Annotated in this window: 52 protein-coding genes and 2 pseudogenes (2 of these 54 only partly in view); 36 read left to right on the top strand and 18 right to left on the bottom strand. The window is 62.8% G+C overall.

The features are described 5' to 3' along the window. From BLW22_RS19105 to ribD, 6 genes are all read left to right on the top strand, one after another. On the top strand, positions 1 to 249 hold the final stretch of the coding sequence (locus tag BLW22_RS19105) for a VOC family protein (protein ID WP_065927308.1). 645 nt of this gene lie to the left of the window's left edge; 249 of the gene's 894 nt are visible here — the last part of the coding sequence; the start codon falls outside the window, past its left edge; its stop codon occupies positions 247 to 249. A 76-nt stretch (positions 250 to 325) separates the two neighbouring features. Beyond that, positions 326 to 1,357, top strand: a complete 1,032-nt coding sequence (locus BLW22_RS19100) for a formylglycine-generating enzyme family protein (protein ID WP_027607437.1) — start codon at positions 326 to 328, stop codon at positions 1,355 to 1,357. 10 nt (positions 1,358 to 1,367) lie between these two features. After that, positions 1,368 to 1,964, top strand: a complete 597-nt coding sequence (gene ribA, locus BLW22_RS19095) for a GTP cyclohydrolase II RibA (RefSeq protein ID WP_074847279.1) — start codon at positions 1,368 to 1,370, stop codon at positions 1,962 to 1,964. Positions 1,965 to 1,992: 28 nt separating this feature from the next. Next, positions 1,993 to 3,681, top strand: a complete 1,689-nt coding sequence (locus BLW22_RS19090) for a WD40 repeat domain-containing protein (protein ID WP_065927310.1) — start codon at positions 1,993 to 1,995, stop codon at positions 3,679 to 3,681. A gap of 17 nt (positions 3,682 to 3,698) precedes the next feature. After that, entirely contained in the window at positions 3,699 to 4,355 is a 657-nt protein-coding gene (locus tag BLW22_RS19085; RefSeq protein WP_074847278.1) for an SAM-dependent methyltransferase, read from the top strand. Then, entirely contained in the window at positions 4,352 to 5,455 is a 1,104-nt protein-coding gene (gene ribD / locus BLW22_RS19080) for a bifunctional diaminohydroxyphosphoribosylaminopyrimidine deaminase/5-amino-6-(5-phosphoribosylamino)uracil reductase RibD (RefSeq protein WP_235865598.1), read from the top strand. The genes BLW22_RS19085 and ribD overlap by 4 nt, the downstream gene beginning before the upstream one ends. Before the next feature lie 35 nt (positions 5,456 to 5,490). Here ribD and BLW22_RS19075 read toward each other — a convergent pair whose 3' ends face one another. Next, entirely contained in the window at positions 5,491 to 6,219 is a 729-nt protein-coding gene (locus tag BLW22_RS19075; protein ID WP_074848203.1) for a class I SAM-dependent methyltransferase, read from the bottom strand. A 315-nt stretch (positions 6,220 to 6,534) separates the two neighbouring features. On the opposite strand from BLW22_RS19075, the gene BLW22_RS19070 reads away from it, so the two are divergent. Then, positions 6,535 to 7,869, top strand: coding sequence for an LLM class flavin-dependent oxidoreductase (locus BLW22_RS19070; RefSeq protein ID WP_074847277.1), 1,335 nt, complete (start codon positions 6,535 to 6,537; stop codon positions 7,867 to 7,869). 3 nt (positions 7,870 to 7,872) lie between these two features. Here the strand turns inward: BLW22_RS19070 and BLW22_RS19065 are convergent, their stop codons facing one another. Next, positions 7,873 to 8,358: a hypothetical protein gene (locus BLW22_RS19065; protein WP_137213134.1), complete on the bottom strand. Its 486-nt coding sequence runs from the start codon at positions 8,356 to 8,358 to the stop codon at positions 7,873 to 7,875. Beyond that, positions 8,355 to 9,269 carry an Ssp4 family T6SS effector gene (locus tag BLW22_RS19060; protein WP_065927313.1) on the bottom strand — a complete coding sequence of 305 codons (915 nt, stop codon included), beginning with the start codon at positions 9,267 to 9,269 and terminating at the stop codon, positions 8,355 to 8,357. The genes BLW22_RS19065 and BLW22_RS19060 overlap by 4 nt, the downstream gene beginning before the upstream one ends. Positions 9,270 to 9,456: 187 nt before the next feature. On the opposite strand from BLW22_RS19060, the gene BLW22_RS19055 reads away from it, so the two are divergent. Next, complete coding sequence (locus BLW22_RS19055; RefSeq protein WP_074847276.1) at positions 9,457 to 9,945, top strand: Hcp family type VI secretion system effector; 489 nt, start codon at positions 9,457 to 9,459, stop codon at positions 9,943 to 9,945. Between the two features lie 417 nt (positions 9,946 to 10,362). Here the strand turns inward: BLW22_RS19055 and BLW22_RS19050 are convergent, their stop codons facing one another. Both BLW22_RS19050 and BLW22_RS19045 read right to left on the bottom strand, forming a co-directional pair. Next, entirely contained in the window at positions 10,363 to 10,869 is a 507-nt protein-coding gene (locus tag BLW22_RS19050) for a hypothetical protein (protein WP_065924338.1), read from the bottom strand. Then, a complete protein-coding gene (locus tag BLW22_RS19045) occupies positions 10,866 to 11,780 on the bottom strand; it encodes an Ssp4 family T6SS effector (RefSeq protein WP_065924337.1) in 915 nt (304 codons plus the stop codon). The genes BLW22_RS19050 and BLW22_RS19045 overlap by 4 nt, the downstream gene beginning before the upstream one ends. 187 nt (positions 11,781 to 11,967) lie before the next feature. Between BLW22_RS19045 and BLW22_RS19040 the strand changes: the two genes are divergently transcribed. Then, positions 11,968 to 12,456 carry an Hcp family type VI secretion system effector gene (locus tag BLW22_RS19040; protein ID WP_065924329.1) on the top strand — a complete coding sequence of 163 codons (489 nt, stop codon included), beginning with the start codon at positions 11,968 to 11,970 and terminating at the stop codon, positions 12,454 to 12,456. A gap of 208 nt (positions 12,457 to 12,664) precedes the next feature. On the opposite strand, the gene BLW22_RS19035 is transcribed toward BLW22_RS19040, so the two are convergent. From BLW22_RS19035 to BLW22_RS19020, 4 genes are all read right to left on the bottom strand, one after another. Next, complete coding sequence (locus tag BLW22_RS19035) at positions 12,665 to 14,128, bottom strand: aldehyde dehydrogenase family protein (RefSeq protein WP_065924330.1); 1,464 nt, start codon at positions 14,126 to 14,128, stop codon at positions 12,665 to 12,667. A gap of 143 nt (positions 14,129 to 14,271) precedes the next feature. Continuing rightward, entirely contained in the window at positions 14,272 to 15,444 is a 1,173-nt protein-coding gene (locus BLW22_RS19030) for an NAD(P)/FAD-dependent oxidoreductase (protein ID WP_065924331.1), read from the bottom strand. Then, a complete protein-coding gene (locus BLW22_RS19025; protein ID WP_074847275.1) occupies positions 15,441 to 15,848 on the bottom strand; it encodes a RidA family protein in 408 nt (135 codons plus the stop codon). Before BLW22_RS19025 ends, BLW22_RS19030 begins: the two co-directional genes overlap by 4 nt. Next, complete coding sequence (locus BLW22_RS19020) at positions 15,838 to 16,974, bottom strand: DSD1 family PLP-dependent enzyme (protein ID WP_074847274.1); 1,137 nt, start codon at positions 16,972 to 16,974, stop codon at positions 15,838 to 15,840. The genes BLW22_RS19025 and BLW22_RS19020 overlap by 11 nt, the downstream gene beginning before the upstream one ends. A gap of 95 nt (positions 16,975 to 17,069) precedes the next feature. On the opposite strand from BLW22_RS19020, the gene BLW22_RS19015 reads away from it, so the two are divergent. After that, positions 17,070 to 17,954, top strand: a complete 885-nt coding sequence (locus BLW22_RS19015; RefSeq protein WP_074847273.1) for a LysR family transcriptional regulator — start codon at positions 17,070 to 17,072, stop codon at positions 17,952 to 17,954. Between the two features lies 1 nt (position 17,955). Here the strand turns inward: BLW22_RS19015 and BLW22_RS19010 are convergent, their stop codons facing one another. Together BLW22_RS19010 and BLW22_RS19005 are read right to left on the bottom strand one after the other, a co-directional pair. Further along, complete coding sequence (locus BLW22_RS19010) at positions 17,956 to 18,669, bottom strand: cupin domain-containing protein (RefSeq protein ID WP_074847272.1); 714 nt, start codon at positions 18,667 to 18,669, stop codon at positions 17,956 to 17,958. Positions 18,670 to 18,691: 22 nt separating this feature from the next. Further along, entirely contained in the window at positions 18,692 to 19,543 is an 852-nt protein-coding gene (locus tag BLW22_RS19005) for a GNAT family N-acetyltransferase (RefSeq protein ID WP_065948057.1), read from the bottom strand. Between the two features lie 1,109 nt (positions 19,544 to 20,652). Between BLW22_RS19005 and BLW22_RS18990 the strand changes: the two genes are divergently transcribed. From BLW22_RS18990 to BLW22_RS18935, 12 genes and pseudogenes are all read left to right on the top strand, one after another. Next, entirely contained in the window at positions 20,653 to 21,321 is a 669-nt protein-coding gene (locus BLW22_RS18990) for a haloacid dehalogenase type II (RefSeq protein WP_065924408.1), read from the top strand. Positions 21,322 to 21,344: 23 nt separating this feature from the next. Next, a complete protein-coding gene (locus BLW22_RS18985; protein WP_065924409.1) occupies positions 21,345 to 22,619 on the top strand; it encodes an NAD(P)/FAD-dependent oxidoreductase in 1,275 nt (424 codons plus the stop codon). A gap of 95 nt (positions 22,620 to 22,714) precedes the next feature. After that, positions 22,715 to 24,352, top strand: a complete 1,638-nt coding sequence (locus BLW22_RS18980) for an ABC transporter substrate-binding protein (protein ID WP_065948061.1) — start codon at positions 22,715 to 22,717, stop codon at positions 24,350 to 24,352. Positions 24,353 to 24,365: 13 nt separating this feature from the next. Beyond that, positions 24,366 to 25,322, top strand: coding sequence for an ABC transporter permease (locus BLW22_RS18975; RefSeq protein ID WP_053138848.1), 957 nt, complete (start codon positions 24,366 to 24,368; stop codon positions 25,320 to 25,322). Then, a complete protein-coding gene (locus BLW22_RS18970) occupies positions 25,319 to 26,194 on the top strand; it encodes an ABC transporter permease (RefSeq protein WP_027607459.1) in 876 nt (291 codons plus the stop codon). Before BLW22_RS18975 ends, BLW22_RS18970 begins: the two co-directional genes overlap by 4 nt. A 1-nt stretch (position 26,195) precedes the next feature. Beyond that, entirely contained in the window at positions 26,196 to 28,037 is a 1,842-nt protein-coding gene (locus tag BLW22_RS18965; RefSeq protein WP_074847270.1) for an ABC transporter ATP-binding protein, read from the top strand. Then, positions 28,034 to 28,342, top strand: a complete 309-nt coding sequence (locus tag BLW22_RS18960; protein ID WP_053138839.1) for a (2Fe-2S)-binding protein — start codon at positions 28,034 to 28,036, stop codon at positions 28,340 to 28,342. The genes BLW22_RS18965 and BLW22_RS18960 overlap by 4 nt, the downstream gene beginning before the upstream one ends. Beyond that, the gene (locus tag BLW22_RS18955) at positions 28,324 to 29,703 is read left to right on the top strand and encodes an FAD/NAD(P)-dependent oxidoreductase (protein ID WP_074847269.1); all 1,380 of its coding nucleotides are present in this window, start codon (positions 28,324 to 28,326) and stop codon (positions 29,701 to 29,703) included. Before BLW22_RS18960 ends, BLW22_RS18955 begins: the two co-directional genes overlap by 19 nt. After that, positions 29,700 to 30,854 (top strand): NAD(P)/FAD-dependent oxidoreductase, encoded by a 1,155-nt coding sequence (locus tag BLW22_RS18950; protein ID WP_074847268.1) that lies wholly within the window; start codon positions 29,700 to 29,702, stop codon positions 30,852 to 30,854. The genes BLW22_RS18955 and BLW22_RS18950 overlap by 4 nt, the downstream gene beginning before the upstream one ends. Then, positions 30,851 to 32,008 (top strand): acetylornithine deacetylase, encoded by a 1,158-nt coding sequence (gene argE / locus BLW22_RS18945; RefSeq protein ID WP_065948065.1) that lies wholly within the window; start codon positions 30,851 to 30,853, stop codon positions 32,006 to 32,008. The genes BLW22_RS18950 and argE overlap by 4 nt, the downstream gene beginning before the upstream one ends. A 117-nt stretch (positions 32,009 to 32,125) precedes the next feature. Continuing rightward, positions 32,126 to 33,586: an NAD-dependent succinate-semialdehyde dehydrogenase gene (locus tag BLW22_RS18940; RefSeq protein WP_074847267.1), complete on the top strand. Its 1,461-nt coding sequence runs from the start codon at positions 32,126 to 32,128 to the stop codon at positions 33,584 to 33,586. A 20-nt stretch (positions 33,587 to 33,606) separates the two neighbouring features. Next, positions 33,607 to 34,691: pseudogene (locus BLW22_RS18935) on the top strand (tartrate dehydrogenase). A 660-nt stretch (positions 34,692 to 35,351) separates the two neighbouring features. Here the strand turns inward: BLW22_RS18935 and BLW22_RS18930 are convergent. After that, positions 35,352 to 36,277, bottom strand: a pseudogene (locus tag BLW22_RS18930) (2-hydroxyacid dehydrogenase). 194 nt (positions 36,278 to 36,471) lie between these two features. On the opposite strand from BLW22_RS18930, the gene gabT reads away from it, so the two are divergent. The 6 genes from gabT to BLW22_RS18900 all read left to right on the top strand — a co-directional run bounded on the left by gabT (position 36,472) and on the right by BLW22_RS18900 (position 43,223). Then, positions 36,472 to 37,764: a 4-aminobutyrate--2-oxoglutarate transaminase gene (gabT, locus tag BLW22_RS18925; RefSeq protein WP_074847266.1), complete on the top strand. Its 1,293-nt coding sequence runs from the start codon at positions 36,472 to 36,474 to the stop codon at positions 37,762 to 37,764. 48 nt (positions 37,765 to 37,812) lie between these two features. After that, complete coding sequence (locus tag BLW22_RS18920) at positions 37,813 to 38,457, top strand: HAD family hydrolase (protein WP_065926967.1); 645 nt, start codon at positions 37,813 to 37,815, stop codon at positions 38,455 to 38,457. A gap of 45 nt (positions 38,458 to 38,502) precedes the next feature. Continuing rightward, positions 38,503 to 38,991: an Lrp/AsnC family transcriptional regulator gene (locus tag BLW22_RS18915; RefSeq protein ID WP_010449292.1), complete on the top strand. Its 489-nt coding sequence runs from the start codon at positions 38,503 to 38,505 to the stop codon at positions 38,989 to 38,991. A gap of 817 nt (positions 38,992 to 39,808) precedes the next feature. Beyond that, complete coding sequence (locus BLW22_RS18910; protein WP_235865597.1) at positions 39,809 to 40,579, top strand: DUF4198 domain-containing protein; 771 nt, start codon at positions 39,809 to 39,811, stop codon at positions 40,577 to 40,579. Between the two features lie 28 nt (positions 40,580 to 40,607). Next, on the top strand, positions 40,608 to 41,813 hold the full coding sequence (locus BLW22_RS18905) for an acetyltransferase domain-containing protein (protein WP_065926969.1): 1,206 nt from the start codon (positions 40,608 to 40,610) through the stop codon (positions 41,811 to 41,813). Positions 41,814 to 41,882: 69 nt separating this feature from the next. Next, on the top strand, positions 41,883 to 43,223 hold the full coding sequence (locus tag BLW22_RS18900; RefSeq protein WP_413038080.1) for an OprD family porin: 1,341 nt from the start codon (positions 41,883 to 41,885) through the stop codon (positions 43,221 to 43,223). 7 nt (positions 43,224 to 43,230) lie between these two features. On the opposite strand, the gene BLW22_RS18895 is transcribed toward BLW22_RS18900, so the two are convergent. Together BLW22_RS18895 and BLW22_RS18890 are read right to left on the bottom strand one after the other, a co-directional pair. Then, complete coding sequence (locus BLW22_RS18895) at positions 43,231 to 44,055, bottom strand: 5'-nucleotidase, lipoprotein e(P4) family (RefSeq protein ID WP_065926971.1); 825 nt, start codon at positions 44,053 to 44,055, stop codon at positions 43,231 to 43,233. Positions 44,056 to 44,190: 135 nt separating this feature from the next. Beyond that, on the bottom strand, positions 44,191 to 45,399 hold the full coding sequence (locus tag BLW22_RS18890) for a DUF1835 domain-containing protein (RefSeq protein WP_074847264.1): 1,209 nt from the start codon (positions 45,397 to 45,399) through the stop codon (positions 44,191 to 44,193). 694 nt (positions 45,400 to 46,093) lie between these two features. Between BLW22_RS18890 and BLW22_RS18885 the strand changes: the two genes are divergently transcribed. Together BLW22_RS18885 and BLW22_RS18880 are read left to right on the top strand one after the other, a co-directional pair. Beyond that, positions 46,094 to 46,771, top strand: coding sequence for an ABC transporter ATP-binding protein (locus BLW22_RS18885; RefSeq protein ID WP_074847263.1), 678 nt, complete (start codon positions 46,094 to 46,096; stop codon positions 46,769 to 46,771). Further along, complete coding sequence (locus BLW22_RS18880; protein WP_074847262.1) at positions 46,768 to 47,559, top strand: ABC transporter permease; 792 nt, start codon at positions 46,768 to 46,770, stop codon at positions 47,557 to 47,559. The genes BLW22_RS18885 and BLW22_RS18880 overlap by 4 nt, the downstream gene beginning before the upstream one ends. 190 nt (positions 47,560 to 47,749) lie before the next feature. On the opposite strand, the gene BLW22_RS18875 is transcribed toward BLW22_RS18880, so the two are convergent. Further along, a complete protein-coding gene (locus tag BLW22_RS18875) occupies positions 47,750 to 48,802 on the bottom strand; it encodes an L-idonate 5-dehydrogenase (RefSeq protein ID WP_074847261.1) in 1,053 nt (350 codons plus the stop codon). Between the two features lie 14 nt (positions 48,803 to 48,816). Further along, positions 48,817 to 49,590 (bottom strand): glucose 1-dehydrogenase, encoded by a 774-nt coding sequence (locus tag BLW22_RS18870; protein WP_074847260.1) that lies wholly within the window; start codon positions 49,588 to 49,590, stop codon positions 48,817 to 48,819. A 135-nt stretch (positions 49,591 to 49,725) separates the two neighbouring features. On the opposite strand from BLW22_RS18870, the gene BLW22_RS18865 reads away from it, so the two are divergent. From BLW22_RS18865 to BLW22_RS18840, 6 genes are all read left to right on the top strand, one after another. Continuing rightward, positions 49,726 to 50,598 carry a LysR family transcriptional regulator gene (locus BLW22_RS18865; RefSeq protein ID WP_074847259.1) on the top strand — a complete coding sequence of 291 codons (873 nt, stop codon included), beginning with the start codon at positions 49,726 to 49,728 and terminating at the stop codon, positions 50,596 to 50,598. A 103-nt stretch (positions 50,599 to 50,701) separates the two neighbouring features. Continuing rightward, positions 50,702 to 51,334, top strand: coding sequence for a glutathione S-transferase family protein (locus BLW22_RS18860; RefSeq protein WP_065926978.1), 633 nt, complete (start codon positions 50,702 to 50,704; stop codon positions 51,332 to 51,334). Between the two features lie 18 nt (positions 51,335 to 51,352). Continuing rightward, a complete protein-coding gene (locus tag BLW22_RS18855) occupies positions 51,353 to 52,273 on the top strand; it encodes a LysR family transcriptional regulator (RefSeq protein ID WP_065926979.1) in 921 nt (306 codons plus the stop codon). Beyond that, positions 52,273 to 53,157, top strand: a complete 885-nt coding sequence (locus BLW22_RS18850; protein WP_074847258.1) for a LysR family transcriptional regulator — start codon at positions 52,273 to 52,275, stop codon at positions 53,155 to 53,157. The genes BLW22_RS18855 and BLW22_RS18850 overlap by 1 nt, the downstream gene beginning before the upstream one ends. A gap of 79 nt (positions 53,158 to 53,236) precedes the next feature. Then, on the top strand, positions 53,237 to 54,169 hold the full coding sequence (locus BLW22_RS18845) for a pyridoxamine 5'-phosphate oxidase family protein (RefSeq protein ID WP_074847257.1): 933 nt from the start codon (positions 53,237 to 53,239) through the stop codon (positions 54,167 to 54,169). Positions 54,170 to 54,332: 163 nt separating this feature from the next. Next, positions 54,333 to 54,788 carry a hypothetical protein gene (locus BLW22_RS18840; protein ID WP_143045150.1) on the top strand — a complete coding sequence of 152 codons (456 nt, stop codon included), beginning with the start codon at positions 54,333 to 54,335 and terminating at the stop codon, positions 54,786 to 54,788. A 292-nt stretch (positions 54,789 to 55,080) separates the two neighbouring features. Here BLW22_RS18840 and BLW22_RS18835 read toward each other — a convergent pair whose 3' ends face one another. Both BLW22_RS18835 and BLW22_RS18830 read right to left on the bottom strand, forming a co-directional pair. Further along, a complete protein-coding gene (locus BLW22_RS18835; protein ID WP_074847255.1) occupies positions 55,081 to 55,356 on the bottom strand; it encodes a DUF6124 family protein in 276 nt (91 codons plus the stop codon). Between the two features lie 401 nt (positions 55,357 to 55,757). Next, positions 55,758 to 56,664, bottom strand: partial view of an ArnT family glycosyltransferase gene (locus tag BLW22_RS18830; RefSeq protein ID WP_074847254.1) — the 3' portion only. Its footprint extends 614 nt past the window's final position; 907 of the gene's 1,521 nt are visible here — the last part of the coding sequence; its start codon lies off the right edge, out of view; the stop codon is at positions 55,758 to 55,760.

Below are 56,664 nucleotides of genomic sequence, written 5' to 3'. Positions count from 1 at the left end.
CCGCCGGGCTACCACATCGGCATTCGTGCGCTGCCGGAGGATGTCAAACGCATCGCCGACAAGGTGGCTGCCGACGACAACATCACCCTGGTCAAGGGCAATGGCCCCGCGCCGGGTTATCACCACGGTCCGGACAACGTCCGCACGGCCGTGTACTTCGAAGACCCCGATGGCCTGGTGGTTGAGGTGTACTCCACCGAAATCGAGATGATCGAGACCAATCGAAGGTTGCTGCTCGACCGACTCTGATACCTGACTGATCCCCACACGCCGAGCGGTTTCGCGCTCGGTCGTGGATGTGTTCGCTCGGAATAAAGGTGTACCTATGACGAATCAATACGGTTGGCATTGGCCGACGCTGCCGAGCCCTTTGCCAAAGAACGTGTCTGATCGGGTATTGATGGGCTACCCGCAGGCTTACGTCGAATATGAACTGACCCGGCAAATCGCCGACGCCACCGGACAGCTGATGAGTGCGCCCATCGAACAACTGCTACGGGTGGTCGAGTCGGTTGCCGAACCCCTGGTGCGGCGTATCGCCGCCGGTGAAGTGCTGGGCTACAAGGGCGACCCGCGCATCGACGTGTTCAGCCCCGCCATGTGCGACGTTCCTGCCGCCCAGGTCGAGATCGGCCTGGAGCCGCAGCGCGTCGATGCGGTCATGACCGCCTACGCCGGGCTGGGCCTGGACCGCAGTTGGATCGAGAAAGAAACCCCCAACCATCGGGTCGACCTGGCGAGCTTTCGCATCGGTCGCTACCCGGTCACCAACAGCGAATATCGCGCCTTCCTGTTGGATACCGGTTATCCGTTCCTGCCGACCGGCTGGGCCTTTGGCCGCTTTCCCCAGCACCAGGCCAACCACCCGGTCTACAGCGTCAGCGACGTGGATGCCGACGCCTACGCCCAATGGCTGAGCCGACGCACCGGGCGCGCGTTCGCGCTGCCCAGCGAAGCACAGTGGGAATACGCCGCGGCAGGGCCGCAGCGCTCTCAGTTTCCCTGGGGCGAAACCTTCAATGTCGAGTACGCCAACACCATCGAGTTGGGGTTGCTCACGTCGACACCCGTCGGGGTGTTCCTCGAGGGCGCCTCGATGTTTGGCGCGCTGGACATGGCCGGCAACGTGGAAGAGTACGTTGCCGACGATTATCGGGCCTATCCGGGCGGGCCTGAGATCAACGATGACCTGGTGCTGGATGTTGGTAGGCACCGGGTAGCCCGTGGCGGCAGTTTCACCCGCTTCAGGGATCTTGCGCGCAATCAGCGCCGACATGGACGTTATCCAAGACCCATCTATGTCATGGGATTCCGTTTGGTAGAAAACCACTCTGGCCAGAACGCGACACTTCCATAGAGGCTATGCCATGGACACTCCAGTAACGCTTCATACGCAAGTTCCCATCTCCATTCTTGGCGGTGAGGTCAACGCCCACTTCTACGGGTTCAAGGGCTTTGACAAGAACAATGAACACTTTGCCGTCAGAGCCGGTGAGCCCGATGCCGATGTGCCCCTGGTGCGCGTGCATTCCGAATGCATCACCGGTGATGTGTTCGGTTCCCAGCGCTGCGATTGCGGCCCGCAGCTGCAGGAAGCCCTGAAGGCGCTCGATGCCGAAGGCGGCTACCTGATCTACCTGCGCCAGGAAGGTCGCGGTATCGGCCTGTATTCGAAGTTCGAAACCTACCTGCTGCAAGACGCCGGCATGGACACCTACGAGGCCAACGTGAAGCTCAACCACCCGGAAGACTCGCGCAGTTTCGCCCCGGCGGTCGCCATGCTGCGGGCCCTGGATGTGCATCGCTGCCGGCTCCTGACCAACAACCCGGACAAGGTCAAGCAGTTGTGCGATGGCGGGATCGACGTGGTCAGCTCAGTGCCGACCGGGGTGTTCCTGACCAAGCACAACCACAACTACCTGCGATCAAAAGTCAGCAAGTCGAGCCACACCATCAAGCTTTGATTTCATTCTCCAGGAAAAGGACTTTTCGATGAGACACATAGGCCCTATCAGCGGCGTCGCCGCCCATGCTGGTGAGTTCATCGCCACCGCCGGCTACGACAACCAAGTCATTCTGTGGAACGCCCAGACCGGGCATTCGATCCACCGCGTCAGCCATGACCACCTGGCCAACCAGTGCGCGTTCAGTGCCGATGGCAAGTACCTGGTGAGCGCCAGCAGCGACTACACCGCCCGCGTCTGGGAAGTGCCGAGCATGCGCCTCAAGGCCGTGCTGTCGGGGCATGACGACGACGTGGAAATGGCGGTGTTCTCGCCGGACGGTGCGTCAATCGCGACCTGCTCGCGCGATCATCAACTGCGCCTCTTCGACCTCGACGGCAACCTCAAGGGCACCTGCCGCGGGCATCAGGCCGATGTGATTTCCGTGGTCTGGTCGCCGGATGGCAAACGCCTGATTTCCAGCAGCGACGACGGCACGGTGCGCCAGTGGGACACCAGCACCTTCGAGCAATGCGATGAAGTCGACATCGGTGGCGTCGAGACCGATACCGTCGCCATTACCCGCGCCGGCGTAGTGTTTGCCGGTGACGACGAAGGGCGTATCTCGATCATCCATGGAGGCGAGATCCGCTCCGTTCCTGCCCACGATGCCGGGATCAAGCGCATTGTCTGGAATGATGAAAAACAGCTGCTGGTGACCTTGAGTTATGACCGCCTGGCGATCCTCTGGCGCTTCGATGGCACGCAGTTGGAGCGCCTGCGCAGCACCAATTTGCCGAGCATCGTCTGGCCGCGCAGCTGTGCGTTCGTCGGCAGTGACGCCTTGGTGTTCGCCACCTTCGGCTCGCGCTACGCCACCTGGGATTATGAACACGATCAGTGGACCGTGGACGGCATTCAGCCGGCGGTGAGCATCAACGCCGTGGTGACCACCGAGGGCGGGCAATACAGCATCGGTGACGCGGGCCTGCTGTTTCGCGATAACCAGCCCGTGAGCGGCGTCGGCAGCCTGTGCAACTTCCTGCTGCCGTTCGGCCCGCTGCTGCTGACCGGCGGGCAGATGGGCCAAGTGTTCGATGCCCTCAGCGGGCGCCTGTTGTATCAGCATCGCTCGCCGCTCAATTGCGGCACCACGTTCCAGCGCAATGGCCAACTGCATGCATTGATCGGAACCTACACCGGCGAAGGCCTGGTGTTTGTCATCGCCGGCGATAACAGCCTGGAACTGGTGGCGTCGATCCCGATGCACGACAACGCGATCAAAGGCGTGGCGGCCAACGAGCATCACCTGTTCAGCGTATGCGCCTCGGCCGCCGCCGCCCTGCACACTATCAGCGACTTCAGTTGCGCGCGGCATATCGAAAATGCCCACACGCGTATCTCCAACGGTTGCTGCCGGGTCGACGGCGGTTTCGCCAGCATTGGTCGCGACCTGAAATTGCGCCTATGGCTGGAGTCCGGTGACGAGGTCTATGACACGCCGCACCGCAATTCCATCAAGTGCATTTGTGCCTCGGCCGACGGCGAAGTGATTGCCACCGCGAACTACAGCGGCACCATCGCGCTGTTCGACTTGCCCAGCCGTTCCTGGCAGCAAGTACAGCGTCCCACCGCCAGTGGTATCTCCTGCATCACCCACAGCACGGCCAGCGATGATTTCCTGGCCAGTTCCTACGATGGCCAGATCTACGGGATCGCCACCCGTCGCGCCTCTTGACCCAAGGACTGCCTGATATGAGCAAGCAAGCGCAATTCATGGACGTATCGACGTACCGCCGGGCGCTCGACACCTCATTTGTCCACCGCTACAGCCATGGTGAAGATGAGTGGTCCTGGGACATTGGCATGGCCAAGGCCGCCCGGGTTTTCCTCGAGGCACTGGGGCCGACGCCGGACCAGCATATCCTCGACGTGGGAGTCGGCCGTGCGCGGGATGCCTCGGAGTTCATCCTGGCAGGGCACCGGGTGACCGGCCTGGACATCGTCGAGAATTCCAGCTGGCCGCTGCTGCGCAAACGCTGGGGCGAGCGTCTCAGCCTGGTGTGCAGTGCCCTGCAGGATTGGCAGCCACCGGCGGGGGAGGCGTTTGACGGTGTACTCGACAATGGCTGCTTCCATCACCAGCATCCGGACGAGTGGGGCCGTTACCTGGCCAATATCCGCCAGTACGCGCGCCCTGGCGCGTTGATCGGGCTCAACGTCTTCGGCGTCGACGCGAGCAACCCGGAGCCGGGCTGGCGCGAGATGGATAACCAGCGTCAAGGTTATTTCTTCACCGAACAGGGCGTGCGCGACACCCTGGAAGCGTTTGGTTTCACCTGGCAGGACCTGGTGGTGATCGAGCGCCAGCATGGCGAGGCGGTGTACCTGTTGGCGCTGGTTCGCACATGAGCCTGGCGCTGGCGCGCGACATGCACTTCATGCGGCTCGCCCTGAAACTGGCTGACCGGGGGGCCTTTACCACGGCACCCAACCCCCGGGTCGGTTGCGTGATCGCCAAGGGCGACTTGCTGCTTGGCCAGGGCTGGCACGAGTGGGCGGGGCAGGCACACGCCGAAGTCAATGCCCTGCGCGAGGCGGGCGCCGATGCGCGGGGCGCCACCGCCTACGTCACCCTGGAACCGTGCGGCGGGCATGGGCGCACGCCGCCCTGTGCCGACGCGTTGATCAGGGCCGGGGTGGCGCGGGTGGTGATTGCCAGTGTCGACCGCTCCCAGCATGAGCATCATGGCATTGAGCGGCTTGAGGCGGCGGGTGTGCTGGTCGAACACTTGCCGTGTCCGGAGGCGCGCGAGTTGAACCAGGGGTTTTTTTCACGTACCGAACGCAAGCGGCCATGGTTGCGGATCAAACTGGCCATGAGCCTGGACGGTCGCACGGCCCTGGGTAACGGGCAATCCAAATGGATCACCTCGCCCGAGGCCCGGGACGATGTGCAAGTGTGGCGCGCCCGGGCCTGCGCGGTGCTCACCGGCAGTGGCACGCTGCTGGCGGACAACCCGCGCCTGACGGTGCGCCTGCCCGACCCGCACGCGGCGTTTTCCGTTCCGCTGCGGGTGGTGCTCGACCAGCATCTCAAGGGCGATGCCCAGGCCCATGTGCTGGATGGCGCGGCACCGACCCTGGTGTTTCATGGGCCCGGCGTCCAGCCGGCGCACCCACCACCTGCGGGTGTGCGTTTCCGGCAGGTCGGGGTGGACGGCGACGGGCTTGACCTGCGAGAGGTCATGACGGTCCTGGCTGAGGAGGGGTGCAACGAGGTCCAGGTCGAGGCCGGCCCGGTATTGTGTGGCGCCTTTGCGGCAGCAGGCCTGGTGGATGAGTGGCTGGTCTACATCGCCCCGCTGTTCCTGGGCAGTGATGCACGGCCGTTGCTGGCGCTGGATGGCTTGACCGATCTGGGGCAGGCGCAACCGTTGTCGATCATCGAGCAATGCCTGGTGGGGGCGGACATCCGGGTGCGATTGCGGCCGGTCGGCGCCCTGGCGTGATCGTTCCCACGCGCGTGGAAACGATCACTGCGCGATTATTTGCGGCAGGTCAAACCGATCTGCAGGCTGTTGCGCTCGAACAGTTGCCAGTACCCCGCACCCATGGAGGTGCGGCTGTGTTCACTGATCAGCGGGGCGACCCAGGTGAGCTGGTTGAAACCGGCTACTCGTGCGGCTTCTTCGTACACGCCATGCTCCCAGCGATAGTAGGTAAACGGTGCGGGGGGCGATGACATGAACTGCGCGTTGCAGCGAAACCCGCCGGCGACCGGGGTTTCATCGAACACCTCAATCCCATAGCGAGTGAAATTGCCTTTTTGCAGTTCGAACGACGGATTGGCGGTGTAGGCCACCAATTGGCCGCCGGGCTTCAGGTTGTCGGCGGCCGACTGAAACATCTTGCTCAGTTCGTCGACACTGCTGGCATAGTTGAACAGCCAGGCCGCCGTCACCATGTCGTAGGCGCCGATACGGCCCATCTTCGCCACATCCCGCACTTCGTAGGCGATACCGTCGTTGGCTTGCCGCGCCTGGTAAATCATGTTTTCGGAAATATCCACGCCATGCACCTTGGCTGCCCCCCAGTCCTTCAACTGGCGACTGAAGAAACCATGCCCACAGGCCAGGTCCAGGATATGCAGGCCCTCGATATTACCGACCATGCTGCGGAAGGTGTCGACCTCGACCTTGCGCTGAGAGGCCCTGGCGGTGAAATCCTCGAACTGTTCACTGATGCGTTCGTACACTTCTTTGGATTCTTTCATCTGCATGCCACTCCTTCGAATATGCGGGCTGGGGGATGTGCAAGCCTTGGCATTTTTATGCAAGGTATGACTTGCGATATTAGGCCTAACGCCTCGATTTAACAAACGGCTTGGTGGGCGGTGCGCCTCGATCGGGTCAGCCTGCTGATAGGCGCGCGCTGGGTTTATTATGTGTTTGTGGAATATCTTCTATTGTTTTGATCATTATTTTTAATGATTAGCATAGATCCACAAAGCATTTCACAAGCCTGTCGATGGGCCTTATGGTCCTTCTCCACAGGTCAGCGTCGCTGCCATCCACGGAGGAATATCGTGATGTCCCACTTACCCCGGCAACTCAGGTTCGGTGCCATCCTCACCGGCGTCGGCACCGCGCAAAACGAATGGCTGCACCCGCAAATCCCCGGCGACGCCAGTGTGGACATCAATTGGTATCGCGCCCAGGCGCAGCAGGCGGAAGCGGCAAAGTTCGACCTGGTGTTCATCGTCGACAGCCCCTACATCACCCCGGATTCGGCACCGCATTTTCTCAACCGCCTGGAGCCGCTGACCCTGCTCTCGGCCGTGGCCGGCGCCACCTCGAAGATCGGCCTGGTGGCCACCCTGACCACGTCCTATACCGAACCCTTCAACGTCGCCCGCCAGTTTGCCTCCCTGGACCTGATCAGCGGCGGCCGCGCCGGTTGGAACGTGGTCACCACCGGCCTGGAAGGTGCGGCCGGCAACTTCGGCCGTGAGCAGCATATCGACCACACCGAGCGTTATCGCCGCGCGGCCGAGCACCTGGAGGTGGTGCAGGGGCTATGGGATTCCTACGAGGACGACGCCTTCGTGCGCGACAAGGCCAGCGGCGTGTTCCTCGACCCGCAACGCCAGCATCGCCTGGACCACCATGGCGAGTTCTTCTCGGTGACCGGGCCGTTGAATATCGCACGCTCAGCCCAGGGCCAGCCGGTGATTTTCCAGGCGGGTATTTCCGAGTCCGGACGCAGCCTGGCGGCCAACTATGCCGAGGGCATTTTTGCCGGCGTGGGCAATTTCGAGGACGCCCAGGCCTACTACCGCGACATCAAACAACGCACCGCCGCCGCCGGACGCAACCCCGACCACGTGACCATCCTGCCGGGCATTTCGCCGATCATTGCCGATACCGACGAGCAAGCCCAGGCCATCGACCGCGAACGCAATGGCGAGCTGGATTTGAACAAGGCACTGGTGCAGTTGGGGCGACCGTTCAACTACCACGACTTCAGCCAGTACCCGCTGGATGAGCCGTTCCCGGACCTGGGCGACCTAGGCAGCAACGGCTATCGCGGGCATGCCGAAAACATCAAGCAAGTCGCCCGTGACCAGCAGTTGACCCTACGCCAGGCGGCGTTGCGTTTTGCCAAGCCGTTCTCGAGCTTTGTCGGATCCCCCAAGACCGTGGCGGACGAGATCGAACGCTGGTTTGTCGAAGGGGCGGTGGATGGTTTCAATATCCATGTCGGCGCGCCGGATGACTTTGCGCGGTTTACCGACCAGGTGCTGCCATTGTTGCGCGAGCGCGGGTTGTTTCGCAGTGAGTACAGCCACAGCACGTTGCGTGGGCATCTGGGCTTGCCGGTGCCGGTGAATCGGCATACGGCGGCAAGGAGCGAGGCGGCCTGAGGCTCACCACCATTTCCAGCGGCCCTGTTGTTTCAGGGTGGCGATAACGCCGTTGCGTTTATGCCTGATTTCCAACATCTCTCGGCGCATTTGTCGTTGGCGTTTGCTGTTCAGGCATAGAAGCCCGATCAACGGGCTTAGTAAGGCAAGGGTAAATAGGAGGTGATCGGGGCTGTAAAGGATTGTCGGCACTACGAGCAGTAAGTAGATGAGGAACACACCCACCTGAAGCCACACCCATCGTGGATAACCGTGAAGGACCAAGCTCTGCGCGACGCCGAATACCGCACACGCAATCCCGCCTGCGATGAAGAACGCATTACTGGTCAGTTCATCGGATGCGTGGGCGAAGTAGGTGAGATTCATCAGGGTGCCGGTGGTGGCAATCGAAAGGCACAAGGCTATAAGACCGCCAAACAACGCCAGTCTGTGACGCGCCCAAAGAGAGCGAGGATCTATAAGGTAAAGGGGCTCCTGGCGGTTTTTCATTCGCTGAACTCTTCGTAGATACCGATGGCCAGCGTCTTGGTGTTTCCGGACATACCGCTGCTGGCGAGGCCCAGTGCTGCTGCAATGGCATCATTTCGATGGGTCGCGATGATTGGTTTTATCTTTGTTGCTGGAATGCGTTTTGGCGCGTTACGTGCGGCTTGCTTGAGCTTGAGGAGCTTGGGTGTCAGGCGCGGGTCTTGGATTCTCAGGAGCTCATTCGTTAATTTTGCCCGTTCCTGTCGACTCAGCCCACGCAATACTTCTCTTAGTGGTTTACCTGTTGCGCGCTTGGACAGGTTGATTACTTTCACTGTCGTTACGGCAGAAGAGGCGACACCAAGTAAAGACACCGCATCCAGAGCTGCCATCATCCCTTCGTACCAAGCATTACTGTCCAGGTAGTCATTCATCTGCGGATCCCAAACTTCGTTTACCGTTCGATAGACTCCGGCGGCGCACTGGAACAACCCCGCTACTGCTGCTGCGGTGCCAATGAATGAGACAACAACACTTGCGCCACCCGTAAAAGGCATCAAGGCGATTCCGCTGTAAATAACATGCCAACTCAACAGCGCCCCGGTACACGTCACCGTCGTCCTCAAAGCCTCCGCTACCCATTCCGACTCCCGAGGCTCATGCTCCAACATCCGCTTGAACTCCACCGGCCCCACATACCTCGGCGCTTCCCGCAGCACCACTTTGATCGGCCGCACACTGCAAATCGCCTGGAACTCACGCAGCGTGACCACGTTGAAGTCCTCATCGATATACACCACGCCCGCGCCAATCAGCACCGGGTCGCTGTCGATGGCGAAGAACAGTCGACGCAGGTCGATGCTGCTTTCAATGCGTTGGCGGGTGGTGCGGTGGGCCGAGGGGAATCCATCGTTGAACAAGGCGGTCGTCATTCCTTAACTCCTGGGTTTTTGGGGAGTCGAGAGGGTAAAGACGTAGTGGCGCAAATTAATGTCGGACGTTTCGCCATTTCAAGGCAGGCACTTCCCGATCCCGCTTTGCCATCTTGTGAGCACCGTCTCGATTCGGGAACAGTGCGCCCCACGTCACTCCCGACGCACAACAGGACAAGGAGCCAACATGGCAGTCGATATGTTTTTGAAACTGGGCGATATCAAGGGTGAATCACGGGACCAGGCCCATTGTGACGAGATCGACATTACCAACTGGGGCTGGGGTTTATCGCAAACGGGCTCGATGCATTCCGGCACGGGAGGCGGCTCGGGCAAGGCCGACTTTGCCAACCTGAACCTGACCAAACCCCTGGATAAATCCAGCCCCAACCTGATGATGGCCTGCGCCACCGGCAAGCATTACCCCGAAGCCAAACTGGTGGTGCGCAAGGCTGGCGGTTCAAGCCCGGTGGAGTACCTGGTGATCACCTTGAAGGAAGTGATGGTGGTGTCCTACGGCACCGGTGCGCAAAGTCAGGATGATGTCCTCTACGACAGCATCGCGTTGAATTTCGCCACCGTCGAGGTCAGCTACCAACCGCAGAAAGCCGACGGCGCCAAGGACGGTGGGCCGGTGAAGTTTGGCTGGAATATTCGGCAGAATGTCAAAGCTTGAGTAAGTGAGTCTCAGGGGGAGCGCTGTTGTTGTCGACGGCGCTGTTTCAGTTAGTCCAACTGAGTCATTTCTGATTATTGGATTTCCAGACAAGTCCTATGAAGTGTTTAGACAGCAGATGGTATTGGTGCACCGTGGCTCTCTTGAGTTTGAGTACAGGGCTTCAGGGTTATCTAATAATTGATGGGCTGACTCGAGGTGTGATAGTGGCTCATAACCGCGTCGGGCCTTCCATTACTTACACGCTTGTAGGGCAGCCAAAGCACTATTGGTTCACCATTGCCTGGCTGGTGATTACTGAAATTATTCTAATGGTGCTGACCTTTTGTATGGCCTGGATTACCAGGCAGTTGCATAAAAATAAATGATCTAACTGAAGTGTTTTGGCGTTTTAGGCACGACCAACCGGTATAAAGATCACCACCATTTCCAGCGACCCTGCTTTTTCATAGTCGCGATGATGGCTTGGCGTTTATGGTGCAGTTCAAGGGATTTTTTCCGCAGTTCGCGACAGCGCTTGCTGTTGAGAATTAACAGGCCGACAAGTGGGCAGAGCAGGGCCAGTGCATAGAGATAGGTGTTGGGGCGCCAGAGGATGGCGGGGAGGGATATCAGCAGGCAAAGGAGGTAGATCGCGACGTTTATCCAGACCCAATGGATGCGGCCGTAGAGCACTTCGTATTTGGCCAGGGCGAATACTGCGCCCAAGCCCGAGGCGCCGAAAAAGCATGTCTTGGCGACAAAATCTACGGGGTGAGTTGGCAAATACGTAAGCATCGCCAAGATCGTTGTCAACGCTATCGAGAAACATCCTGCCAATGCATCACCTCCAATCACGGGCATGAACCGCTTGAGGAGTTGCCAAGGATCCTCAATAAAGAGTGATGAGTAATATTGGCCTTTTATCTTCCGTTGTTGGCTCACTGGTTAACTTCCTCGTAGATGCCCAACGCCAGAGTTCTTACGTTTCCAGAGACTGTACTGCTGGTAAAGCCGAGCAAGGCTGCAGCTATATCCATTTTGTGTGCGGCAGTAGCACGCTGCATTTGAATATCGCTGATACGTTTGGCCACATTGCCGGAGGCTTTTTCCAGCTTGAGCAACTTGGTCGTTAGTCTTGGATCCCGGATTTTAAGCAGCTCATTGTTCAATTTTGTCCGTTCTTGCCGTGTCAGGCCTCTAAGTACTTGACTAGCTGTTTTTCCGGTTACTTTTGTGGTCGTTGTAACGACTTTCACGGTGACAAGTGCCGAGCTGGCAACACCCATCAAAGCAATGCCGTCCAACACTGCTGTTGCGGCCTCATACCACGTCTCGTTATCCAAGTAGTCATTAACTTCTGGAAAGGCTAACTCTGATGCTGTACGTAGAGCGCCACCGATGCATTGGACTGTACTTGCAACGGCAGCAGCTTTACCGATGAACGAAATTATCGAGCTAGCCCCAGCTGTAAAAGGCATCAGCGCAGCCCCACTCGCAATGACCATCCAACTCAACACTACTCCGGTGCACGCTATTGCCGTATTTATAGCTTCCACTGCCAACCTGGACTCCCGAGGCTCATGCTCCAACATCCGCTTGAACTCCACCGGCCCCACATACCTCGGCGCTTCCCGCAGCACTACCTTGATCGGCCGCACACTGCAAATCGCCTGGAATTCACGCAGTACCACCACGTTGAAATCCCCATCGATATACACCACCCCCGCGCCGATCAACGCCGGGTCGGCGTCTATGGCGAAAAACAACCGCCGCAGGTCGATGCTGCTTTCAATGCGTTGGCGGGTGGTGCGGTGGGCCGAGGGGAATCCATCGTTGAACAAGGCGGTCGTCATTCCTTAACTCCTGGGTTTTTGGGGAGTCGAGAGGGTAAAGACGTAGTGGCGCAAATTAATGTCGGACGTTTCGCCATTTCAAGGCAGGCACTTCCCGATCCCGCTTTGCCATCTTGTGAGCACCGTCTCGATTCGGGAACAGTGCGCCCCACGTCACTCCCGACGCACAACAGGACAAGGAGCCAACATGGCAGTCGATATGTTTTTGAAACTGGGCGATATCAAGGGTGAATCGCGGGACCAGGCCCATCGTGACGAGATCGACATTACCAACTGGGGCTGGGGTTTATCGCAAACGGGCTCGATGCATTCCGGCACGGGAGGCGGTTCGGGCAAGGCCGACTTTGCCAACCTGAACCTGACCAAACCCCTGGATAAATCCAGCCCCAACCTGATGATGGCCTGCGCCACCGGCAAGCATTACCCCGAAGCCAAATTGGTGGTGCGCAAGGCCGGCGGAGCCAGCCCGGTGGAATATCTGGTGATCACCTTGAAGGAGGTCATGGTGGTGTCCTACAGCACCCGCGCTGAAACGGCCGAAGATGTGTTGTACGACAGCATCGCCTTGAACTTCGCCACCGTCGACGTCAGCTATCAGCCGCAGAAGGCCGATGGCGCCAAGGACGGCGGGCCGGTGAAGTTTGGCTGGAATATCCGGCAGAACGTCAAGGTGTGATGCGCTGAGAGGGCATAGGTATCCACACAGCCTTTCAAACCCTGACACATCTCTCTGTGGTGAACGGGCGGTGCGACGATTCGACAAGCCCGCTCACCACAAGAATGCGGTCGCCTGAAATTTGTTTATGCAAGACTCAAGATTTTAGAGTGAAAATTTAACCCTTTAAAATCAATAATTTATTTTAAGCTTGATAAAGGCCCATCACTCACTCGCCAAACCCGATAATCGCCTTGGTTTCCAGATACTCCTCGAACCCCTGCACCCCATACTCCCGGCCATTCCCTGAGCGCTTGTAGCCCCCAAATGGCGCCATCGGATTCCACGCCGGATGGTTCAGGTGCACCTGGCCCGCCCGTATACGCGAAGCCACCGCCCGCGCAACATCTAGGTCCTGCCCCTGAACGTGAGCACCCAGCCCGTAGACCGTGTCGTTGGCGATGGCGACGGCTTCATCCACCGTCTCATAGGCAATGATGCACAGCACCGGGCCGAATATTTCCTCTTGGGCAATGCGCATGGCGTTGTCCACGTCGGAGAAAACCGTCGGCCGCGTATAGAAGCCCTTGTCAAAACCCGCCGGCCGTCCCGGCCCACCGCACAGCAGTTTGGCGCCCTCGTCGAGGCCGGCCTGGATCATGGCCTGGACGCGATGGAACTGGGCTTCGTTGGCAATCGGGCCCAACTGCGTTTCTTCCGATTGCGGGTCGCCCACGATCAATGCATTTGCGGTAGCCGCCGCCAGGGCTTCGACTTCGGCCAGGCGGTTTCTCGGCACGATCATGCGGGTCGGCGCGCTGCACGACTGGCCGACGTTGCGAAACGCCGACATCACCCCCAGCGGCACAGCCTTGGCGAAGTCGGCGTCGGGCAGCAGCACATTCGGCGACTTGCCCCCCAGTTCCTGGGTGACCCGCTTGACTGTCGGCGCGGCCGCTTGGGCAACCAACGCGCCTGCGCGGTTGGAGCCGGTGATGGAGATCATGTCGATGTCCACGTGGGCCGCCATGGCCGCGCCGACTTCGGCACCGCTGCCGTTCACCAGGTTGAACACCCCAGGCGGCAGACCGGCGTCATGCACCAGTTGGGCAAACAGCAGGGCGCTCAATGGCGACAGTTCGCTGGGTTTCAACACCACGGTGCAGCCGGCGGCGATGGCCGGGGCGACTTTTGCGGTGATTTGATACAGCGGCCAGTTCCACGGCGTGATAAGCCCGCACACGCCGATGGGCTCGCGCTCGATTGCGGTGCCGCCTTCCACGGTCTGGAAGCGATAACTGGACAGCAGGTCCCGGGCGACCCGCACGTGCTCGGCCGCCAGCGGCACTTGCATCGCCCGCGCGAAGCCAATGGCCGCGCCCATTTCCAGGGACAGCGCCTGTGCCAGTTGCTCTTTGCGCTCAAGGATCAGTTCGTGGATTTTCCCCAGCACCTGGGCTCTCGCAGCAGCCGGGGTCGCAGACCAACCGGCGAACGCCCCGCGTGCCGCCGCAACGGCCCGGTCGACATCCTCGGCAGACCCGCGTGCCACCTCGGCAACCACGGCTTCATTGGCCGGGTTGACCACCGGCAGCGTCGCCGGGATCGCCGGGAACGTCCAACGACCGTTGATGTAAAACTGGTGAGCCGTTTGCGCATCAACGCTGTAGCTGTTTGAAGATTGAGTGGTCATCCAACTGGCTCCCTGGAGCGGTAATAGGCGCTGCAAACAGCACGGCCCGGTGTCCGGATAAGCTAGCAAAAGGCTCCCGCGCAAAGATGCCGTTATTCAACGCTGCAAGGGATAATCTGCTGAATCCGGCAGGCGGGTGAGGCTCATATGAGTTTTCCTGTGGTGGGGGCGTTTGCCGGCACCGTCGAAGGTTGGGTAAAGCGCCGGATATCGAACGGGCTGATCAAGGTGCTGGTGCTGCCGGTGCTGATCAGTTCGGCCATCACATCCCCCACGCCCGGGCCGAGCTGGAAGCCGTGGCCGCAGAAGCCGAAGGCATAAAACAGCCCGTCCACGCTGCCGCTGGGGCCCATCACCGGCAGGGAGTCGGGTGTGTAGCTTTCGATGCCGCTCCACACTCGGATGATGTTCAGCTTCTCGGCGCCCGGCAACAGCCGTTTCATCTGGCGCATCTGGTTGAGCAGGCTCTCGGGCTTGAAAAACGCGCGGCGGTTGAGCATGTCCGGCGTGCAGCGGGCACCGCCACCGATGATGATGTTGCCGCGCGGGATCTGGCGGAAGTAGATCACCTCTTCCTTGATCTTGGTGAACACGCCGATCACGGTGGGCAAGGCGTAGGGCACCGGTTCCGTCACCGACATCTGCGGGCCGTTGGGCTCCAGCGGCACCGGCTCGCCGAAGCGCTCGGACAGGCGCGCGGCCCAGGCGCCGGCGGTAATCAACAATTGCTCGGCAACAAACAACTGACCGTCGGTGGTGGTGACGTGGAACAGGCCGTTGACCTTTTCCACGTCGGCGACTTCGGTTTTTTCCTCGATGCGTGCACCGAGGCGCCGTGCGGCGCGGGCAAACGCCGGCGCGGCCAGCCGTGGGTTGGCGTGGCCGTCGTGGGGCGCGTAGGAGCCGCCTTTCACCTCGGGGCCGAGGAAACCGAAACGCTGGTGCAACTCGGCGCCGCGATAGATTTTCAGGTCCAGTTGCGCGGCTTCCGGCGCGGCGGCGTAGGCCTCCAGTTCGGCGATTTCATCTTCGCGATAGCACACGCGCATGTGGCCGCTGGGGATGAATTCCAGGTCGTCGTCGATCAGCTCCGGCAGGCGCTTCCACAGTGCCCACGAACGATTGGCCAGCTCCAGTTGCCCCAGGTAGCGGCCCTGGCGGCGCACATTGCCGAAGTTCACACCGCTGGCGTACTGACCGATCTGGTCGCGTTCCAGCAGCGTGACCGAGCAGCCGCGGCGGCGCAGGAAAAACGCCGACGAGGCGCCCATGATGCCGCCACCGATGATCAGCACAGCGCTTTTTTGCGGGTTCATGCAGGCTGCTCCTGTGTAGCACGGGCCACCGCTTCGATTTCGATCAGGTAGCCATGGTGCAACACCGGCACGGGCACCACGGCGCGGGCCGGTTTATGTTCACCCAGGTAGCGCGCGTAAATTTGATCAAAGGCGGGCCAGTGTTCTATGCCGACCACGTACACCGTCACTTTGAGCAGGTCGCCGGGGCTCAGGCCCGCTTCACCGAGGATCGCCACCAGGTTATCCAAGGCAATCGAGGCTTGCACTGCGAACGGTTGCCCGGCGCTGTGCTCGCCATTGGCGCGTACCGGCAGTTGCCCCGATACATACAGCACGCCGCCGTGTGCCACTGCCTGGGAATAGTGCCCGCCCGGCGGTGCCGCGTGGGTGCTATGAATCGAGTGGATGCGATTACCAGCCATGCAGGCGACTCCAGGTGTGCACGCTGCCATCGGCCTCCACGGCGTGATAATCCGGGAACTGCGCGCCGGTGGCACAGGCATGGTTGGGCAGGATGCGCAGCCGACTGCCGATGGGGAAGCGCGTGACAAGCGCGTCACTGTGGGCAGCGCCCAGGGTGACGATGCCGTGTTCCTGGTTGGCAGCGGTGACCCGCGCGCCGTCGATCCAGTCGCCCGCTTCGCTGCACACTTGGCCGTAACCGAAGTCCTGGCGCTGGCGCTGGGTGCCACGGTCGCGGCTCATGGCCATCCAACCGGCGTCGGTGATAATCCAGCCTTTGTCCGGCTGATGGCCGATCACGGTGGTCAGTACGCTCAACGCCAACTCATCGGCCTGGCACACGCCGATGTTGCGCATGACCAGGTCGAAGAACACATACACACCTGCGCGTACTTCGGTGATGCCGTCCAGGTTCAGCGCCGAGAGGGCCGTGGGGGTGGAGCCGATGCTGACCTCGGGGCACGCCAGCCCGGCTGCGCGGAGGATGTCTGCGGCGCGTACGCAAAGTGCGCGTTCCTGTTCGGCCAGCGCTTGCAGGGGTTCAAGGCTGTCCAGCTCGTAACTCGAGCCGGCGTGGGTCATCACGCCACGCAGGTGCAGGCCGCCCTCGCTGAGGATGCGGGCGACGTCGATCAGTACAGGGTCCTGCGCGGCCAGGCCGGAGCGATGGCCGTCGCAATCGATTTCGATCCACACGTCGAAGCGTGCGTCATGCTGCTGTGCGAAAGCGACGATGGCCTCGGCGCCCGGGACGCTGTCGGTGAGCAGGCTGAGGTTACAGCCTTTGCGCCGCAGGGCCAGGGCTTGGGGCAGTTTGCCCGGGGCCATCGCCACGGCGTAGAACACATCGCGGATACCGGCGGCGAAACAATGCTCGGCTTCCTTGAGGGTGGACACTGTGACACCGCTGGCCCCGGCGGCGATCTGGGCGTGGATCACCGGCAGGCACTTGCTGGTCTTGATATGCGGGCGCAAACGCACGCCCAGGCTGTTCATGCGCTCTTGCATGCGCTGGATATTGCGCTGCATCTGCGGGATGTCGACGAGCGCGGCGGGCGTGTCGAGGGAAGCAATCGGCGTGGACATGGCGGAACTCGTGTGGCGGGAGACAGGCTGCACTCTACTCAGCTGTTGTTAACGTGTGGTTCAATCAGCGCTCATCAATCATTAAGTAAAATTGAATGATTTCCATCGAAGACCTTCGCCTTGCCGTGACCCTGGCCCGCTCGGAGTCGCTGAGCGCCGCCGCCCGCACCCTGAATGTGTCGCCGCCGGCGTTGTCCATGCGCCTGCGCAAGTTGGAGACGCTGCTCGGGCTGAGCCTGGCCAATCGCGATGCGCGGCGCCTCAGCCTGACGGCGGATGGCGAGCGGTTTTCGCGGGAGAGCGCGCTGTTGCTGGAACAGCTTGAGGCGCTGCCGGAGTCGTTCCGGCATCAGGATGAAACCCTGGTGGGCACCTTGAGGGTGGCGGCGCCGTTTGGCTATGGCCGCCAGCGCATCGCACCGCTGTTGGCGCGGTTTGCCAAACTGCACCCGCAGCTGTGTTTGCAGCTGGATTTGCGCGAGACGCCCTGGCCCGATCGCCATGACAGCGATGCGGTGATTCACATCGGCCATCTGAATGACAGCCTGTGGACCGCGCGGCCACTGACACCAAACGAGCGCTGGTTGTGCGCCAGCCCGGCCTACCTGCACGCCCACGGCGTGCCGTCTGCGCCGGATGAGCTGGCGTCCCATCGCTGCATCTGCATTCGCGAAAATGATGAGGACGTGACCCTGTGGCACCTGCGCAAAGGCCAGAGCCGCAAGACCCTGCGCGTGGAACCTGCGTTGTTGAGCAACGATGGCAGCGTTGCCCGGCGTTGGGCCGAGCAAGGCTTGGGGCTGGTGCTGCGTTCGCAGTGGGACGTGAGTGACGCCGTGGCCAGCGGCAGCCTGGTACGTGTGTTGGCGGACTGGAGCTTTGACAGCGCACCGGTGCTGCTGCTGGTGCCGTCGCGCAAACTGCGCAGCCCGCGCGTACAGGCGTTGGTGACGTTTCTGGAAGAGGCGTTGAAGGCCTGAGTCACTTCACCGCGTAGACCTTGCGCACGTACACCGTACTGGTCCAGGCGCAGGGCGCGCCTTTGGCCACGAACACGGTATCGCCGGTATTCACCGTGACTTCGCCACCTTCGTTGCCCTGCAGGGTGACGCGGCCTTCGAGCAGGTGCATCAGTTCGTGCAATTTGTGCGGGCGGCCGTGGCGGGCGTAGGGCGTCGAGTCCCAGATGCCGACGCGCAGCTCGGTCACGGCATCGTCGAACAGGTTGAATGCGCGGCACTGCGGGGTGGGGCCGATCAGTATCTGGGGTTCCGGCGCGGCGGAGGGGTTGAGCAGGGTGTGCGGGTCGAGCAGGGTCAGGCCGGGGCATACCGGGGCATCGGCCTGGTCGACCGCGCAGAACGCCCATTCGCTGCCTGCACTGGCCTGCACCGTGAGGCGTGTGCCGAAGCCGATTACGGCGCTGGCGCCGACGTCCAATTCCAAGGTCTGTTCCGCGGCACTGAGCACGACATGGCCTGCATGTACCACCAGCGTTTCGCTGTGAGGGAAATCTTCGATCACCGCTTCGCCGCTGAAGGACACCAAGCCTGCGGACACGCCATCGTCGCCCATCCAGGCAAGTTGGCGGCTGTCGCCGAACGGGTCCGGCGCGCTCAAGGCGGCCTTGTTGAAAGACGTGGCAACGCGGCTGCCGTCGGCGCGTGCCAACAACAGGATACGGGGAGATGACATGGGGAGTGCTCCGGGAGAAAAGTCAGCCGATCGCCTGGGTGATCAGGGCAAAGGGGTGTACGCCTTGGCTGGCCTGGGGCGGCGTACCCAGGGCCATTTGCGCGACGGTGTCGATGTTCTTCAGGCCGGCCTGTTCGAGCCAGTCGCTGAGGCCACAGGCGACGGGAATGTCGATGCGCACAAAGGTGTCCGGCACCTGGGCCAGCAAGGTGGCGATCAGGTACTTGGCCTGCTCGATATTTTCCGCCACCACCGGGCCGATGCAACGCCCACGCCCAAACGGCCGCAGCAGGGCGAAGCCGCGTAGGCGGCCGTCGCGTTCGATACCCACGGCGTGCTCCACCTGCAGGTCACGCAGCACTTCACGGCGGTCCATACCGCTGGCGGCCTTGGCCAGCGCGAGCAGGCTGGCGTGGTCATCGGCGTTAAGCGCCCGGCAGGTTTCGCCGTCGGCAAGCGTCGGCAGGGCGGGCACCAACGCCTGGCCCTGGTGTTGCTGCACCCGGCCGAACTCGACGAACCCCTGGCTGGCATACAACGGCGCGCCGGCGAGGGTGGCGTTGAGGACCGGCGTGCGCGTATCGCAGGCGGCAATGGCCTTCTCCATCAAGCGCCGGCCGATGCCCTGGCCCTGGTAGTCATTGCTGACGATCACCAGGCCGATGGTGGCGTAGTCGCCCTGGGGGCAGGTGAACGCGCTGCCGATCAGCCGCTCGCCATCCATGACCACGAAGCCGTCGCTGACCCGTTGCAACATTGCCCAGTCTTCCAGGCGGTGAGGCCATTTGAGTTGCACCGACAAATCGTGGGCGGCCGGGAGGTCGGCTGCGGTCATTGGGCGGTAGAGATAAGTGGGGTGTGGCAGGGCGGACATGGCGAGCCTCCGGAGCGTTGTTAATTGTGGCGTCAGGGTGCTTGTATCCCACCTGGGTTGAGGGCTGGCAAGGGGGGCGGGAATATTCGGTAGATTCCTCGTGGTGTGTGGGGCGAGACCACAGTTACTACTTAATTGCGGTTGGGGGGCAGCAGCAAATGCCATGGGGTTGGCGTTGGAGCCAACTGGAGTAGGGCGGGGGTACACGGTTAAAAATGTGGGAGGGGCGGTGCGACGGTTCGACTTGCCCCCGATGAGGCAGTGTCAGTGGATGCATCTGTAGCTGAGCTGCTGCCATCGGGGGCATAAGTATCTGCACAATTTTTTTCAGCGGTCTGTGGCGAGGGCGCTTGGTTCCGTGGCGGCCTTTGGGCCGACCGCTTTTTTTGGGGTGGAGTACATATCCGTTGCTGCGGTCACGGCCACCTATGGTTCCGCTCTTACAGCGGGTCACTTTTGGAAAGACCCAAAAGTAACCAAAAGGTCTTCGCCCCAACACTCGGCACCTCGCCTAGGCTCGGTGTGCCCTCACTCCGGCTTTGGAGCGTGGGCCGCCGCGATGGGCCATCCATGGCCCAGCGCGGCTAACCCGGCGTCCTGCCGGGTTACCCACGCTCCAAAGCCTGCGTTCGGGCATACCGAGCCTAGGCGAGGTACCGAGTGGTGGGGCAAGAGCCCTTTGGTTACTTTGGGGCTTTTCCAAAGTGACCCGCCGTAAGGGCGGAACCCATAGCGGCCGTGACCGCAGCAACGGATATGTACGCGCTCAAAGCCAACGACATGGTCGGCCCGAAGGCCGCCACGGAACCAAGCTCCCTCCCACCGTTCAACCCGCCACACTTTCTGCCGCCCCCACCCCCGTGCTTAAGCCTCTGCACCCCCAAAAGCCCCCTAAAAGCGCACAAACACTGGCCCTGCCCAAGCCTGGCGCGCACCGCAAAGTCTGCTGAGCCCGGCCACCAAAACGGTGGTTTGTATTGAGCGCAGGTCGTTTTAGACGGCATATGCTGATTTCACAGTGGTGTAATGAACCTGTGCTGCAACGAGGCCGACGCGCCGCCAGGGCAGCGAACGCTTGTCACACTCAACGAACTCCAGGACCGCACTCAATGAGCTTTCTTCGTCCCAAATTCATTACGTTCGACTGCTACGGTACGCTGACCAACTTCCATATGGGCACCATGACCCGCGAGCTGTTTGCCGATCGCATCAAGCCCGAGCAGATGGACCAGTTCGTCAAGGATTTCTCGGCCTACCGCCTCGACCAGGTCATGGGCGACTGGCGCCCCTACGATGAAATCCTCAAGACCGCCCTGGCCCGTACCTGCAAACGCTGGGGTATCGACTATCGCGAGGAAGGCCAGCTGTATTACGACGCCGTGCCGACCTGGGGCCCCCATGCAGACGTGCCGGCCGGGCTGTCGAAAATTGCCGACAAGATTCCCCTGGTGATCTTCTCCAATGCCAGCGACAGCCAGATCATGTCCAACGTCGACAAGCTCGGCGCGCCGTTCCACAAGGTGTTCACCGCCGAGCAGGCCCAGGCCTACAAGCCGCGCCTGGCCGCGTTTGAATTCATGCTCGACAACCTCGGCTGCGGCCCGGAAGACATCTTGCATGTGTCGTCCAGCTTCCGTTACGACCTGATGCCGGCCCATGACATGAAGATCAAAAACAAAGCCTTCGTTGCCCGTGGCCACGAAGTGCCGGGCAACGCGTTCTACGGTTACCAGCAGATCACCGATATCGGTGGGCTGCCGGCGCTGGTCGGTCTGTAACCGCACACCTCTGAGGGCAAGACATGGGCAGTGAATCCTATTGGCTCGACACCGCACCGGCGTTTACCGGTGCCCGGCTGGGCGGCTTGCCCAAGCAGGTCGATGTGGCTGTGGTCGGCGCTGGGTTCACCGGCCTGGCGGCAGCACGGGCGTTGGCGCTCAAGGGCGCCAGTGTGGTGGTGCTCGACGCCGGGCGGGTGATCGGCGAGGCCTCGGGGCGCAACGGTGGGCAGTGCAACACCGGGGTGGCCCAGGATTACGCCGGGCTGCACGCCAGCCTCGGTGCCGCCAAGGCACGCGCCTATTACCAGGCCTATGAAAGTGCCGTGCAGACGGTGGTGTCACTGGTCGAGCAGGAAGGCATTGCCTGCGACCTGGTGCGCAACGGCAAGCTCAAGCTGGCGGCCAAGCCGATGCACTACGAAGGCCTGGCCCGCACCTGCGAGCTGATCCGCCAGGAGGTGGATGCCGAGGTCGAGCTGCTCAGTGCCGAACAGACCCGTGCTGAAGTCCATTCGGCGCAGTTTCATGGCGGCCTGCTGCAGCGCAACGGCGTGCAGATGCATGTCGGCCGCTTCGGGGTCGGCTTGGCCGAAGCGGCGGCGCGGCGTGGTGCGATGATCTACGAGCACACCCCCGTCAAGGATTGGAAGGCCCAGGCCGGCGGCTACCAGGTCAACACCGCCAAGGGTTCACTGCACGCCGGGCAAGTCCTGCTGGCCACCGGTGCCTGCCAGCATGGCGACCTGGGTTGGTACCGCCGCAGGATTGTGCCGGTGGGCAGTTTTGTCATTGCCACCGAAGTCTTGCCCCAGACGCTGATCGACCAGTTGCTGCCGCAACATCGCGCCTATGTGACCAGCCGCATGATCGGCAACTACTTTCGCCTGACCCCGGACAACCGCCTGCTGTTTGGCGGGCGTGCGCGGTTTGCCATGTCCGACAGCGTCTCCGACGCCAAGAGCGGCAAGGTACTGCAAGCGGCGATGCTGAACATGTTCCCGCAGTTGGCGCACGTGAAGATCGACTACTGCTGGGGCGGCCTGGTGGACATGACGTCCGACCGCCTGCCCCGCGCCGGCCAGCATGGCGGCGTGTTCCACTCCATGGGCTACAGCGGCCATGGCGTGCAGATGTCGGTGCATATGGGCCAGGTGATGGCCGATGTCATGGCCGGCAATACCGCCGCCAACCCCTGGCGCGAACTGGAATGGCCGGCGATTCCCGGGCATTTCGGCAAGCCGTGGTTCCTGCCGTTCGTGGGGGCTTACTACCGCTTCCAGGACTATTTGCACTGAGTTGCCGTTGTTGCGTCACCGTCGTTTGTGTTTCCAGGACGCTCCGGACATCCGTGAGCACTCGATTCTTCCGATTATCGACAGGTAGCCTTGCTATGACTGACAACAAAAACACCCCCGAACTCATCTCCGGCCAGGACAGCCTGCGGGTGTTCGAACGTCTCAACCGTGGCATGTCGCGCCGCAACGCCCTGCAAATGCTGGGCGTGGCCGGTGTCGCCGCCGCCGGTGCCGGCAGCCTGTTCGGCGCCGCCGGCAAGCTGTTCGCCGACGAGGCCGCCGTGGCCGGCAAAGGCAAGCCAGGCGGCAAGATCCGCGTGGCCGGCATGTCCAGCTCCACCGCCGATACCCTCGACCCGGCCAAGGGCGCGCTGTCCACCGACTATGTGCGCCACTACATGTTCTACAACGGTTTGACCCGCTTCGATAAGCACCTGGTGCCGCAACTGGAACTGGCCGAGCGCATCGACAACACCGACGCCACCGTCTGGACCATCACCCTGCGCAAGGACGTGACCTTCCACAACGGCAAGGCCCTGACCGCCGCCGACGTGGTGTTCTCCCTGAACCGCCACAAAGACCCGCTGACCGGTTCCAAGGTCATGCCGCTGATGGAGCAGTTCGCCGAGATCAAGGCCAGCGGGCCGAACGAAGTGCAGATCCGCCTCAGCGCGGCCAACGCCGAGTTGCCGTCGATCCTCGCGGTGTCACACCTGTTGATCGTCCCCGAGGGCACCAGCGACTTCAGCAAAGGCATCGGCACAGGACCGTTCACCGTGGGCGAGTTCAAGCCCGGCGTGCGTTCGATTGCGGTGCGCAACAAGAACTACTGGAAACCGGGCCTGCCGTACCTCGACGAGATCGAGTTCATCGCGATTGCCGACGAGCCATCGCGGGTCAATGCACTGCTGTCGGGCGACGTGCACATGATCAACGAGGTCAACCCGCGCTCCACCACGCGCATCAAGGCCAGCGCCAAGCACCGCGTGGTCGACGCGCCGTCGGGCAACTACACTGACTTGATCATTCGCCAGGACCAACTGCCCGGCAAAAGCCCGGAATTCACCCAGGCCATGAAGCTGCTGCTCGACCGTGAACAGGTCAAGTCCGCCGTATTCCGTGGCTTTGCGGTGGTGGGCAACGACCACCCGATTGCGCCGGGTTCGCGCTACTTCAACACCGACTTGCCGCAGACGGTCTACGATCCGGAAAAAGCCAGGTTCCTGCTGAAGAAAGCCGGCATGGAAAGCATCACCATGCCCGTGATGGCCTCGCCTGCCGCCACCGGTTCGGTGGACATCGCCGTGCTGTTGCAGCAGTCGGCCAAGCAGGCCGGGCTCAAGCTCGACGTGAACCGCCTGCCGAGCGACGGCTACTGGTCCAACCACTGGATGAAGCACCCGCTGAGCTTCGGCAACATCAACCCGCGGCCGAATGCCGACGTGATGTTTTCGCAGTTCTTCCAGTCCAAGGCGCCGTGGAACGAGTCCGGCTGGCAGAACGAGCAGTTCGACCAGTTGCTGATGCTGGCCCGTGGCGAAACCGACGACGCCAAGCGCGCCAAGATGTATGGCGACATGCAGGTCCTGGTGCACGACCACTGCGGCATCGGCGTGCCGGTGTTCATCAGCAATATCGACGGCGTCGACCAGCGCATCAAAGGCTACGACAGCAACCCACTGGGCGGTTTCATGGGCTACATGTTTGCCGAGCAGGTGTGGTTGGACGCTTGAGGAGGGTGGTGGGATGAATAGCAATACACTGTGGTTGATCGGCCGGCGCTTCGGCGCCGGGGCCTTGACCTTGTTGATCGTGTCCATGGTCGTGTTCGCGATCACGGCGGTACTGCCGGGGGACGCGGCGCAACAATCCCTGGGCCAGTTCGCGACCCCTGAACAGGTGGCGGCCCTGCGCCTGAAACTGGGGTTGGACCAGCCCGGTGTGTTGCGGTACCTGCACTGGTTGATGAGCCTGCTCACTGGCGACATGGGCGTATCGGTCTCCAACGCCATGCCGGTCGGTGAGCTGATGGCGGGGCGGGTGCCCAACACCCTGATGCTGGCGGGCGCCACGGCGCTGGTCTCGGTGCCGGTGGCACTGGTGCTCGGCATCGGCTCGGCGATGGGCCGGGGCGGGCGCATCGACAGTTGCCTGAGCTTCATCACCCTGGCGATGGTCGCGGTGCCGGAATTCCTGGTGGCGACCCTGGCGGTGCTGATTTTTGCGGTCAACCTCGGTTGGTTGTCGGCCCTCTCCTATGCCAGCGACATCAGCTCACCGCTGCAATTTCTGCGCACCTATGCCTTGCCGGTGATGACGCTGTGCTGCGTGATCGTCGCGCAAATGGCGCGCATGACCCGCGCCGCCGTGATCGACCAGCTCGACAGCCCCTATGTGGAAATGGCCCGCCTCAAAGGCGTCAGCCCGATCCGCATCGTGCTGCGCCATGCCTTGCCCAATGCGATCGGGCCGATTGCCAACGCCATTGCCCTGAGCCTGTCGTACCTGTTGGGCGGGGTGGTGATTGTCGAAACCATTTTCAACTACCCCGGCATTGCCAGCTTGATGGTCGATGCCGTGACCAACCGCGACATGGCGCTGGTGCAGGCGTGCACCATGTTGTTCTGCGCGGCCTACCTGGGCCTGGTGCTGCTCGCCGACCTGTGCGCGATCCTGTCCAATCCGAGGCTGAGAAACCAATGAACAACCTCATTGCGAAATCCAAGCCTGTCTCCTCCGCCCTGGCACTCGCCAAGGTGTCCAGCGGCCCGTCGTGGCTGGGGCTGCTGGGCGGCGTGGTGTGCGTCGCCTGGCTGCTGGTGGCGCTGCTCGGCCCGTGGCTGGCACCTCACCCGGTGGGGGAGGTGGTGTCCGATAACATCTTCGAAGGCTTCAGCCTCGCGCATCCATTCGGCACCGATTACCTGGGCCGCGACATGCTCAGCCGGGTGCTGGTGGGCGCGCGCTTTACTGTCGGGCTGGCGCTGGTGGCAGCGTTACTGGCCAGCACCTTCGGCACCGGGTGTGCGCTGTTGTCGGTGGTCTCGCCCAAGTGGCTGGACGAAATCATCAGCCGCATCATGGACGCCTTCATCTCGATCCCGAGCAAAATGCTTGCGTTGATCATGGTCTCGGCCTTTGGCTCATCGGTGACGTTGCTGATCTGTACGGCCGTGATCAGTTATATCCCCGGCTCCTTCCGCGTCGCCCGCAGCATGGCGGTCAACATTGAAGCCCTGGAGTACGTGCAGGTCGCGCGTACCCGTGGCGAGCGCCGGCTTTACGTGGCGTGCGTGGAGATCCTGCCGAACATGCTCAACCCGGTATTGACCGACCTGGGCCTGCGTTTCGGCTACATCGTGCTGTTGCTCAGCGGCATGAGTTTTCTTGGCCTGGGCGTGCAACCGCCGGACGCCGACCTCGGCTCGCTGGTGCGGGAAAACATCGGCGGCCTCAACCAGGGCGCGCTGGCCATCATCCTTCCGGCGCTGGCCATCGGCACGCTGACCATCGGCGTGAATCTGCTGATCGACTATCTGTCGTCGCGACGTAGTCGACGCACGGGAGGCCATTGAAATGACTGAATTGATTCGCGTCGAAGACCTGCGCGTGGTCGCCTGCGGCGAGCGCGGCGAGGTGGAAATCGTCAAGGGCGTGAGCTTTGCCCTGAAACAAGGTGAAGTGCTGGCATTGATCGGCGAGTCCGGCTCGGGCAAGACCACCATCGCCCTGGCCTTGCTGGGGTATGCACGGCGCGGGTGTCGCTTGTCCGGCGGCGTGGTGCAGGTCGGCGAGCATGACATGCTCGCCCTGGGCGAACACCAATTGCAGGGCCTGCGCGGCAACCGTGTGTCCTATATCGCGCAAAGCGCCGCCGCCGCATTCAACCCGGCGAAAAGACTCATCGACCAGGTCATCGAAGGCGCACTGATCCACGGCCTGGGCACGCGCGCCGAGCTGCACGCCAAGGCTATCGGCCTGTTCCGCGACCTGGCGCTGCCGGGCCCGGAACGCATCGGCCAACGCTACCCGCACCAGGTCTCCGGCGGGCAGCTGCAACGGGTGATGGCGGCGATGGCGCTGATCAGCGACCCGCTGCTGGTGGTGCTCGACGAGCCGACCACCGCCCTGGACGTGACCACCCAGATCGACGTGCTACGCGCCTTCAAACGCGTGGTGCGCGAGCGCGGGGCCACGGCGGTGTACGTGTCCCACGACCTCGCAGTGGTGGCGCAAATGGCCGACCAGATCGTGGTGCTCAACGGCGGGCAGATCCTCGAACAGAGCGCCACGGCGCCGCTGCTCAATGCCCCGACCCACGCCTACACCCGCAGCCTGCTGGCCGCCGCACGGCCCGACACCACTATTCGCCCGCCCTGCGGCGTCGCCGGGGAGGTTCCGCTGCTGACCATCACCGGCCTCACCGCTGGCTACGGCAACAAGAACCTGCACGGCATGCCGTCGATTCGGGTATTGGAAGACATCGACCTCACCGTGCGCCGTGGCCAGGCCATCGGCGTGATCGGCGAGTCGGGCTCGGGCAAGTCCACACTGGCCCGGGTGGTGGCGGGGCTGCTGACCCCGGCCCTCGGCGGCCTGGCCTTCGACGGGCAGCCCTTGGGCGGCAGCCTCGCCGAGCGCACCCCGGAACAGTTCCGGCGGATCCAGATGGTGTTCCAGAACGCCGACACCGCGCTCAACCCCATGCACAGCGTGGCGGCCATCATCGGTCGGCCGTTGAAAATGTATTTCGGCCTCAAGGGCGCGGCGCTGCAAGCCCGCATCGGCGAACTGCTCGACCTGGTCCGCCTGCCCCGTGACCTCGCCGAACGGCGCCCGAATGAGCTGTCCGGCGGGCAAAAGCAGCGGGTCAACCTGGCCCGCGCGCTGGCGGCCAAGCCCGACCTGATCCTCTGCGACGAAGTGACCTCGGCCCTCGACACCGTGGTGGGGGCGGCGATCCTCGAACTGCTGCGCGACCTGCGCCAGCAACTGGGGGTGTCGTACCTGTTTATCAGCCACGACATTTCTACCGTGCGCGCGCTGTGCGATGACATTGTGGTGATGTATAGCGGCCGTAAGGTCCAGGCCGGCAGTCGCCAGGCGTTTGCCGAGCCGCCGTTCCATCCCTACACCGACCTGTTGATTCACTCGGTGCCCGAGTTGCGCCAGGGCTGGCTGGAAACCTGCGGTACTGCAGGCGACACGCTGCCAGCGCTCGGCGAGCGGGTCAATGGGCCGGAACTGTGCACCTTCCTCAATCGCTGCCCGGTGCGCGTCGACGGCCTGTGCAACCGCACCGCGCCGCCGCGCCGCCGCCTTGACGACGGTGGTGAAATCCTTTGCCACCACGACAGCGCCCATTTGCTGGATACCCAGCAGGGCGTCAACACCCTCACTGTGGGAGCCTATGCATGAACGGGCGTTTTGTGAGGCTGGCCGAACAGGGCCGGCCGACGGTCAGCCTGACCGTGGATGGCGCCGCCGTCCAAGCCCTGCAGGGCGACACCTTGATGGTCGCGCTGCTGACCCAGGGCAACGCGCTGCGCCAGTCGGAATTCGACAGCGGCCGCCGCGCCGGTTTCTGCTTGATGGGCGCGTGCCAGGATTGCTGGGTGTGGACCCGCAGCGGCGAACGCCTGCGCGCCTGTTCCAATGAAGTCCGTGACGGGCTGGACATCGTTACCACACAACCGGAGGCGACATGGCCACTGCACGGGTAGTTATTGTGGGCGCCGGACCGGCCGGGGCGCGCTGCGCCGAAACCCTGCTGGCGGCCGGGATCAAACCGATCCTGATCGATGAAAACCGCCGCGACGGTGGCCAGATCTATCGGCGTCAGCCAGAAGGCTTCACCCGCGACTACGCGACCCTGTACGGCAGCGAGGCCGCCAAGGCCCAGGCGCTGCACCAGAGTTTCGACCGCCTGCGCGACGCCATCGACTACCGCCCCGACACCCTGGTGTGGAACCTCACGCCGGGGCAACTGTGCTGCGTGAGCCAGGGCCGCCACACCACGGTGGATTACGATGCACTGATCCTCTGCACCGGCGCCACCGACCGCCTGATGCCCATCGAGGGCTGGCAACTGGCGGGCACCTACAGCCTGGGCGGGGCGCAGATCGCCTTGAAAAACCAGGCCGTGTCCATCGGTCATCGCGTGGTGTTCATGGGCAGCGGGCCGTTGCTGTACCTGGTCGCCAGCCAGTACGTGAAGGCCGGCGCCGAGGTGGCGGCGGTGCTCGACACCTCAGCCTTGAGCCTGCGTCTGAAAGCCTTGCCCAAACTGCTGGCGCGGCCTGGCGTGCTGTTCACCGGGATCAAGCTATTGGCGCAACTGTACCGCGCCAAGGTGGCGGTGCACCTGGGGGTCAAGCCGCTGCAAGTGATGGGCGACGCGGCCAATGGTGTAAGCGGTGTGCGCTTTACCACTGGTAACGGGCAGACCGTCACGGTGCAGGCCGATGCCGTTGCGCTGGGTTACCACCTGCGCCCGGAAACCCAGCTGGGTGACCTGGCCGGCTGTCGCATGGCGTTCGATGAGGCATCAAGCCAATGGTGGCTGGCCACGGATGACGCCGGGCGCACCTCGGTGAAGGGCGTGTACGCGGCCGGTGACGGTGCGAAAATTCGCGGCGCCGATGCCGCCGAGCATGCCGGGCGCCTGGTGGCGCTGGCGCTGCTGGAAGACCTGCAACAACCGGTGGACACCGGCCTGCGGGATGAGCAACAGCAGGCCCTGGCGGTGATGGATCAATTCCGCCTGGGCCTGGCCCAGGCGTTCCCGTGGCCGAGCGAACAGGCCAAGGCGTTGCCGGACAGCGCCATCGTGTGCCGCTGCGAGATGATCAGCGCTGGCGAGCTGCGGCGCACGGTGAAAGAGAAGGGCGCCTGCGAAGTCAATCGCGCCAAGGCGTTCAGCCGTGTGGGCATGGGTCGTTGCCAGGGGCGTTATTGCTCCCAGGCCGGGGCCGAAGTGATCGCCGCCGCTGCCGGCGTGCCGGTGCAGGCGGTCGGGCGCCAGCGCGGCCAGGCGCCGGTCAAACCGTTATCGATGCTGATCACCGAGGAGGTCTCGTCATGAGTGTGAAAAAAGCCGATGTGGTGATTGTCGGCGGGGGGCTGATGGGCTCGGCGACTGCGTTTTTTCTGCGCCGTCGCGGGCAGTCGGTGATCCTGCTGGAGCGCGACCAGATCGGCCAGTACGCCAGTGGTGTGAACTTCGGCAATGTGCGCCGGCAAGGGCGTTTCCTCGGCCAACTGGCCCTGGCCAACCGCTCGTGGGCGCTGTGGAAGCGCCTGCCGGAACTGATCGACGACGACCTGGAATTCATCCCCAGCGGGCATATGCGCGTGTGTTACCGCGAGGATGAAATTGCCGAGCTGGAGGCCTACGCCGCCGCACCGGAAGCGCAACAACTGGACCTGAAGATTTATGGTGGCGCCGAACTGCATCAACGCTTCGGCTTCCTCGGCCCGGACGTCAAGGGCGGCTCCTACGCGCCCCACGATGGCCATGCCAACCCGCGCCTGGCCGCGCCGGCGTTTGCCCGTGCCGCCCGGCGCCTGGGCGCGCAGATCGAAGAACGCACCGAAGTGGCCGAGGTGCAGAAGGTCGGCGCCGACTTCCAGGTCACCACCACCGACGGCCGCCAGTTCCACGCCGCGCAACTGTTGATCACCGCCGGCGCTTGGGGCCAGAAGCTCTCGGCGCAGTTCGGCGAACCGGTGCCGCTGGACACCCACGGCCCGCAAATGGCCGTGACCGAGCCGGTGCCTTATGCCTTGCCCACCGTGATCGGCGTGTACACCAAGGTGCCCGAAGAGGTGATCTACTTCCGCCAGATTCCCCGGGGCAATATCGTCATCGGCGGCGGCTACCGCAGCAAGCCGGACATGCTCAACCGCCGCGCCTATGTGGAACCGCGCAGCATCCTCAACCAGGTCAGCCAGATGCGCCGCCTGCTGCCGGGCGTCGGCAACCTGAACATCATCCGCGTGTGGAGCGGCATCGAAGGCTACCTGCCGGACTCGCTGCCGGTGATGGGCCCCAGCGGTACGGTTGACGGGCTGTTCTATGCCTTCGGGTTTTGCGGCCACGGTTTCCAGCTTGGCCCGGGCGTCGGCGATGTGATGGCCGAGCTGCTCGCCACTGGCAGCACCAGTACCCCGATCGAGCCATTCTCCATCACCCGGTTCGCCCTACCTGACGAGCAACGGAGCCAGGCCTCATGAAACCCCGCGTATTGGAGATTCTGAAACAGCTGATGGCCTTCGACACCGTGTCATCGGAGTCGAACATGGCCTTGATCGAGTATGTGCGCGACCTGCTGCTGACCAAGGGCATCGACTCGCTGATCGTCAAGGACCCCAGCGGCAAGAAAGCCAACCTGTTCGCCAGCACCGGGCCCAGGGAACAGCCCGGCGTGCTGCTGTCCGGGCACACCGACGTGGTGCCGGCGGCGGGGCAGGCCTGGACCTTTCCCGCCTTTGCCGCCACCGTGCAGGACGGGCGCATTTATGGGCGTGGCAGCTGCGACATGAAGGGCTTTATCGCCCTGGCCATCGACGCCATGCTGGACGCCGCCGACCACAGCCTGAACCGCCCGCTGCAGCTGGCCCTGTCCCATGACGAAGAAATCGGCTGCGTCGGCGTGCGGCGCTTGCTCGACGTGCTGCACCTGGCGCCGGTGCGGCCGTTTCTGTGTGTGATCGGTGAGCCGACCAACATGCAGTTTGTCCTCGGCCACAAGGGCAAGGGGTCCTACCGCACGTACTGCCGAGGCCAGGAGGCGCATTCATCCCTGGCGCCGCGCTCGGTCAACGCCATCCACGTGGCCTGCGACTTTATCGCCGCCCTGCGTGACAGCCAGCAGCAGTTGCAACGCCATGGTGCCCAGGACAATGACTATGACGTGCCCTACAGCACCGTGCATGTGGGCCAGATTATCGGCGGCAAGGCGCTGAATATCGTGCCCAACCTGTGCACCCTGGACTTCGAAGTGCGCAACCTGCCGGCCGACGACCTGGACGCGTTCCTGGAGCAGATGCGCGAGCGCGCCGAGGTGATCGTGCGTGAGGCGCAGAAGCTGTCCAGCGTGGCGGCCATCGAGATCGAAACGATCAACGTCTATCCTGGCCTCGACACCCACCCCAGTGTCGAGGCGGTGCACTTTCTCAAGCAATTCGCCGCGCCGGGCACCGGCACCTCCAAGGTCTCGTTCGGCACCGAAGGCGGCCTGTTCAAGCAGCGCCTGGACGTACCGGTGGTGGTGTGCGGGCCGGGCTCCATCGAGCAGGCGCACAAGCCCGACGAGTTTATCGAGATCAGCCAGATGGACGCCGGCGAGCGCTTTTTGCAAGGCTTGCTCGGTTCGCTGACGGCCTAGCAGAGCCTGCCGTCCTGAACGCAATTTCAGCACGGCACGCTGCTTTAACCGCGCTTTCGGCATCCTCGTTTGCGGCGCCTCCCTAGACTGGAGCGTGTCTCGGATCAGGACTCGACCATGCTCAAGAATCGCTTGCAAGACCCCAGCCTGCTGGCTGAACTCGCCTACGTAGATGGCCAGTGGATCGCTGCCGACAGCGGCGCCACCCTGGACATCCGCGACCCGGCCACCGGCCACTTGATTGCCCAGGTGCCGGCCATGGACGCGGTGGACACCCGCCGCGCCATCGAAGCCGCCGAGCGTGCCTGGCCGGCCTGGCGCGCACGCCCGACTGCCGAACGCGCGGCGCTGCTGGAGCGCTGGTACCAGGTGATGATCGACAACCTCGATGACCTGGCGCTGATCATGACCTGCGAGCAGGGCAAACCCCTGAACGAAGCCCGTGGCGAAGTGCGCTACGGTGCCGGTTTCGTCAAATGGTTCGCCGAGGAAGCGCGCCGGGTCTACGGCGAAACCATGCCCGCGCCCAGCGGTGATCGGCGTTTGCTGACCCTCAAGCAACCGGTGGGCGTATGCGCCGCCATCACCCCATGGAATTTCCCCAACGCGATGATCACGCGCAAATGCGCACCGGCGCTGGCCGCCGGTTGCCCGATCATCGTCAAACCCTCGGACCTCACGCCGCTGTCGGCCCTGGCCCTGGCGGTGCTGGCCGAGCGCGTCGGCATTCCGGCCGGGGTGTTCAATGTGATCACCGGCTTACCCGCCGGCATTGGCGAAGAGCTGACCGGCAACCCGGCGGTGCGCAAGATTTCCTTTACCGGCTCCACCGCCGTCGGCCGCCTGTTGATGCGCCAGAGTGCCGAGCACATCAAGCGCTTGAGCCTGGAACTGGGCGGCAATGCGCCGTTTATCGTGTTCGATGACGCCGACCTCGAACAGGCGGTGGCCGGGGTGATGCTCAGCAAGTTTCGCAACGCCGGGCAAACCTGCGTGTGCGCTAACCGCATCCTGGTGCAGGACGGTATCTACGCGCGTTTCGCGGCGCGGCTGGTGGAAGAGGTGGGCAAGCTCAAGGTCGGCAACGGCCTGGACGACGGCGTGACCATCGGCCCGCTGATCAACCCCGCAGCGGTGAGCAAAGTCGCGCGGCATATCGACGACGCCCTGAGCCAGGGCGCCCGGCTGCTGTGCGGCGCCGTCCCCAGCGGTGACAGCCAGTTTGTGCAGCCCACGGTACTTGGCGATACCCTCGCCGGGATGTTGCTGGCCAATGAAGAAACCTTCGGCCCGGTGGCACCGCTGATGCGCTTTACCGACGAAGCCCAGGCCCTCGCCCTGGCCAACGCCACCCCGTACGGCCTGGGCGCCTACTATTTCACCCAGGACCTGCAGCGTTCGTGGCGCTTTGGCGAGGCCCTGGAGTTCGGCATGGTCGGGCTCAACACGGGGATCATCTCGATGGAAGTCGCGCCGTTCGGCGGCATCAAGCAATCGGGCCTGGGGCGCGAAGGCAGCAAGTACGGCCTGGACGAATACCTTGAAGTCAAAGCCTTCCATATCGGCGGCTTGAACTGAATTTTTGCGAGGCACACACCATGAGCAAGGCATTCAGAATCGCCGCGATTGCCGGCGATGGCATCGGCAAGGAAGTCCTGCCCGAAGGGCTGCGGGTACTGGAACAGGCCGCCAGGATCTGGGACCTGAACCTGAGCATCGAAGTGCTCGACTGGGCCCACTGCGATTACTACCTGGAACACGGGCAGATGATGCCCGAGGACTGGTTCGAGCAGCTCAAGGGCTTTGACGCGATCTACTTCGGCGCCGTGGGCTGGCCCGACAAAGTCCCGGACCATATTTCCCTGTGGGGCTCGCTGCTCAAGTTCCGCCGCGACTTCGACCAGTACGTGAACATCCGCCCGGTGCGGCTGTTCCCCGGCGTGCCATGCCCCTTGGCCGGGCGCGCGCCGGGGGACATCGACTTTGTGGTGATCCGCGAAAACACCGAGGGCGAATACTCCTCGGTGGGCGGCAAGATGTTTGAAGGCACCGAGCATGAGTTCGTGCTGCAGGAATCGGTGTTCACTCGACGTGGGGTTGATCGCATTCTCAAGTTCGCCTTCGACCTGGCCCAGACTCGTCCGCGCAAGAAGCTGACGGCGGCGACCAAGTCCAATGGGATTTCCATCAGCATGCCTTACTGGGATGAACGCACGGCATTGATGGCGGCGAACTATCCCGAGGTAGCTTGGGACAAGCAGCACATCGATATTTTGTGCGCGCGGTTTGTGTTGCAGCCGGACCGGTTTGATGTGGTGGTGGCGTCGAATCTGTTCGGCGACATCCTGTCGGACCTGGGGCCGGCGTGTGCGGGGACCATCGGGATAGCGCCGTCGGCGAACCTGGATCCGGAGCGGCGGTTTCCGTCGTTGTTCGAGCCGGTGCATGGATCGGCGCCGGATATTTACGGGCAGAACATTGCCAATCCGATTGCGATGATCTGGTCGGGGGCGTTGATGTTGGACTTCTTGGGCAATGGGGATGGGCGGTATCGGGCGGCCCATGATGGGGTATTGCGGGCGATTGAGGCGGTGATTGCGGAAGGGGTGGTTACGCCGGATCTGGGGGGCGGGGATCGACTCAGGATGTGGGGATTGCGATAGCTGGGCGGCTTTTTGATTGAGTACATATCCGTTGCTGCGGTAACGGCCACTTATGGTTTCGCTTTTACAGCGACTCACTTTTGGAGGGACCCAAAAGTAAGCAAAAGGTCCTCGCCCCAACACTCGGCACCTCGCCTAGGCTCGGTGTGCCCTCACTCCGGCTTTGGAGCGTGGGCCGCCGCGATGGGCCATCCCTGGCCCAGCGCGGCTAACCCGGCGTCCTGCCGGGTTACCCACGCTCCAAAGCCTGCGTTCGGCCAGCGTGTTTGACGGGGCGATCCCAGATCAAAAACAAAGCGAGGCGGCCTTAAAGCCGACCTGATTATTGAAGCGTACGCGGTGTGGCTTCTACTTCCTTAACCGCTGACGAAGTCAGCAATCTTTTGATCTGCTCTGGCTCTGGCTTTTGATCTTGATCTCAGGCGCCCCGTTAACCACGCTGGCCGAACGCAGGCTTGAATCCGTGGGTAACCCGGCAGGACGCCGGGTTAGCCGTCCTGGGCCAGGGACGGCCCATGACGGCGGCCCACGGATTCAAGCCTGCGTTCGGGCATACCGAGCCTAGGCGAGGTACCGAGTGGTGGGGTGATGGCCTTTTGCTTACTTTTGGGCCTTTCCAAAAGTGAGCCGCTGTAAGAGCGGAACCATAGGCAGCCGTTACCGCAGCAACGGATATGTACTCAGTACCCCCGCAACCGATCCACCTCACCCACCATCTCCTCCCCCGTTCAAATCGCCGAATATTCTCCAACAACACCGCAAACGCACTCTCCGGCTGGGTCATAGCCGCAATATGCGGCGTCAACAACACCTGCGGGTGCTCCCAAAACGGATGCTCCGGCGTCGCCGGCTCTTCCCGCAGCACATCCAGCACCGCCCCACTCAACTGCCCACTCTCCAGCGCCTCGAGCAAATCCTCTTCAACCAGGTGCCCCCCACGGCCCATATTCACCAACCCCGCCCCCCGTGGCAGTTGCGCAAACAAGCGCCGGTCCAGGATCCCCTGGGTCTGCTCCGTCAACGGCAACACGCACAGCAAAATATCGCACTGGCTAAGAAACGCCGGGAGTTGCGCTTCCCCCGCATAACACTCCACCCCCGGCACCTGGTGCGCACTGCGCGCCCAGCCGGACAGGGCAAAGCCCAGGGGTGCCAAGGTCGCCAGGATCTGCTGGGCCTGGGCACCCAACCCCATCACGCCCACACGCCGGTTCGCAGCTGGCTGCAACAGGTGCGCCTGCCAACAGCGCGCCACCTGCTGCTGGCGATAGCGCAGCATGTCGCGGTGCAGACTCAGCACCGCCCAACTGGCGTACTCGCACATGCCGCGGGTGATGCCCGGGTCCAGCAGGCGCACCACCGGCAGGCCCGCAGGCAGGCGATCAAGGTCCAACTGATCGACACCGGCCGACAAGGCGAACAACACCTTCAGGTTGGGCAGCACGCGGGCCAGATCTTCCGGTGCCTGCCAGGCGGCCAGGTAGTCGACCTCGGCGGGGTTGCCGAGGTCGGGCCAGGTGCGCCATTCGATGTCCGGCGCGTGTTGGGCAAAGAGTGCCTGCCAGTGTCGGCCGCGCACCGGGTCAGCTTTGTAGAGCAAGGCCATGGGCATTTCCTGCTGGATAAACGGAAGCATCATCATCGCCCAAAGCCCGGCGCAGGATCTGTTGAAACGCAGGGCGAAAACAGTTGATCCGAATTTCTCACGGGGCAAGTTCGGCGTAGTTGGTTGCCCGCAGGCCGTACTCTGGACTGCATCGCAACCACCTTCCGGTTGCCGGACTCACGATGGGAAATGCCATGAATAGCAAAGTCGACGAAACCCCTCATTTGCTCCGTCAGCGCGAGCAGTTCGTGCCCCGTGGCCTGGTGACCGCGCACCCGCTGGTGATCGACCGCGCCCAGGGCGCCGAATTGTGGGACGTGGATGGCAAGCGTTACCTGGACTTCGTCGGCGGTATCGGCGTGCTCAACATCGGCCATAACCACCCCAAGGTGGTCGCCGCCGTGCAGGCCCAGTTGCAGAAGGTTTCCCATGCCTGCTTCCAGGTGGTGGCCTACCAGCCTTACCTCGACCTGGCCCAGCGCCTGTGTGAAATGATCGGCGGCCAGGAAGCCTATAAAGCGGCGTTTTTCACCTCCGGCGCCGAGGCGGTGGAAAATGCGGTGAAGATCGCCCGCGCCCATACCAATCGCTCGGCGGTCATCGCCTTCCGTGGCGGTTTCCACGGGCGCACATTGCTGGGCACCACGCTCACCGGCATGAGCCAGCCCTACAAGCAGAACTTCGGGCCGTTTGCGCCGGAGGTGTTCCATACCCCTTACCCGAACGCTTATCGCGGCGTGACCAGCGACATCGCGCTCAAGGCCCTGGATGAGTTGCTGGCGACCCAGGTAGCGCCGGAGCGGGTGGCTGCGATCATCATCGAACCGGTGCAGGGCGACGGCGGTTTCCTCACCGCACCCCCTGAGTTTCTCCAAGCGCTGCGGGCGTTGACCGACAAGCATGGCATCGTGTTGATCCTCGACGAGATCCAGACCGGCTTCGGTCGCACCGGCACCTGGTTCGGTTTCCAGCACGCGGGCATCCAGCCCGACCTGGTTACCGTGGCCAAGAGCCTGGCCGGCGGCTTGCCGTTGTCCGGCGTGGTCGGCAAGGCGCACATCATGGATGCACCGCTGCCCGGCGGGCTGGGCGGCACCTACGGTGGTAATGCGCTGGCCTGTGCGGCGGCGTTGGCGGTGATCGATGCGTTCGAGCAGGAGCAGTTGCTGGCGCGCAGCCAAGTACTGGGCGAGCGCCTGCGCCAGGGGTTGCTCGATTTGCAGGCGCGCTACTCGCGCATCGGCGATGTGCGCGGCACCGGCTTTATGTTGGCGATGGAGTTGATCAAGGATGACCCGGCCCGCACCCCGGATGCCGACCTCAACCAACGCCTGATCGATGCAGCCCGGGCCGGTGGTTTGCTGGTGATCAAGTGCGGGGTACATCGCAATGTGCTGCGCTTCCTCGCGCCGCTGGTGACCAGCGAAGCCCAGGTCGACGAAGCGCTGGAAATCCTCGACGGCGCCTTGGCACGGGTCTTGAACTGAGGCTGTGCCCGCTACGGGCCAACTGCGGCATTGGAGGCTTGACCCCACATGGGACTGACAGATTATCGAGCGTTGCTGATCGATTGCGATGAAGTGCTGGTGGATCGCGATTCAGGGGTGTGGGCGGCGTTGCAGCCGCTGCTCGACAGCCGTGGCGGGCAGCCGGCCAAGGATCAGGTGCTGGCCGAATTCAACACGCAGGTTGCCAGGCTCTACCCGCGTTTCGCCGAGCTGGGCTTCAGTGGCGTGTTGTGTTTTGCCCATCGCCAACTGGCCGAAAGTTGGGGGCTGCACGCCAGTTGGGAGGAGGGTATGAGCTTTGCGCGTTCGGCGGGCAATTGGTCGTTGTTCGAGGATGCGCCGGGGGCCATGCTGTACCTGCGCAAGTTCTACCGTTTGCTGGTGCGTGGCGACCGTGATGCCGAGGACCGCGGGGTGTTGTGCGAGCGATTGGGGATTGCACCGGAAGATTTCATTTCCCTCGCCGAAGACCCGCAATGGCTCACGGACCGAGGCGCGCAGCTGCAACCGGTGCTGCATGTGACGCGACCGGCGGTCGGCGCACACGGGGCGCTGGACCGCTGTTTGATCGGCCGCCACCGGGCACGGCAGCCTTCGCCTTGTGCGGCGGAGTACTGCATCAACAGCATGGCGGATCTGGTGGCGCAGCATCAGCTGTCTTTACGGCGCTGATTTTGCTAGAAGATTGTCTTACAAACGGCAGTCAAGAGGTACGTGATGGAAGGGCAAGTCAAGCTGGACCGGATCGACATCAGTATTCTGGTTGAACTGCAAAAAGACGGGCGGATGACCAATGTCAGCCTCGCCGACGCCGTGGGCCTGTCCGCCAGCCCCTGCCTGCAACGGGTCAAGCGGCTGGAGTCGGCCGGGTATATTTCCAGCTACAAGGCGCACTTGAACCTGGCCAAGATCACCGACTCGGTGACGGTGTTTACCGAGATCACCCTCAGCGACCATAAACGCGAAGACTTCGCCAAGTTCGAATCGAATATCCGCCTGGTGGACGAGGTACTTGAGTGTCACCTGATCAGCGGTGGCTACGACTATCTGGTGCGTTTCATGACTCGCAGCATCCAGCACTACCAGGAAGTGGTCGAGAGCCTGTTGGATAAGAACATTGGCATCTCCAAGTACTTCAGCTACATCGTGATCAAGTCGCCGGTGCTCAAGGATGGCGTGCCGTTGCGCAAGTTGCTGCGGCACTGAAATCCGCGCGCTTTCCTGTGGGAGGGGGCTTGAACCTGATGGCGGCCTGACAGCCGACCAGGATGTTGGCGTGGAATGAGTACATATCCGTTGCTGCGGTAACGGCCACTTATGGTTTCGCTCTTACAGCGACTCACTTTTGGAGAGGCCCAAAAGTAAGCAAAAGGCCTTCGCCCCACCACTCGGCACCTCGCCCAGGCTCGGTGTGCCCGTAATCCGACAGTGATTTGGGGGGCCGCCGCCACGCGCCATCCATGGCGCGGGGCGGCTAAACCGGCATCCCTGCCGGTTTACCCCCCAAATCACTGTCGAATTCCGGCCAGCGTGGTTTAACGGGGCGCCTGAGATCAAGATCAAAAGCAAGATCAAGGGCGGCTCGCTTCGCATCGTGGTTACTGTTGGCGGCTACGACGTTGTAGATAGCTATGCCCCAATGACGGTCTGTCAGCTGACCCCGCTTTATGGGGGGAACCGGTTCAGATGTGGGAGCTGGCCTGCGACGCAGGCACCTCGGTACATCAGGTACACAGCTTTGCGCAGGGCGTGGGAACGATCAAAGCTCACTGCTTTTGCACCCCAATTGGACACTCCCCCTCGTAGTCTTGGCTAAACGCCTCATCTCGACGCAACCCGCATAAAACACTTTTTCGGGCCCTTAAACAGTGGTCTGCACCGATCCGTGGGTGCAATTCGGCGAAAAACGCAAAAGGGCCTGCGCTGTAATGCTCGCAGAGTGAGGGAGCGCAGGGTTGTGCGGTGTTTTCCAGCCGCGACAGCCTTGGGTTGAACACCACCAATCGGAGCGAAAAAAATGCGAATGAGCAACGCAAAAGCACTGTTGGGTTATGGGGCGTTCATGCTGGCGACCGCCAGCGAGGCGCATCAGATTTGGTACGAACAACTTCCCGGCCAGCCATTGGCCTTGTACTACGGGGAGTATGACAAGAATGTTCTGGAGGTGACCCCGGGGGGCATGGACCGGTTCAGGCAGCTGCGGGCCTGGTCGATGGCCGACCGGTCGGCACCGCTGCAGTTGAGCCTGCAGCGCCAGGCGTTCCTGCTGGCGGAGCAGCCCGGGCAAGAGGATTCGCTGCTGGCGCAAGACCTGCACTATCCGATGTTCGATGTGCATGAAGGCGCCAAGACCTTGAAAGCCGCCTGGACCCCGGCCACGCGTTGGGTCGGTGACCTGCGGGCCCGTAGCCCGGAGCTGACCCTGGATATCGTCCCCACCGGCGTTGCCGATGCGGGCGGCGCGCAGTTCCGGGTGTTCTACGCGGGCAAGCCGCTGACGGGCCAGGAAGTGATGCTGGAAACCGCCTCCGGTGAAGTCTTCAAGCAGCGCAGCGATGCCGCCGGCAACGTCAGCTTCGAGCTGCCCTGGCAGGGCACTTACGTGGTGGCCGTCGAGTACCAGGACAACAGCCCTGGGGAGCGTCTTGATCCGGCGGGCAAGCCCGAGCGGTTTGACGTCAAACGCTTCAGTTCGACGTTGTCGTTCCACCGCCAGCAAGGCCAGGCGGCGTTACCTCGCGCGCCGTCGCAACTGCCGGCATCGGAAGTCGCCAGGCTGAAAAAGTCAGCCTGATTCATTGCCTCCTTCATGAGTGATTGATATGACCCTTTCTTCAGGATTGGCCGGTCAGGCGGGCACTGTTGCGCCGACGCTTGCCCGCACGAACGTCACGGCGGCCACGCGCATGCTGGCTATCGATGCGCTGCGTGGTTTTGTGATGCTGTTGATGCTCATCGACCATGTGCGCGAAACCTTCTTGCTGCACCGGCAGGTCACCGACCCGATCGACGCCTTGAGTGTCACCCCGGACCTGTATTTCACCCGTATGCTCAGCGAGATCTGCGCCCCGGCGTTTATCTTCCTGACGGGCTTGTCGGCCTGGCTCTACAGCCAGAAACACAGCGCCCGCGAGACCTCGGTGTTTTTGCTCAAGCGCGGGCTGTTCCTGGTGTTCCTGGAAATCACCTTCGTGTGCTTTGCCTGGAATGCCGAATTCCCACCCAAGACGTTGTGGCTGCAAGTGATCTGGTGTATCGGCCTGTGCATGATCGTGCTCGCCGGTTTGCTGCACTTCAAGCGCGCCTGGCTGATCGTGCTGGGGGTGGCGATTGTCGCCGGGCATAACCTGCTCGACGGCGTGAGCGTCGGGCCGGAGTCGCCGTTCTTCGTGCCCTGGTCGATCCTGCATCAGCGGGTGTTTATCGACATTACCGAATTCACCCGCGCCCGCACGACGTATCCGATATTGCCGTGGATCGGTGTGATCCTGCTGGGCTGGGGCATCGGCCCGTGGTTTGGCAAGGCAATGCCGTCGGCGGAGCGTATCTCGCGCCTGGTCAAGCTGGGTGCAGGCCTGCTGGTCGCGTTCGTGTTTATCCGCTACCTCAATGTGTATGGCGAGAAACCCTGGGTGCAGACCGGTGATGCGCTGCGCACCTTCATGAGCTTCATGAGCGCGAAGAAATACCCGCCGTCGCTGATGTTCCTGATGCCCACCCTGGGCCTGTCGCTGCTGCTGTTGGCGCTGTTCGAGAAGTGGCAGGCCCGCTGGGCCACTGCGACCCTGGCGATCTACGGTGGGGCGCCGATGTTTTTCTACTTGCTGCACCTGTACGTGCTCAAGGCCATGTACCTGGTCGCGCTGGCGATCTGGGGCGCCAACCAAGGCACCTACTACGGTTTTGACGACCTGCCGATGGTGTGGTTGTGGAGCGTGATACTCGGGGTGTTGCTGTTCTTCCCGACACGCTGGTTCGCCGACCTCAAACAGCGTCGTCGCGACATCGCGATTCTCAAATACCTCTGACGGAACCAACGGTGTTCTGCGTCCTGCGGAACACCTTTGCCTGACACGTTCTGGAGTCAAACCGTGAAGATGCTATCGACCCGCACCCTGCTATTGGCATTGGGAGGGCAGAGCCTGCTCGCCTTCGCCGCCGAACAAGACACCGCCAAAGGCTTTATCGAGGACAGCCAGTGGAACCTGCTCAACCGCAGTGTCTACGACCGCCGCGACTACCAGCATGGCGCCCTCAGCAACGGCGCACGCAACGCCTACAAACCGCGATCCCAGCGCAGCGACCTGGCGGAAGAATGGGCCTATGGCCTGATGGCTGACTACGCCTCGGGTTTCACCACCGGTACCCTGGGTTTTGGCCTGGATGCGCACGTTTATTCCGCCTGGCAACTGGACAGTGGCGGTGGGCGCGCCGGGAAGGCACGGCTATTGGCGGTGGACAATGACGGCCACCCCAAGGAGCAGTTCAGCCGCGGTGGCGCAGTTGCCAAACTGCGTTTTTCCTCCACCGAATTGCGCTACGGCGAGCCGCGGGTGAAAACCCCGGTGTTTGCCTCGTCCGACAGCCGCTTGCTGCCCGAAACCGCGACGGGATGGTGGTTGACCAGCCGCGAGTTGCCGGCCACCACCCTGTTCGCGGGGCACTTCAATGAGAGCACCGACCGCAACGCCAGCAGCCATGACCGAGGGTTTGTCGTCAACTATTCCAACGGCAGGCAAGGCGACCGCTTTGACTTGGTGGGCGTGCGCAATACGGCAATCAAGGGGCTGAGCGCCAGCGTGTTCAGTGCTGTCTATGAAGACACCTGGCGCCAGCATTACCTGGGGGCGGTCTACACCCGGCCGCTGTTTCCCGGCCAGGCACTGACCGTTGACCTGAACCTGTATCGCACCCAGGACATTGGCAAGGCGTTGTCGGGGCGCATCGATAACACCACCTGGAGCCTGCTCTCGACCTATCGGTTCGGTGCCCACAGTGTGGGCGTGGGGTATCAGAAAGTCAGTGGCGACACGCCGTTCGACTACGTGACGCGCGGGGCGATTTACCTGAGCAACGCCGTGGCGTTGTCCGACTTCAACGCCCCACGGGAGGCCTCGTGGCAGGCGCGCTATGACCTGGACCTGGCGGCCCATGGCATGCCCGGCCTGAGCCTGGCGGCGTTGTATGTCCGCGGCAGTGGCATCGACGGCCGCCACATGGATGCTGGCGGTGGCTACCAATGGCTCGGCTACGGTGATGGGGGCAAACACTGGGAACGCGACCTGCAAGCACGCTACGTGGTGCAGTCCGGGGCCGCGAAAAATCTCGCCTTTACCCTGCGCCATGCCGTGCACCGGGGCAATGCGGCCCAGGCGGAGCTGGATGCCAACCAGATCCGCCTGGCGGTCGAGTACCCATTGGGCGGGCGCTTGCACTAGGCCGGCGTTACTCCTGCAACTGCAACGCCTGCTGCTTGAGCTGGCGTTTCTGCGCGAACGGCAGCTTTTCATCGTCCCCATAGGGCGCGCTGTACCAGTTGCCGTAAGTCGGGTTGGGCAGCAAAAACCAGCGCTGCCCGAGCCAGTTCACATAGGGTTCGACGGCCTTGCGCTGGGCCTCGAGGGTGTTGCGTTCGGCCTGGACGAAATCCCCCAGGGAATCACCGGCCATCAATAGCACGCGAGCATGGCTGGCGACCCATTGGCGGCGGCAGTTCTTGCCGTAGCCGGCGCTTTCGCAGTGCCCGGTAGGCGTGCTGGCGGCGAGCACCTGTTGATGGCTCTCCACCGGAAAACCGCGCAGGCGCAGGTTGGCCACCGTGGCCGCGACCTGGCTGTGCTCGCGGTTGGTCAGGTAGTAAACCGTGATGCCTTTTTGTTGCGCCGCTTGCAGGAACGCCACGGCACCGGGGAGGGCCTGGGCCTTGGCCTGGTCGACCCAGGTGTTCCAGCGGTCGTAGCCATACACTTGGTTATTGATGACGTCGCGGGCATTGAGCGGCACGTTGTCCAGCAGGGTTTCGTCAATATCCACCACCACCGCCGGCGGCAGGCCGCTCAGGTTGCGGGGCGGGAAGGGCAGCGCGTCCCAGCTGGGATCGGCCAGCGCCACGTCGAGCTGGCGGGTGGCATGGGCGAAGACCTGGCGATAGATCAACTCGTGTTCGATGGAGGTCTGGGTCCAGAGTACGGCGTCGAGCTGGTCGTTGGCCGGCGGCGTTTGTTGGCAGCCTGCCAGCAGGCACAGGCTGGCGAAGATCAGGGGTCGCATGCAGAGGTCTCGCAGGGAAAGGGCGCGTGGGCGGCACCTTAGCCTGATTCAGCGTTGATGCACCACCGTCTTCAGCCTGGGCGCCGATGACTACTAAAACAGCCCGCCGTGGGTGATGCACGGCGGGCTGTTTTTTTACGGTGTTCTGTACTGGGGGCGCAGGGCCTCATCAATCATCCAGTGCGGTTGGCCGGGCCTGATGCACGTTCCGCCCACCCAGCGTTCGTGGCTGGCATGGTCGAGCCAGTACGCCTGTCCGTTGAGCACGCTATGGCCCAAGGGGGTCAGCGACAGCGGGCGGCGGGGCCAGTCCAGATGCGCCTCGGTTTCCGTCAGCAACGGCTGCTCGCCATCGATCAACGGCCGCAACAGCGCATGAAACATCATGTCCCCCAGGAACGGCAGCGGGTCGCGCCTGGCCGCCAGTTCGGCGAACACACGGCCAAACGGCAGCGGCCCGGCTTCGGCGAGGTAGGTCAGGGCCAGGCGCTCGGTCAGCGACAGGCCATCGCGTGTTCCCGGCAACTCCTGTAATTGACGCAACAGCGCCGGCGCCAGCAAGGGCAGGGCCGGGTGTTTGCCATGGGCAAGCTCGGCCAACGGGGTCGGTGAGCTGTCGCAATAGGCCGACCAGGCCTGTTTGGCCAGTTGCACCGCATCGTCACCGATGAGGCGCCGCTGTAGCCATAGCCACGCCAATACATCCGGCGCCAACTGGCCGATACCGATAAAGCGCTCGACACCGGGAATACGATCCACCTCGATCAGCTCCAGCTTGGGCGGTGCCTGCTCCAGGCCGGCCAGGGCACGGATCAGGAACAACTGGTCATAGGCGTCCGCCTCGCACCACAGCACGCTGTGCTCGGCACTGGCCAAGGTGTGGAGCTGATCGTATTCATCGTCGACGCGGCGCGTGACGTCCGCTAAGGGCAGGGCAAAGGCCTGGCTGATGAACGCGCTGCGCAGGGCGCGGAATTCTGCGGTGGGTATGTCGCGAACCGGCCCCATGCACAGCGGGTCGCTCAGCATGTGGAAGTGGCCCTTGAACCCGGCAATCTGAAGGCTATGGGCAATGTCATTGCCGCAGCGCCAGTGGGTGGTGCGCGCTTCGTCGCTGGCGGCAAAGTCGGGATGGCGGGCGGCGAAATCAATGGCGTCGACATGGGCCTTGAGCTTGGGCCAACTGCTGAAACCCAGTTGCCTGGCGATCTGCCATTGGGCCTGAGACAGGGTGGCGCCGGGGTCCTGGGCTTTCAGCTGGCGCAACAGTTCCTTGGCGCGCTTGCGCTGTTGCTCAAGGTTGAGACGGCCATCGGTGTTGGAGGATACAGGGCGTTGCGACATACGATCTCCTTGCACAAACCTTTTCCGCTTTAAGGTTGGGAGTCGTAGAAATGAGGTAGAGCTTCATTGTCCTGGGCGCAGCCCTTTCCGCGGAAGGTGGCGTAGAGAGCGCCAGGCGGGAAATATAGGCACTGCGGCGTTTGATTGCAAATCGGGCTTGGGATCAAACCCGTACTCTTTTTTGGGTTGCACGGGGTCAAGTGTGGGAGGGTGCTTGTTCCCGATGGCGATGGGTATCTACACAACTTTTCAGATCCTGACAAATCTCCCTGTGGCGAGCGGGCTTGTCCCGCGCTGGGCTGCGAAGCAGCCCCAAAACCAGCCTCTACAGAGTGTCTGATACACCGCGTTCTTCTTTACTGGGGCTGCTACGCAGCCCAGCGCGGGACAAGCCCGCTCGCCACAACAGCCCAATCTGCGGGGCGTTCAGCGTTGAGCCAAAGTTGTGTAGATACCTATGCCCCGATGGCGGCCTCTGGGCCGACCTTTTTTTTGGATTGGGCCGGGTACATATCCGTTGCTGCGGTAACGGCCGCTATGGGTTCCGCCCTTACGGCGGCTCACTTTTGGAAAGGCCCAAAAGTAAGCAAAAGGCCTTCGCCGTAGTGGTGGCGATAGTTTGAAATTTTTCATGAAAACTTCCCGCGCCTGCCGCACCATTGCGCCCAACAGGTTTAAGAGGGACACCGCGTCCATGAGTGCACTGATCGAAACCCGCGCCCTCACGCGCATGGACGAGCGCCGCCAGGTGCTGTTGCTCCAACCCACGAGTTTCACCTTGAACCGCGCCGACCGGGTGTCGATCACCGGTTCCTCCGGCTCTGGCAAAAGTGTGTTGCTGCGCGCATTGGCGTTGCTGGACGCCCCCACCAGCGGGCAGGTGCTGTGGAATAGCCAGCCGATTGTCGATGCGCAGATTCCGCACTACCGCAGCCATATCAGCTACCTGTCCCAACGCCCGGCGCTGCTCGAAGGCACGGTGGAGGACAACCTGCGTTTTCCCTTCAGCCTCAAGACCCTGCGCCAGCGTCGCTTCGACCCGGAAGCGGTGACCACTTTGCTGGGGCATGCCGGTAAGGCGGCGGATTTTTTGACCAAGAACGCGTTGGACCTGTCGGGTGGCGAGGCCCAGGTGGTCTCGCTGATCCGCACCCTGCAACTCAACCCCGAGGTGCTGCTGCTGGACGAACCCACCGCCGCCCTCGACCCCACCTCATCCCGCGATGTGGAAGCGTTGATCAGCGCCTGGTTTGCCGGCGACAATGCCCGCGCCTATGTCTGGGTGTCCCACGACCTCGACCAGGCCCGGCGCATGAGCGACATCCACTGGCAGATGAGTGCCGGGGTGTTGAGCGAGGCGGTCCAGCCATGAACTATCAAAACCTCACCGCCCTGGACATGGCCATCGCCGCTTCGCTGATCCTGGTCAACGGTGCGCTCTCCCTGCTGCTGCGCCTGGGCCTGGGCCGCCAGTTGCTGTGGGCGGCGGTGCGTACCGTGGTGCAACTGTCGGCCATCGGTTACCTGCTGGGCTGGGTGTTCGCGTTCGCCTACTGGTATGTGGTACTGCCGTTGATGGGCGCAATGACCCTGATCGCCGGGCTGTCGGCGGCGGGGCGTGGGCGTCGCACGTACCGGGGGCAAAGGGTCGACAGCATCCTGTCGGTGTGGGGCAGTTCGTGGCTGGTGACGGCAGTGGGCTTGTTTGCGGTGATCCGCATCCACCCGTGGTACGAGCCTCAGTACGCGATCCCGATCCTCGGCATGATCCTCGGCAACACCCTGACCGGTGTGTCCCTGGGGATCGAACGCATGACCCAGGAACTGACCTCGGGGCGCAACACCATCGAGATGATCCTGGCCCTCGGCGGCTCACGCTGGGAGGCGGCGCAGGAAGCGATCCGCCAGGCGGTACGCGCGGGGATGATCCCGACGCTGAACCAAATGACCGTGGTCGGCATTGTCAGCCTGCCCGGCATGATGACCGGCCAGGTGCTGGCGGGGGAAAGTCCGGTGGACGCGGTGCGGTATCAGATCGTGATCATGTTCCTGATTGCCGCGTCGTCGGCGTTGGGCACGGTGGGGGCGGTGTTGTTGACCTATCGGCGGTTGTTTTCCAGGAGCCACCGGTTTTTGCGTGAGCGCTTGCAAGAGCGCTAAGCGTTCAGTTAAGCGAAAGTGATTCACTGTAGGAGCGAGCTTGCTCGCGAAGAACTCAGGGCCACCGCGCTTATCGAGAATGAGCGCGTTGTCTGGGCGTTTTTCGCGAGCAAGCTCGCTCCTACAAAAAGCCTAGGGCAAGCCCGCTCGCCACAAAAGTATGGCTGACCCCGAAGGGCTCATCACAGGTTCAAGGCTGATCCACCACGCCAAAATCCAGCACCACCTTCATCGCCTGGGTCTTGTCCGCCGCCAGTTCAAACGCCTGCACCGCCTGTTCGAACGGCACCGTGTGGGAGATCACCGGGCACACGTCGATAACCTGGCGATTGAGCAAGTCCACCGCCTGGGCAAACTCACTGTGGAAGCGGAAGGTGCCGCGCAGGTCGATCTCGCGGCTGACCAGCAGGTTCAGCGGCAGCGACACCTCACCGCCCAAGCCGACCGTGACCAGCACGCCGCGTGGGGCGATGCAGTCCAGGCCGTTACGCAGGGCCTGGGCACTGCCGGAGACTTCGAACATCACCTCGAAGTAACCCTTCTCGGCGGTGTAGCGCTTGAGCGCGTCGATGCCGTCGGCGATGTTGTGGGTGCGCGTGGCGCCCATTTTTTTCGCGCAGGCCAGGGCGCTGGCGGACAGGTCCACCGCGACGATTTCAGCCGCACCGGCGGCGCGCAGGCCGGCGATCAGCAGGTTGCCGATGGGGCCGCAACCGGTCACCAGCACGCGCTTGCCGAATACTGCGCCGGCCCGTTGGATCGCATGCAACCCCACCGACAGCGGTTCGGCCAGTGCACCTTCGGCGAGGCTGACATGATCGGCCAAAAGATGTGCCTGATGCGTCTCGATCACCAGGCTCTGGCGGAACGCGCCCTGGATATGCGGGAAGGGCATCGCGCTGCCGTAGAAGCGCATGTCCAGGCAGTGGTTGGGCAGGCCTTGATGGCAATAACGGCAAGCACCGCACGGACGCGAGGGCGATACGGCAATGCGCTGGCCGACCTTGAACCGGCCGGCGTCGGAGCCCACGGCATCGATCACTGCCGACACTTCATGGCCGAGCACCATCGGCTCGCGCAGGCGCACGGTGCCGAAGCCGCCGTGCTGGTAATAGTGCAAGTCCGAGCCGCAGATGCCGCCGCGGGCAATGCGCACGCGCAGTTGCTCGGGGCCCAGGCTGTGAGGTTCGTCCTGGGGGCTGACCCGCAGGTCTTTTGAGGCGTGGCAGACAATGGCGTGCATAGGGTTCTCCAGGGTTACAGCGACGCGGTGATGCCACCGTCGACATAGAGGATATGACCGTTGACGAAACTCGCGGCATCGCTGGCCAGGAACACCGCCGCACCGGCCAACTCAGCGACGTCGCCCCAGCGTCGGCTTGGCGTACGTTGCACCAGCCAGTCGCTGAACTCGGGGTTGGTCACCAGGTTGGCGTTCAACTCGGTCTTGAAGTAGCCGGGGCCGATACCGTTGACCGTCAGCCCGTGGGGGCCCCAGTCGATGGCCATGCCCTTGGTGAGCATCTTCAACGCGCCTTTGCTCGCTGCATACGGCGCGATGCCCGGGCGGCCCAATTCACTTTGCACCGAACAGATATTGATGATGCGCCCACGCTTGCGCGGGATCATCGCTCGCGCCACGGCCTGGCCCACCAGAAAGGCGCTGTCGAGGTTGGTGCTGATCAGTTCGCGCCAATGCTGCTCGCTGTAGTCTTCCAGCGGCCCACGGCGCTGCATGCCGGCGTTGTTGACCAGGATGTCCAAGGGCCCGAGGCGTTCCTCGATAGCGGCCACGCCGGCCTGGATCGCCGCGCTGTCGGTCACATCGAACGCTTGGGTGTGCACCTCCAGGCCTTCAAGGGTCAGCAGCGCGGCCGCGTCGCGCAAGGTGCTGCGGTTACGCCCGTTGAGCACCACCCGCGCACCGGCCTGGGCCAGGCCTCGGGCGATGGCCAGGCCGATACCGGCACTGGAGCCGGTGACCAGCGCCAGCCGGCCATCGAGGCGAAAGGTGTCTAGAACGCTTTGCATGGGCATGTTTCTCCGGGCGCGCTTGTGATAATCAAAACAACGGCTGATTGGCTTAACTTCACTCCGGTGTAGGGCGCAGGTCCAATGTTCATTTATGATCGGCTGATCAATATCCGTGATAACCGGGGAGGATCGATGGAGCTCAAGCACTTGCGCGCCTTTGTGGTACTGGCCCAGGAGCTGCATTTCGGCCGGGCGGCGGCGCAGTTGTCGATTGTGCAACCGGCCCTGAGCATGCAGATCAAGCTGCTCGAAACTGGCCTGGGCGTACGCCTGCTGGACCGCAATCGCCACTCGGTGACCTTGACCGATGCCGGTCGGGTATTCCTGCCCGAAGCCCAGGCGACCCTGCACCAGGCCGCGCGGGCGGCGGAGGCGGCGCGGGCGTCCAACCGGGGGGAAATCGGCCGGGTGCGCCTGGGCTTTGTGTCGTCGGTATTGCCGCACCTGTTACCCGAGTTGATCCGCATGGTGCATCAGCGCTACCCGCGTATCGAGCTGGAACTCAAGGACATGCCCGGCCCCGATCAAGCCGCCGCGCTGAAGAACGATCGCCTGGATTTCGGCCTGATGCGCCTGCCTGCCGCCTACCCTGGGGTGCAGACCCGCGTGGTGCTGCGCGAGCCGTTCTGCGTGGCCCTGCCGATGGATCATCCGCTGGCCGCGCAGGCGTCGATCCAGCCCGGCGACCTGCTCGACGTGCCGGTGTACATCCTTGCGCGGCGCTATGCGCCGGGGTTCTACGACGAATTTATCCAGGCCGTGGGCATCCCTTTGCAGATCGCGTCCGAACTGGGCGAGTTCACCACCATGCTCGCGCTGGTCTGCGCCGGGTTGGGCGTCGGCGTACTGCCGCAGCAGGCCGCGCGGGCGTTGCCGGCCAATTGTGTGTCGCGGCCACTGGCGTTGGGGGCGTTTCAGGCGCGTACGGGGTTGGCCTGGACCACGTTGGACAGTGCGGTGAAGACCACGCTGTTTGCGTTGATCGTCGAATTGTTTGGCGAGTGATTGTTTCACCGGCTGAAATGCTGGATTGTAAAAGCTGGTGATTCCAGTGGTCGGCGCAGCGGTGGAACATGCCGGTGTCAAAACCCCACCCTTGGAGCCTTACATGTCCCAGCCTGCGATCAAACTCTATGGTTTCCCCTTGTCCGGCCATTCCCATCGGGCCGAGCTGATGCTGTCCCTGCTGGGATTGCCCAGCGAGTTCATCCTGGTGGACCTCAAGCAAGGCGCGCATAAAAGCGCTGACTTCACTGCGACCATCAACCGTTTCGGCCAGGTCCCGGCGATTGACGATAACGGCACCGTACTGGCGGACTCCAACGCGATCCTGGTCTACCTCGCCACGAAATACGGCAAGGGCCAATGGTTGCCAAGCGACCCGGTGGGGCAGGCGCGCGTACAGCGCTGGCTGTCGGCGGCCGCCGGCCAGCTGCACGCCGGGCCCGCCACCGCACGGCTGGCTGTGGTATTCGGTGCCGATGTGGATGCGGCGGCGGCGATCAGCCGTGCCCATGGCTTGTTGGCACTGGTGGAGCAGCAACTGAGCGAAACCCGCTTCCTGGCGGGGGAGCAAGCGAGCATCGCCGATATTGCGTTCTACACCTATGTGGCCCATGCGCCGGAAGGCAATGTGTCGCTGGCCGACTACCCTAAGGTGCGCGCCTGGCTTGCCAGTATCGAGGCCTTGCCGGGATTTGTGGGCATGCCGCGTACGGCGGTAGGGTTGCAATCACATTAACGTTGCTGAGGCGCATCGATGGACCGATTTCACGAAATGCAGGTGTTCCTGGCAGTGGCCGAGGAGGAGGGGTTTGCCGCCGCGGCGCGCCGCCTGAACACCTCGCCCCCCAGCGTGACCCGGGCCATCGCCGCCATGGAAGCGCGCATCGGCACCCAGCTGCTGGCGCGCACCACCCGCAGCCTGCACCTGACCGAGGCCGGCCAGCGTTACCTCGAAGATTGCCGGCGCATCCTCGCCGAGCTGGACGAAGCCGAAGAAGCGGCGGCGGGCAGTTATTCGATCCCCTGCGGCCACCTCACGGTGACCGCACCGGTACTGTTTGGCGAGTTGTATGTGGCGCCGGTGCTGGGCGAGTACCTTGACCGTTTTCCGCTGGTGAATATCAATGCCTTGCTGGTGGATCGGGTGGTCAACATGGTCGACGAAGGGGTGGATGTGGCGGTGCGTATCGGTCATCTGCATGAGCCGGGGCAGCAGGCGATCAAGGTCGGTGAGGTGCGCCGGGTGGTGTGTGCGGCGCCGGCTTACCTGGCGCAGCAGGGCCGGCCTCGGCACCCGTCGCAGTTACGCGAGGCGAAGCTTGCTGCCTCGTCTTCCAGCCAATTGCTGAGCGAGTGGACATTTGTCGAGGGCGGCCAGCCATTGGCGGTGCCGGTGGAGCCGCGCCTGGTGGTCACGGCGAACAACGCGGCGATCAATCTGGCGAGAGTGGGTTGGGGCATCACGCGGGTGCTGTCCTATCAGGTCGCGGCGGCGGTGGCGGCGGGTGAGCTGGAGATTGTCCTGGAGGACTTTGAACCGGCAGCGCTGCCGATCCAGGTGGTGTTCCAGAAAAGCCCACGGGTGCCGGCCAAGATCCTCACCTTTGTCGATTTCCTCAGCCATCGCCTCGGCCAGGACGCAGCTTTGAACCCGGCGATGCAGCGGCGCGGCTGATGGAACGTTATCGCGACATGCAACTGTTCGCCGCGCTGGCCGGGCAAACGAGCCTGGCGTCGGCGGCGCGCAGTGCCCAGGTATCCGGCCCGACCTTGGTGCGCGCCGTGGCCCGCCTGGAAGCGCGCCTGCGCGTGGCATTGCTGGCGCGCAGTACGCGCGGCGTCAACCTGACCGACGCCGGGCACGCGTACCTGGCCGACTGCGTGCACCTGCTGGCCGCCGTGGACGCCGCCGAAGCCTCGGCCAAGGGCTTGCATGTGCAGGCCCAGGGCAATCTGCGGGTGTTCATGCCGTTGCTGTTCAGCCGCTATGTGATGGCGCCGCTGTTGGCCAGCTACATGGATCGTTACCCTGCGGTGCAGCTCACCGCCCACTACCACGACTATTACCCCAACCTGCACGAAGAGGGGCTGGACGTGGCGATCCTGGTCGGCGAGTTGCCCAGCTCATCGCTGATCGCGCGCCCGGTCGGGCACGTGCGGCAGATCCTCTGCGCCAGTCCCGATTACCTGGCGGCGCACGGTGAACCCCGACACCCGGACGACCTCAAGCAGCATCGTCTGATCGCGAATGCCAACCCGGTGCATTGGGAATTCCAGGGTTGCCAGCTCAAGGCCCGCGCGCGGCTGAGTTGCGCCACGGTGCAAGGCGCGATCAATGCGGCGCTGCACGGCACGGGGCTGGTTCGTTGCTTGAGCTACCCGGTGCATGAGCATCTGCTCGGCGGCCAGTTATGCCGCCTTCTGCCGAGCTACGAGCCAGCGCCCTTGCCGGTGCACGTGGTGTACCGCGAGGGCCGGCATGCGCCGATGCGCGTGCGCAGCTTCGTCGACCACTGCGTGGCGGCGCTGCGTGAGCACTCGGCATTTCAGTTGGCGTAATAGTGGATTGCCTGGGGTGGGCATTCTGCATTTGGCTGGTAGGGCGCAGCATGGGGGCAACCAACTTGAGGTGATCGCCATGAACCCTATCGAACAGTCCCCCTGGCATGCCGGCGAACGGCAGTTACAAGCAGCGGTCGGCGTGGCCGAGCGCATGGCGGTGGTCGGGCCCAAGGTGATACGCGATCACCTGCCGGAGCAGCATCGGGACTTCTATCCCTTGTTGCCGTACCTGATGCTCGGCGTGGTGGATGAGCAGGGGATTCCCTGGGCGACGATGGTCGAAGGCGCGCCGGGGTTTGCCCATTCTCCCGATCCTTATACTTTGCAGATTGACAGCCTGCCCTCTGCCAGCGACCCGGCTCGGGCCGCTTTGCACGAGGGTGCCGCAGTGGGCCTGCTCGGCATCGACCTGAACACCCGGCGCCGCAACCGCATGAACGGCCGTGTCGGCGGACTTGATCAGTACGGCTTGTCAATCGACGTCGTGCAGACCTTCGGGAACTGCCCCAAATACATCCAACTGCGGCCGGTCGATGGGGTTGCACGCAAACCTGGCAGCCAGGTCGAGCGCATGGGCGGCCTGGACGCCGCAGCCGAAACCATGATCCGCAACGCCGACACATTCTTCGTCGCCAGCTACGTGGATGTCGACGGTGAACGCTCGGTGGACGTTTCCCATCGCGGCGGCCACACCGGCTTCGTGCGCGTGGAGGGCGACGTGCTGACCATCCCGGATTTTGCCGGCAACCTGTTCTTCAACACCCTGGGCAACCTGACGGCCAATCCGGTGGCGGGGTTGTTGTTTATCGACTTTGAATCGGGGGACATGTTGCAGGTCGCCGGGCGTACCTCGTTGATTCTCGACGGGCCTGAGGTCGCCCGCTTCGAGGGCGCGCAGCGCTTATGGACAGTGACCGTGGAACACCTGGTCCGCCGCCCGGCGGCGTTGGCGTTGCGCTGGCAGTTCGCGGAGTTTTCGCCGTTCAGTTTGGGGATGGGGAGTTGGTAGCGTGGGTGCCGTCCTGGTTAAAGTGAACCGTGTCCTAATGACAACAAGTAATAAAAAGTACGTGCTTAAACCTGTCATAAATCACAGGTTACGGACCTCATTTTTTTCTATCCAATACAGGTTGGCGCGGCAACTACACACTGATACTGGAGAGGAGATGAACATGTTTGAAGGTATCGAACTTCAGAAGCCTGGTAGAGGGACAGCCACCGGTACTATGACCGGGACGGTCAAGAACCTGTACACCAATGTAGAGTCGTTCTTTGACGCTGAATGGATCTGGCGTGACAACCAGGAGGGGACGTTGCGTTTCCATGGCACCGTGGATGATCTGGAAAAACCTGGTGAGACAGCGCTCATTGGTCTTCATCTTGATCGCGAGGACGTTTCCAGCGGCACCTATAGGATTGGCGACGCGCAGGTGAAACTGACGCTGATTTACATGACTTTTATCCGAGAGACCGGTGTAACCAGAGAGTACAAAGGGCTTGAAGGTTGGGTTGAGTTGAAAAACAGCTACCCTGACAAACCGATTAGCGGAACGCTGTGGTTCAAAACCAAATCAATTGTGCTTAATAATTACGAGGTCAATCTGAACTTCGACATCACAGACTTTTAACCCTTCCAGGATCGCAGAGGCTCAGCGTTAATGGCAGGTACCGTGGGCCCGGCCGTCTTGTTAGTTTGCGCAAATGTCAGCGTTCAGTCTGGCGATGGGCAGTTGATAACTTCACTGCATTTATCCTGCCTGATGAAGATCCAGCGCGGGCGTTGTCGAGCTTCAGCGAGGCTTCGATAGCGTCCGGTCAGTCGACGAATTGACCGCCCGCCCCGGCCCCATCGCAGCCTCGCTGAAGCTCGACAACTCCCACAGGGGGCTTTGCTGTGCTGATTGGATTTGCGCTGTGTGATCAGGCCGCCGGGCATTCCCGATTAAGCGCCTCATCCACCAGTAACTGCGCAATCTCGATCATCTGCACCATTGCCAGCACATGCCGGCGGTTGTGACCGTCAAGACGTTCGGCGCAGCCGTATGCGCAGACCGTGGCCGATTCAAGCATCTCGCTGGCGTTGCTCAAGGCCGCTTCCGTACTCAGGCCGGGACGCACGGCGAAGATGACATCGGGGGGGATTGGCGGATGGTCATCCGAGGTGGATGGCGGGGGATTGGGTGTGACTTTTTTCATGGCGAAGCTCCTATGAATGAGCACCTCCATTTCGCTACCACACGAAGTCAGGAGGCGACTGTACACGGGGTGGTAGACCGGTCATAGAAACCCGGCAGGCCGAAGCCTCCCATGCACAGCCGCCACAAAGCAGCCCGCACAAAAAAACGCCCTTGAGCGTTTTGGGGTCTATGAAAGAACTGGGCTACCACACCCATTCGCTGAATTTGCAGCGACCCGCGAAGGTTAGCGGCGAGGTTGATCAGACGCAACCCGAAAGTTGCGTAAGAGCGGTCCGACAAAAAAACCAACCGCTGCACGTTTCGGCTGCTGTGCACAGGTGACGCCGAGCGTCACGGGCTGCATTCCCACGCAGGAGCGTGGGAACGATCTTAAGAGCAAGCACACCTGATGCGCAGCTATCAACGTGACGCAGGGATGAACGCTACGCTGCCCTCTTCACGCTTGCGAAACAACCGCTCGCCATTGTCCGGCTGGGTCGTGATCACCTGATGATCCGCACCCAAATACGCCAGAGGCGTCGGATCTTCTTTGGAAAACTGCGCGACGATGATCGTGCGCTGCGGGTCGAAAGCCTGGCTGCTGGTTTTTTCCAGCCAGGCCATGAACGCGGCGCTGTCGCCCTGGCGGGGAAAGTCCTGGGTCTCGGCGATGTAGTAGAACGGCTTGCCGCCATTTTGCAGGTACATCGGGACCTTGTTGTCGACTTCCACCAGCACCATCTGCCATTGGTTCCAGGGCGTGCTTTTCACGGCCTCGGCTTGCACATCCTCGGCGAAGCGGGTCACGCCGCCGTTGCCGTTGGACCAGGGATAGGCCACGCCAAGTATCAACAGCATGAGTGCGGCAGCGACCCCAAAGCCCTTCTGCCAGCGCGGCCAACTGGCGGGCTTTTTCAACACGCGCTCACTCAGCCACCACGCCGCCAGCAATTGGGCGAACGGTACCAGCGGCAACACGTAGTAGCTGCGCCGGCTGCCGCTGGCGGTAAAGAACACGAACAGCAGGCCCAGGCCCCACACCAGCCAGCGCACGTTCGGCGGGGTGTTGCGCCAGTGCCGCACGGCCAGCCACAGGCCGAGCAGCCAGCACGGGGTCCAGGGCAACGTGTAGGCGGGCAGGTAGATCAGGTAGGTGTAGATCGGTCCCATATGGTCGAACGGGTCGAAGAAGCGCACCACGTTTTCCCGGAACACCAACGCCAGGCCGCTCTCGCCATAGGTCGGTGCGCCGTACAAGTGCGACAGCACGAACGGCACGGCATACACGGCGGCCGCGATCAGCACGGCCAGCAGCAGGCGCAGATTG

The sequence above is a fragment of the Pseudomonas marginalis genome, from assembly GCF_900105325.1.
GTDB classification, from domain to species: domain Bacteria; phylum Pseudomonadota; class Gammaproteobacteria; order Pseudomonadales; family Pseudomonadaceae; genus Aquipseudomonas; species Aquipseudomonas marginalis.
This window is presented reverse-complemented; position numbering and strand designations above follow the sequence as displayed.

Coding starts and splice junctions, on each gene's coding strand:
- BLW22_RS18970 (WP_027607459.1), top strand. CDS start 25,319: ATGAACAACCTCATTGCGAAATCCAAGCCTGTCTCCTCCGCCCTGGCA.
- BLW22_RS18985 (WP_065924409.1), top strand. CDS start 21,345: ATGGGCAGTGAATCCTATTGGCTCGACACCGCACCGGCGTTTACCGGT.
- BLW22_RS18840 (WP_143045150.1), top strand. CDS start 54,333: ATGTTTGAAGGTATCGAACTTCAGAAGCCTGGTAGAGGGACAGCCACC.
- BLW22_RS18955 (WP_074847269.1), top strand. CDS start 28,324: ATGGCCACTGCACGGGTAGTTATTGTGGGCGCCGGACCGGCCGGGGCG.
- BLW22_RS18865 (WP_074847259.1), top strand. CDS start 49,726: ATGGAGCTCAAGCACTTGCGCGCCTTTGTGGTACTGGCCCAGGAGCTG.
- BLW22_RS18900 (WP_413038080.1), top strand. CDS start 41,883: ATGCTATCGACCCGCACCCTGCTATTGGCATTGGGAGGGCAGAGCCTG.
- BLW22_RS19075 (WP_074848203.1), bottom strand. CDS start 6,219: ATGAAAGAATCCAAAGAAGTGTACGAACGCATCAGTGAACAGTTCGAG.
- BLW22_RS19065 (WP_137213134.1), bottom strand. CDS start 8,358: ATGAAAAACCGCCAGGAGCCCCTTTACCTTATAGATCCTCGCTCTCTT.
- BLW22_RS18910 (WP_235865597.1), top strand. CDS start 39,809: ATGAGCAACGCAAAAGCACTGTTGGGTTATGGGGCGTTCATGCTGGCG.
- BLW22_RS19030 (WP_065924331.1), bottom strand. CDS start 15,444: ATGAACCCGCAAAAAAGCGCTGTGCTGATCATCGGTGGCGGCATCATG.
- BLW22_RS18950 (WP_074847268.1), top strand. CDS start 29,700: ATGAGTGTGAAAAAAGCCGATGTGGTGATTGTCGGCGGGGGGCTGATG.
- BLW22_RS18855 (WP_065926979.1), top strand. CDS start 51,353: ATGGACCGATTTCACGAAATGCAGGTGTTCCTGGCAGTGGCCGAGGAG.
- BLW22_RS19090 (WP_065927310.1), top strand. CDS start 1,993: ATGAGACACATAGGCCCTATCAGCGGCGTCGCCGCCCATGCTGGTGAG.
- BLW22_RS18885 (WP_074847263.1), top strand. CDS start 46,094: ATGAGTGCACTGATCGAAACCCGCGCCCTCACGCGCATGGACGAGCGC.
- BLW22_RS19025 (WP_074847275.1), bottom strand. CDS start 15,848: ATGGCTGGTAATCGCATCCACTCGATTCATAGCACCCACGCGGCACCG.
- BLW22_RS18940 (WP_074847267.1), top strand. CDS start 32,126: ATGCTCAAGAATCGCTTGCAAGACCCCAGCCTGCTGGCTGAACTCGCC.
- BLW22_RS18880 (WP_074847262.1), top strand. CDS start 46,768: ATGAACTATCAAAACCTCACCGCCCTGGACATGGCCATCGCCGCTTCG.
- BLW22_RS19015 (WP_074847273.1), top strand. CDS start 17,070: ATGATTTCCATCGAAGACCTTCGCCTTGCCGTGACCCTGGCCCGCTCG.
- BLW22_RS18990 (WP_065924408.1), top strand. CDS start 20,653: ATGAGCTTTCTTCGTCCCAAATTCATTACGTTCGACTGCTACGGTACG.
- gabT (WP_074847266.1), top strand. CDS start 36,472: ATGAATAGCAAAGTCGACGAAACCCCTCATTTGCTCCGTCAGCGCGAG.
- ribA (WP_074847279.1), top strand. CDS start 1,368: ATGGACACTCCAGTAACGCTTCATACGCAAGTTCCCATCTCCATTCTT.
- ribD (WP_235865598.1), top strand. CDS start 4,352: ATGAGCCTGGCGCTGGCGCGCGACATGCACTTCATGCGGCTCGCCCTG.
- BLW22_RS19070 (WP_074847277.1), top strand. CDS start 6,535: ATGTCCCACTTACCCCGGCAACTCAGGTTCGGTGCCATCCTCACCGGC.
- BLW22_RS19005 (WP_065948057.1), bottom strand. CDS start 19,543: ATGTCCGCCCTGCCACACCCCACTTATCTCTACCGCCCAATGACCGCA.
- argE (WP_065948065.1), top strand. CDS start 30,851: ATGAAACCCCGCGTATTGGAGATTCTGAAACAGCTGATGGCCTTCGAC.
- BLW22_RS18975 (WP_053138848.1), top strand. CDS start 24,366: ATGAATAGCAATACACTGTGGTTGATCGGCCGGCGCTTCGGCGCCGGG.
- BLW22_RS18905 (WP_065926969.1), top strand. CDS start 40,608: ATGACCCTTTCTTCAGGATTGGCCGGTCAGGCGGGCACTGTTGCGCCG.
- BLW22_RS19060 (WP_065927313.1), bottom strand. CDS start 9,269: ATGACGACCGCCTTGTTCAACGATGGATTCCCCTCGGCCCACCGCACC.
- BLW22_RS18960 (WP_053138839.1), top strand. CDS start 28,034: ATGAACGGGCGTTTTGTGAGGCTGGCCGAACAGGGCCGGCCGACGGTC.
- BLW22_RS19085 (WP_074847278.1), top strand. CDS start 3,699: ATGAGCAAGCAAGCGCAATTCATGGACGTATCGACGTACCGCCGGGCG.
- BLW22_RS18850 (WP_074847258.1), top strand. CDS start 52,273: ATGGAACGTTATCGCGACATGCAACTGTTCGCCGCGCTGGCCGGGCAA.
- BLW22_RS18890 (WP_074847264.1), bottom strand. CDS start 45,399: ATGTCGCAACGCCCTGTATCCTCCAACACCGATGGCCGTCTCAACCTT.
- BLW22_RS18895 (WP_065926971.1), bottom strand. CDS start 44,055: ATGCGACCCCTGATCTTCGCCAGCCTGTGCCTGCTGGCAGGCTGCCAA.
- BLW22_RS18875 (WP_074847261.1), bottom strand. CDS start 48,802: ATGCACGCCATTGTCTGCCACGCCTCAAAAGACCTGCGGGTCAGCCCC.
- BLW22_RS18980 (WP_065948061.1), top strand. CDS start 22,715: ATGACTGACAACAAAAACACCCCCGAACTCATCTCCGGCCAGGACAGC.
- BLW22_RS18860 (WP_065926978.1), top strand. CDS start 50,702: ATGTCCCAGCCTGCGATCAAACTCTATGGTTTCCCCTTGTCCGGCCAT.
- BLW22_RS18965 (WP_074847270.1), top strand. CDS start 26,196: ATGACTGAATTGATTCGCGTCGAAGACCTGCGCGTGGTCGCCTGCGGC.
- BLW22_RS19040 (WP_065924329.1), top strand. CDS start 11,968: ATGGCAGTCGATATGTTTTTGAAACTGGGCGATATCAAGGGTGAATCG.
- BLW22_RS18915 (WP_010449292.1), top strand. CDS start 38,503: ATGGAAGGGCAAGTCAAGCTGGACCGGATCGACATCAGTATTCTGGTT.
- BLW22_RS19010 (WP_074847272.1), bottom strand. CDS start 18,669: ATGTCATCTCCCCGTATCCTGTTGTTGGCACGCGCCGACGGCAGCCGC.
- BLW22_RS18835 (WP_074847255.1), bottom strand. CDS start 55,356: ATGAAAAAAGTCACACCCAATCCCCCGCCATCCACCTCGGATGACCAT.
- BLW22_RS19045 (WP_065924337.1), bottom strand. CDS start 11,780: ATGACGACCGCCTTGTTCAACGATGGATTCCCCTCGGCCCACCGCACC.
- BLW22_RS19020 (WP_074847274.1), bottom strand. CDS start 16,974: ATGTCCACGCCGATTGCTTCCCTCGACACGCCCGCCGCGCTCGTCGAC.
- BLW22_RS19055 (WP_074847276.1), top strand. CDS start 9,457: ATGGCAGTCGATATGTTTTTGAAACTGGGCGATATCAAGGGTGAATCA.
- BLW22_RS18920 (WP_065926967.1), top strand. CDS start 37,813: ATGGGACTGACAGATTATCGAGCGTTGCTGATCGATTGCGATGAAGTG.
- BLW22_RS19035 (WP_065924330.1), bottom strand. CDS start 14,128: ATGACCACTCAATCTTCAAACAGCTACAGCGTTGATGCGCAAACGGCT.
- BLW22_RS19100 (WP_027607437.1), top strand. CDS start 326: ATGACGAATCAATACGGTTGGCATTGGCCGACGCTGCCGAGCCCTTTG.
- BLW22_RS18845 (WP_074847257.1), top strand. CDS start 53,237: ATGAACCCTATCGAACAGTCCCCCTGGCATGCCGGCGAACGGCAGTTA.
- BLW22_RS18870 (WP_074847260.1), bottom strand. CDS start 49,590: ATGCAAAGCGTTCTAGACACCTTTCGCCTCGATGGCCGGCTGGCGCTG.